Source organism: Variovorax jilinensis, from assembly GCF_030316885.1.
In the GTDB taxonomy this organism is placed as follows: domain Bacteria; phylum Pseudomonadota; class Gammaproteobacteria; order Burkholderiales; family Burkholderiaceae_C; genus Variovorax; species Variovorax jilinensis.
The window spans coordinates 112,359-168,667 of sequence record NZ_JASZYQ010000003.1; the positions used below are offsets into that span (position 1 = coordinate 112,359).

Here is a 56,309-nt window from a genome sequence, read left to right on the forward strand (position 1 = left end):
ACGTCCATGAGCCACGCCGCCTTGAGCGTGAGCAGGCGTGCCATGTCGATCTTGCAGCGTGCCTCGGCGATGCGTTCCTGCGTCACGGTCTGCGAGGCCACGGTCTTGCCGAAGGCCACGCGCGCGCTGGCGCGGCGGCACATGAGCTCGAGCGCGCGCTCGGCCAGGCCGATCAGGCGCATGCAGTGGTGGATGCGTCCGGGGCCGAGGCGGCCCTGGGCGATCTCGAAACCGCGGCCTTCGCCGAGCAGGATGTTGCCGACCGGCACGCGCACGTTCTCGAACACCATCTCGACGTGGCCGTGCGGCGCATCGTCGTAGCCCAGCACGTTGAGCGGACGGATGATCGTGATGCCCTTGGCGTCGGCCGGCACGATGACCATGCTCTGCTGCGAGTGCTTCGGGGCGTCCGGCTCGGACTTGCCCATCGTGATGAACACCTTGCAGCGCGGGTCGGCGGCACCCGAGATCCACCACTTGCGGCCGTTGATCACGTATTCGTCGCCCTGGCGCTCGATGCGGGTCGAGATGTTGGTGGCGTCGCTCGAAGCCACGTCGGGCTCGGTCATGGCGAAGGCCGAGCGGATCTCGCCCTCGAGCAGCGGCTTGAGCCAGCGTGCCTTGATCTCTTCCGAGCCGTAGCGCGCGATGGTCTCCATGTTGCCGGTGTCGGGTGCCGAGCAGTTGAAGGCCTCGCTGGCCCATGGCACCCGGCCCATGAGTTCGGCCAACGGCGCGTATTCCTGGTTGGTCAGGCCGGCGCCCTGGTAGCCCGAAGCGGCCGCGCTGTCGACCGGCAGGAACAGGTTCCACAGGCCCTGGGCCTTGGCCTTGGCCTTGACCTTCTCGACGGTCTCGAGCGCGGTCCATCGCTTGCCGGCCGCGGTGTTGGCGGCCAGTTCGTCCCTGAACGCCGCTTCTGCGGGAAAGATGTGCTCGTCCATGAAAGCGCTCACGCGCTTTTGCAGCTCTTTGGTCTTGGCTGAGTATTCGAAGTCCATGTCGTCTCCAGGTGGGTGAGAGGTCGGGCGGCCGCGGCCTTGCGGTTCAGGCTTTCCTGGCGAATTGCCAGGCCATTTCGGCCATCGGTCGTGCGCCGCGGCCAGAGGCCACGGCTTGTTCGCTCGATGCGGTGCCGGCCTCGACCCGCTTCGCGATGCCCTGCAGGATGGCGGCGATGCGAAACAGGTTGTAGGCCAGGTAGAAGTTCCAGTCGGCCGCGAGCTTCTCGGGCGTCGTGAGGCCGGTGCGGTCGCAGTAGCGGCGGATGTATTCGGCTTCGGTCGGGATGCCCAGGCTCGGCAGGTCGAGCCCGCCGATGCCGCGGAACGAGCCCTGCGGGATGTGCCAGGACATGCAGTGGTAGCTGAAGTCGGCCAGCGGATGGCCCAGCGTCGACAGTTCCCAGTCGAGCACCGCGATCGCGCGCGGTTCGGTGGCATGGAACATCAGGTTGTCGAGGCGAAAGTCGCCGTGCACGATCGAGGTCATCGATTCGTCGCGTGCGCTGGCCGGGATGTGGGCCGGCAGCCATTCCATGAGCTTGTCCATCTCGGGAATGGGCTGCGTGACCGAAGCCACGTACTGCTTGCTCCAGCGGCCGATCTGGCGCTCGAAGTAGTTGCCGGGCTTGCCGTAGTCGGCGAGGCCGCGCTCGGCGAACTTCACGCTGTGCAGTGCCGCGATGACGCGGTTCATCTCGTCGTAGATGGCGCCGCGCTGGGCCTTGTCCATGCCGGGCAGGGACTGGTCCCACAGCACGCGGCCGGCCATGAATTCCATCACGTAGAAGGCGCGGCCGATGATGGACTCGTCTTCGCAGAGGCAGTACATGCGCGGCACCGGCACTGCGGTGCCCGCGAGGCCGCTCATGACCTTGAACTCGCGCTCGACCGCATGCGCCGACGGCAGCAGCTTGGCCACCGGACCCGGCTTGGCGCGCATCACGTAGCTCTTCGAAGGCGTGATGAGCTTGTAGGTCGGGTTGGACTGGCCGCCCTTGAACATCTCGACCGTGAGCGGTCCCTCGAAGCCATCGAGGTGCTTCGACAGCCAGGCGCTCAGCGCGTCGAGATCCACGAGGTGCTGCTGCGATACGGCACGCGTGCCGACGAAGTTGTCGAAGTCTTGGCTCATGTCTCTCGATCTCGTTCTAGGTTTCGTCGGCTTCGGAAATGCGCATCAGCGCGGCGCGGTCGAGCACCACCAGGCCGCCCGGCTCGATGCGGATGGCTTCCTCGCGCTCCATGGCCTTGAGCTCCTGGTTCACGCGCTGGCGCGAGGCGCCGAGCAGTTGCGCCAGTTCCTCCTGCGCGAGGTGCAGCCCGATTCGCATCTGGCTGCCGTCCGCGAGGTTGGGCACGCCGTAGCTGCGCACCAGATGGATCAGCTGCTTGGCCAGGCGCGCGCGCAGGGGCAGGGTGTTGAGGTCTTCCACCAGCCCGAACAGCTGGCGGATGCGGCGCGCCTGCAGCCGCATCAGGGCCTCGTACAGCTCGACGTGGGTCGACAGGATCTTCTGGAAGTCGGCCCGCGCCACGCACAGGATGGTGGTGTCGCCGTGCGCATACGCATCGTGCGTGCGCCGGTCGCCGTCGAACATCGCCACGTCGCCGAACCAGATGCCCGGCTCGACGTAGGTCAGCGTCACCTGCTTGCCCGACACCGCGGTCGAGCTCACCCGCACCGCGCCGCGGGCGCAGGCGATCCACTGCTCGGGCGGGTCGCCGCGCGCAGCGATCAGCTCGCCGTCCTTGTAGCGTTTGACGAATGCACATCGAAGAATGTCGTGGCGCAGGGAGGGTGAAAGGGAAGAGAACCAGCGACCACTGTTGATCGCTTCACGTTCTTCGATGGTAAGAATGGGGTCGTCCATGGACTGTCCTGTCGGAGACTGAAAGGCTGAGGGTTGTCACGCGAGCGACGCCGCGTCATTCGTAGCGCGGCTTTTCCTTGGCCAGGAAGGCGGCGATGCCGATGCCGGCGTTGGCGTGATGCAGGTTGCGCACGAAGTGGTCGCGCTCCTGCGAGAGATGAGAAACCAGCGTGTTGCCGCGCCCGTCGCTCAGCAGCTCCTTGATGCTGGCGAGCGAATTGGTCGCGCGCGCGTTGAGCCTGGCGGCGAGCGCCAGCGCTGCCGCCAGGGCCTGGCCGCTTTCGGTGAGCTGGTTGACCAGGCCGAGCGCATGCAGGCGGGCCGGCTCGATCTTCTCGCCCTGCATCAGCCATTCGCTCGCGAGCTGGCGCGGAAGCGCCTGCGCGAGGTGCCAGCTCAGTCCGCCGTCGGGCGACAGGCCGACGTTGCTGTACGAGGCCGCGAAGACCGCGTCGCGCGCCGACACCACGAAGTCGCAGGCCAGCGCAAGCGAGAAGCCGGCGCCCGCTGCCGCACCCTCGACCGCGGCGATCACCGGTTTCGGGAAGGTGCGGATCGAGTCGATCCAGGTGTGCAGCGCCTCGATGCTCTCGGCCTGTACCGAGGGATCGCGCCCCCGGTTGGCCGACAGCCGCTGCAGCGAGCCGCCGGCGCAGAACCACTGGCCCTCGCCGACGATGACCACGCTCTTGATCTCCTGGCTGCTTTCGGCACCGTTCAGGGCCTCGATGCCGGCCGCGTACATTTCGGGGCCCAGCGCGTTGCGCTGCGAGGGGTTGGACAGCGTGAGCACCATCGTGCCGCCTTCGCTGGTGCTCTTCAGTTCTGCGGTCATGGGTCCTACTCTTCCTGGTGGGTGAGGCTCAAGCCGAGCGCACCGCGGCGGCGCAGCCACGGGCTCGGGCGATAGCGGGGATCGCCGTAGACGGTCTGCAGGTTGAACAGCACCTCCAGCATGTTGGTCGGCCCGTAGAGGTCGCCCATCGCGAGCGGGCCCTGCGGATAGCCGAGCCCGAGCCGCACCGCCAGGTCGAGGTCGGCCGGCGAGCAGACCTGCTGCTGGCACATGTCGGCGGCGATGTTGACGATGGTCGCGACCACGCGCTGCGTGACGAAGCCGCCGCTGTCGCGGATCACGCTGACCGCCTTGCCGTCGCGCGCGAACAGCGCATGCGCCGCATCGCGCATGTCGCGCCGCGTGGCGGGATTGGTCGCCAGCACGCGGCGCTTGGTCGCAGCATCGTCGACCATGAGATCGATGCCCACGGTGCGCGTGGCGTCCAGCCGTTCCACGGCGGCCACGGTCGTGACGTCGAAGCCCAGCGGCGCCACCAGGATCAGGGCGGCTTCCGATGGGGCGGCGCCGCTCTCGAGCTGCGCGCCCAGCGCATGGACCAGCCGCAGCAGTTCGGCCCGACGGGCTGCGCGCGGCGACACCCAGACCGGTGGCAGCTCGTCGACCACGGGCACCGGCGGCTCGGGCGGCTTCTGCATCTCGCCATCGGGGTAGCGGTAGAAGCCTTCGCCGGTCTTGCGGCCGAGCGCGCCCGCTACCAGCCGCTGCGCGGTGATGACGCTGGGCCGGTAGCGCGGCTCGTCGTAGTACTGGCGGTAGATCGACTCCATCACCGGATGCGAGACGTCGAGCGCCGTCAGGTCCAGCAGCTCGAAGGGCCCGAGCCGGAAACCGGCCTGGTCGCGCAGGATGCGGTCGATGGTCGCGAAATCGGCCACGCCTTCGCCCGCGATGCGCAGCGCCTCGGTGCCGTAGCCCCGGCCTGCGTGGTTGACGATGAAGCCCGGCGTGTCGCCGGCCTGCACCGCGCTGTGGCCCATTTGCGACGCATAGCCCGCGAGCCGGCGGCAGACCTCGGGTTCGGTCTTGAAGCCCGCCACCACCTCGACCACCTTCATCAGCGGCACCGGATTGAAGAAATGGAAGCCGGCCATGCGGCCGGGCTTCTGCAGCGCGGTCGCGATCGCCGTGACCGAGAGCGACGAGGTGTTGGTGGCCAGCGTCGCGTCGGGCGACACCACCGCCTCGAGGTCGCGGAACAGGCGGCGCTTGACCTCCAGATCCTCCACGATCGCCTCGATCACGAGGTCGCAGCCCGCCAATGCCTGCACCGAATCGACCGCCTGCACCCGCTCGCTCAGCAGCGCGAACCGCTCAGCGTCGATCTTGTCCTTGTCGCGCTGCTTCTGCCATTGCGCGACGATCGCGTCGCGGCCGCGGGCGGCAGCGCCCTCGAAGCTGTCGAGCAGCAGGACCCGGCTGCCGGCCTGGGCGGCGATCTGCGCAATGCCGCGGCCCATGGCGCCGGCGCCGATCACGCCGACGTTGGAAAAGTTCACAGTCATTTGATAAATGTCTCGCTAAGGGTGGTCAGGGCTGGCGCTCGTGTCAGAATGTGTCAACTTTAGATTGCTATTTGCAGCCCATTTTGCAATTCCAACGCCTAGCGGCCAGCCTGCTCATTGTCGGCTTTGCCTGTGACTCATTCGCCTTGACGATCGGTCGGCCCCAGGGGGCGGTCTGGATCGGCAAGCCGCTGGACATGGTCATTCCGCTGTCGCTCGAGGCTTCGGACGATGCAGCTTCGCTGTGCCTCGAGGCCGAGGTGATGCAGGGCGACACGACGATCCCCGATCGTCGCGTGAGCATTGTCTACGAGCCCGGCACTGCGAGGTTGCGTGTGCGCTCGAACGTGCCGATCGAGGAGCCGGTGGTCACGGTCAACGTCCGCGCGGGCTGCGACACCAAGTCCACCCGCAATTTCGTGCTGTTTTCCGAGGTCCCGGTCGAGGCTGCCTTGCCTGCCGTGGCGGCGTCGCAGCGCATGCCCGAGGCCGCGCCCGCACCACGCCCGACCTCGCGCAGCCGGGCGTCAGGCGAGAGCGCCAGTGCGCAGGGCGCCCGCCGCAGCACCGCGGCCGCGACGCGAGCCGCGGCGGCTAACGCTGGCGATGCCCCCGCGCCGCAGCGGCGCGCCGCGGTCGCGCCCGTGGTGCCCAAGCGCGCTCCCACTCCCGCACCGGCTGCGCCCGCAGCGCAGGCCGCGGCGGCACCTGCGCCGGCGCCGGCCGCTCCGGTCGCCCCGGCAGGCAGCGGCGGCCCGCGCCTGCAGATCGAGGCGCTGGAGCCCGCAGCGACTGCGGCCGGCGGCCTCAAGGCGTCGACCGAGCTGCGTCTTCCCGACGCCCCGGACCCGGTCCGCCGCGCCACGGCCGCCGCGCTCTGGAGCGCACTCGATCCCTCGGCCGAGGAAGCGGCGCGCGAAGCCAAGCGCACCAAGGACATGGAAGCCACGCTGGCCGCACTGCGCGAGCAGGCAGCGCAGAATCAGCGCACCTTGCTGGAGATGCGCGCCGAACTCGCGCAGGCCCGCGACAGCCGCTATCAGAATCCGCTCGTCTATGCGTTGATCGCGCTGCTTCTTCTGGCGCTGATCGGCATGGCGCTGCTGTGGCGACTTGCCCGCCGCGCCACTGCGCCGGCCTGGTGGGGCGAGGCGCCGGGCGGCCCCAACGATCCGCGCCGCCTGCAGCCGCATGGCGGCCTGCTCGACGACGAGATGGATCTCGATGCCGAGACCGACACGCCACGCGGGCGGCGGCGCCGCAGCGTCGGCCCCCGCACCTTCGGTCCGACCCCGTTCGCGCCGCTCGAGGCCGATGACGATCTCGACAGTGGCCCGCAGGCGCCGCTGCCGCATCCGGCGCAACTCGCCGAAGGCCTGCCGGCGCGGCCGGTCAATACCGAGGAGCTGTTCGACGTCCAGCAGCAATCGGATTTCTTTCTTTCGCTCGGTCAGCACGACCAGGCGATCGCGGTGCTGCGCGAGCACATCGCGGACAACCCCGGCACCAGCGCGCTGGCCTACCTCGACCTGCTGCGGATCTTCCATTCGCTGGGCCGCAAGGAAGACTACGCACGGCTGGCCGAGGAGTTCGAGCACGCCTTCAATGCCGACGTGCCGTCCTTCGAGCATTTCACCGAGACCGGCCGTGGGCTCGAGCACTATCGCGGCCCGCTGGCGCGCATCGAGGCGCTCTGGCCCGCAGCGGGCACGCTGGCGCTGATCGAGGAACTGGTGTTCCGCAAGCCGGGCGGCGAGCACGGCGACGGCGCCTTCGACCTCGCGGCCTACCAGGAACTGCTGCTGCTGTACTCGGTTGCCAAGGAGGTGATCGACCCCGACAGCATCGCGCCGCCGGCCTTCCAGACGACTGCCTTCGCAGACACGATCTCGCGCGAAGGCCCGCCGACCGCGACCGCGCCGATGGAGATGGAACGCCCGCCGACCACGATCGAGGGCGGCCCGACATTGCCGGCATCGATCTACGGCTCGATCGACCATTCCCTGCAGGGCGACACGGAACTGGCACCGGTGGCCGGTGCACCGGTGGCGCCTGGCCCTGCCGAGGCGGTCGTGCCGCCGCCGATGCCCGATCTCGAGATGGACCTCGGCGCCTTCGACCGCACGGCCTACGAGACCATGCCCACGCCGATCGAGACGCCGAAGCCGCCGCCCGCACCGTCGACCGATCCGCACGTGATCGACTTCGACCTTTTCGATCCGGCCACCGAGGCCGAGATCGCGCCGCGCCCGATCATCAAGCGTTGAGCAGGGCCGTCGCCCGGCGCTGGGCGCGGTCGACCGTCACGCTCAACGCGATCGCCAGCAGCACGGTCGCGAGGCCGACCCAGCTCATCCAGGCCGATGCCTCGTGCGCCAGCAGCCAGCCGCCGGCGCCTGCGCCGACCGCCTGGCCGATGTAGATGCCGGAACTGTTGAGCGCCACCGAACCCGGCGCCAGTGCCGGCGACAGCGACACCAGGCGTGCCTGCTGCGCCGAATTGGTGGCAAAGCAGCCCAGGCCCCAGGGAACGAGGATCACGGCCAGCGTGAGGAAGCTCACGGCCAGCGGCCACAGGAGCAGGCTGAGCGCGATGAGCAGCGTGGTGGCCAGCACCATGCGCGCCGGACCGATGCGGTCGATGTAGCGGCTCACGATCATGTTGCCGATGAGCCCGCAGACACCGAACCAGGCCCACAGCAGCCCCATCTGCGTCGGATCGGCGCCGAGGCTCGCGCGCACGATCGGCGCGAAGTAGCTGAACAGAACGAACTGCCCGGCGCCCTGAAGCGCCGTGACCGAGACCACGCCCATCAGCAGCGGGCTCTTGAGCACGCGGCCCCAGGCTTCGCGCGACAGCGCCGCCGGCCGGATGCCAGACGGCAGCTTCAGCCAGACCCAGGCCGCGCTCGCGAGAGAGAGCAGTGCGATCGCCCCGAAGGCGGCGCGCCAGCCGAAGTGGCCGCCGATCAGCGCGCCGAGCGGAAGCCCGAGCACCGAGGCCATCGACCAGCCCAGGAAGACGAAGGTGACCGCGCGCCCGCGCTGTTCGGGCGGCACCAGCAGGCCGGCGCAGGCGGCTGCCTGCGCAGTGAAGATCGCCGGCGCGATGACGGTCGCCATGCGCACGGCCAGCAACGCACCGAAGCTCGGCATCAGCATCGCCAGCAGATGGCCGGCCGCATACCAGAGCATCGTGCAGGCCAGCAGCAGCCGGCGGTCCCAGCCGGCCACGACGGCGGCCAGCAGTGGCGCGCCGAGGCACATCACGATCGCGCCCGCGGTGATCAGCTGCCCCGCGGTGGCGGCGCTGACCGCGAGCGACTGGCTCAGTTCATTGAGCGTGCCGGGCACCACCATCACGCCGGTGCCGATCACGAAATTGCCCGCCAGCAAGGCCCACAGCGGGGCCGGCAGCGCGGCCCGGGTCAACGCCGTACCTGCAGTGCGCCCGGATTGACGATGTTGGTCGGGTTGCCCTTGATGAAGCTCACGACATTGTCGAAGGCCTGGCCGAAGTAGAGCTCGTAGCTGTCCTGCTCGACGTAGCCGATGTGCGGGGTGCAGATGCAGTTCTCGAGCCGAAGCAGCGCATGGCCCTGCAGCGGCGGCTCGCTCTCGAAGACGTCGATGGCCGCCAGCCCCGGCCGACCGCGGTTGAGTGCCGCCAGCAGCGCGTCCTGCTCGACCAGCTCGGCCCGCGAGGTGTTGACGAAGAGGGCGGTCGGCTTCATGCGGGACAGGTCCTCGAGCGTGACCAGGCCACGGGTCTCGTCGGTGAGCCGCAGGTGCACCGAGAGCACGTCGGCTGCGGTGAAGAATGCCTCGCGGTTCGGCGCCACCTGGAAGCCGTCCGAACGCGCCTTGGCGCAACTCTGCTCGCGGCCCCAGATGACGACCTGCATGCCGAAGGCCTGGCCGTATCGCGCCACCAGCTGGCCGATGCGCCCGTAGCCCCAGATGCAGAGCGTCTTGCCCTTGAGCACCGAGCCGAGCCCGAAGTTCGGAGGCATCGATGCCGACTTGAGCCCCGCCTGCTGCCAGGCGCCGTGCTTGAGGTTGCTGATGTACTGCGGCAGGCGGCGCATCGCCGCCATGATCAGCGCCCAGGTGAGCTCGGCCGGCGCCAGCGGGGAGCCCGAGCCCTCGGCCACCGCGATGCCCTGCTCGGTGCAGGCATTGACGTCGACATGGCTGCCGACGCGGCCGGTCTGCGAGATGAGCTTGAGCTTGGGGAGCTTCTCGATCAGCTGCCTCGAGATCTGGGTGCGCTCGCGGATCAGCACGATAACGTCGGCGTCCTTCAGGCGCACGGACAGCTGCCCGATGCCCTTGACCGTGTTCGTGTAGACCTTCGCCGCGTAGGCATCGAGCTTGGCGGCGCAGTTCAACTTGCGCACCGCATCCTGGTAGTCGTCGAGGATCACAATGTTCATGGCTCGCCATTGTGCCTCGCACCACATCAAAGCTGCATCGGCATGCAGACTTTGTATCTACGCGGGTCAGCGATCGGATGTGGTCCGAGGCCGCCGCAGCCGCAGGTCTCAGTGCAGATGGGCGGGCCGCGGGCCTGCCTCGGCCGCTTCGAGCGCCACCAGCCGGTCCAGTTCGGCGCAGACATCGGCCAGCCGGCCCGAGATCACCATGCGCCCGGCGGTCCGGCCCGGCCGCCCGGGCTGCTGGGCATCGACCATGCGCACCACGCGAAGCGGGCGCACCGGCGCGTGGGCCGTGGCCGGCGCCGCACCAGCCTGGCGCAGCGTGCAGTTGGGACGCACGCCGACGTAGCGCAGGCCCGAGGAAAGAACGGCCGAGGAGCGACGACGCGGCATCCAGCGGTCGGCCAGCGATTGCAGCGGCGTGAGCAGGTCGGCGATGCTGAGGAGAGCGATTCCCATGTGAAAACTCCAGATAAGGTCAGAGGTTGAACACAGGCAGGATTGCTGTCGTCAGCTGCAACAGGGTGATGGCTCCTGGCCATACGCCCGCCACCTGTCGCGGCTGAATGGCGCCGCCCCGGCGAACCGCGGCTGCGCGAAAAGGTTGCAGGGCTACATGAGCATCGTGTTGCGGATCAGGCCGACCGCCAGGCCTTCGATCTCGAAGGGCTCCCCGGGCTGGACCACGATGGTGGGGTAGTCGGGGTTCTCGGCGTGCAGTTCGATGACCTGCTTGTTGCGCTTCAGGCGCTTGACCGTGACCTCGTCGCCGAGCCGCGCCACCACGATCTGGCCGTTGCGGGCTTCCTTGGTGGCCTGCACCGCGAGCAGGTCGCCGTCCATGATGCCGGCGTCGCGCATGGACATGCCGCGCACCTTGAGCAGGTAGTCGGGCTGGCGCTGGAACAGCGTGTTCTCGACGTAGTAGGTCTGGTCGACGTGTTCCTGGGCCAGGATCGGCGAGCCGGCCGCAACCCGCCCGATGAGCGGTAGTGCGAGCTGGGCCATGCCCGGCAGCGAAAGCGAGAACTGGTTGTTGCGCGATTCGTTGATCGAACGCAGGGCGTCGCCCTTGAGGCGGATGCCGCGCGAGGTGCCGCTCACGAGTTCGATCACACCCTTGCGCGCCAGGGCCTGCAGATGCTCTTCGGCGGCGTTGGCCGACTTGAAGCCCAGTTCGTTGGCGATCTCGGCCCGGGTCGGCGGCGCGCCGGTGCGCGCGATGGCGCTCTGGATCAAATCCAGGATCTGCTGCTGGCGGGCTGTAAGCTTGATGGCGAACTGCATGGTGGCTCCTGTGGAGATACTGGATGAACGTCCAGTGCCTGTATTTTTAACCAGTTTTCATCACTTGGCAAGCAGCATGGTTGACATTTCAGCTAAAGGGGCGCGCCGGGTCGTCGTGCTCGGCACCGGCGGCACGATCTCGGGCCGCGCGCGCAGCGCCGACGACAACCTCGGCTACACGGCCGGCGAGGTCGGCGTCGCGGACCTGCTCGCGGGCATCGATGCACCCGCAGGCGTGGAGCTCGAAGCCGAGCAGGTCGCGCAGGTCGACAGCAAGGACATGAGCTTCGCGATCTGGCAGGCGCTGGCGCGGCGCTGTGCCCACTGGCTCGCCCGGGACGACGTTGCGGGCATCGTCATCACGCACGGCACCGACACGCTCGAGGAGACCGCCTTCTTTTTGCATTCCGTGCTGGCCCCCGCGAAGCCCGTGGTGCTGACCTGCGCGATGCGGCCCGCGAGCGCGCTGGCACCCGACGGCCCGCAGAACGTGCGCGACGCGGTCGCCGTCGCCGCGACGCCGGGCGCCCGGGGCGTGGTCGTGGTCTGTGCGGGCACGGTGCACGGCGCTGCGGATGTGCAGAAGGTCCATACCTACCGGCTCGACGCTTTCGCTTCGGGCGATGCCGGGCCGATCGGCTACGTGGAAGAGGGCGCCTTGCGCCGGCTCAGGCCCTGGAGCGACGCCGACGATGCGGCGCCGACGCTGTTCGACAAGGCAATGGCCGCGGTCGACTGTCCGCGGGTGGAGATCCTGCTGAGTCACGCCGAGGCGCGCGGCAGTCTGGTCGATGCGCTGCGCGAGGAGCGCCGCCGCGGCGCCGCCGACGCAGTCCGGGGGATCGTTCTGGCCGCCACCGGCAACGGCACGCTGCACCACACGCTGGAGGCCGCCGCGCTGCGCGCGCAGGCCGATGGGATCGCGGTGCTGCGCGCGACCCGCTGCGTCGAGGGCCGGATCCTGCCCAGGCCCGGCGAGCGCCTGCGCGACGCCGGCGCGCTCACGCCCGTCAAGGCACGCATCGCGCTGATGCTCGAACTGCTGGCCTGACGCCATGCTCGAGCTGCTGCGCTCGACACCCTGGGCCTATCCCGCGCTGGAGGCGGTGCACATCGTCGGCATCGCGCTGCTGCTCGGTAACCTCGTGGCGCTCGAGCTGCGCGTGTTCGGGCGCGCCGGCACGTTGCCGGTCGCCGGCCTCGCGCGTCTGTCGCTCGGCCTGGCCCTGGGCGGCTTCGGGATCGCGGCCGCGAGCGGAGCGCTGATGTTCGCCACACAGCCGTCCGAACTGCTCGCCAATCGCGCCTTCCTGCTCAAGATGGGCCTGCTGGCCGTGGCCGGCGGCAACGCGCTGTGGTTCCACGGCCGTGGTTCGCTGGTCAAACTCGACACGCTTGCGCGGGTACAGATGTTGTCGTCCACTGCGATCTGGCTGGCGGTCGTGTTCTGCGGCCGCTGGATCGCGTACTAGCGTTCGCCGGCGTGTCGCCCGGCCTTCGCCGAAAAGGAGTCATCGCATGAAACGTCGCAGCTTGATCGTGGCACTCGCGGCCGGACCCGCGACCCTGCAGTTGGCCCGCGCCCATCATGGATGGAGCAGCTTCGACCAGGATCGCCCGCTCTACCTCGAAGGCAAGGTGGTGAGTTCGCGCTGGCAGAACCCGCATGCCGAGCTCGTGATCGCGGTGCCGGCAGATCTCAAGCTGCCGGCCGATCTCGCCCGGCGCAGCCTGCCGGCGCAGAGCGCGCCGGTCGACGGCCCGGGCCTGCTCGCCAAGACGGCGCTGCCCGCACGCAAGGATCGCGAATGGGAGCTCGAACTGGCGCCGCTCACGCGCATGGAGGCCTGGAAGGTGGCCGAGATCGCTCCCGGCACGGCGGTTTCGGCCGTGGGCTTCGGCACCCGCGACCCCAAGGGCGAAGCCGTGATGCGCGTCGAGTACCTGTTCGTCGGCGACAAGGCCTACGCGCTGCGCTCGAGCCCCGCCTGACCCGGGGCGACTTCAGCTGGCCAGGGCTGCCAGTGCGCGCTGCGTGATGTCGTCGACGCTGCCGACGCCGCTGATCGCGCGGTACTTGGGCGCTGCCGCGGGATCGGACTTGGCCCACGCCGAGTAGTAGTCGACCAGCGGGCGGGTCTGCTGGCTGTAGACCTCGAGCCGCTTGCGCACGGTCTCTTCCTTGTCGTCCTCGCGCTGGATCAGTTCCTCGCCGGTCAGGTCGTCCTTGCCCTCGACCTTGGGCGCATTGAACTTCACGTGATAGATGCGTCCCGATGCCGGGTGCGAGCGGCGGCCGCTCATGCGTTCGATGATGTCGGTGAACGGGACGTCGATCTCGAGCACGTAGTCGAGCCTGACCCCTGCCGCGCGCATGGCCTCGGCCTGCGGGATGGTGCGCGGGAAGCCGTCGAACAGGAAACCCTGGTCGCAGTCGGGCAGGGCGATGCGTTCCTTCACCAGGTTGATGATCAGGTCGTCGCTGACCAGCGCGCCGGAAGCCATGACGGCCTGGGCCTGCAGCCCCAGCGGGGTGCCGGCCTTGACGGCGGCGCGCAGCATGTCGCCGGTCGAGATCTGCGGGATCCCGTATTTCTGGCAGATGAATGCGGCTTGCGTGCCTTTTCCCGCCCCGGGGGCGCCCAGCAAAATCAGTCTCATGGTGTCCTCGGAAAGTTCTTCGATTTCTGTCGCGCCGTGGAGGCCACGCGGGTGGCGCAGGCGGAGTTGCGTCGAGGATAGCATGCGCTCCGCAGGCCCTCGGGGCTGCGCCGCGGCCTTTTTCTAGCCCGCGAAAAGGGCGCGCACCCGCGCCAGATCCTCGGGCGTGTCGATGCCCGGCCCCGGCGCATGATCGCTCACGTGGACCGCGATCCGGTGGCCGTGCCACAGGGCGCGCAACTGCTCGAGCGCCTCGGTCGCCTCGATCGGCGCCGGCGGCAGGCTCGGAAATGCGCGCACGAAGCCCGCTCGATAGCCGTAGATGCCGATATGACGCAGCGGTGCGGGCGCGGTCGGCAGGGCCTTCGGGCCTGCGGCCGTCGAACCGTCGCGCCACCAGGGAATCGGCGCGCGGCTGAAGTAGAGCGCATTGCCCGCGGCGTCGAGCACCGCCTTGACGACGTTGGGGTTGAGGAAGTCCTCGAGCGAATCGATGGCGTGCGCCGCCGTGCTCATCGCGGCGTCCGGATGGTCGGCGAGTGCCTGCGCGACCGCATCGATCAGCTCGGCGGCAATCAGGGGTTCGTCGCCCTGCACGTTTACTACCAGCGCGTCGTCGGCCAGGCCGAGCTGCACGCAGGCCTCGGCCAGACGGTCGCTGCCGCTCGCGTGGTCGGTTCGGGTGAGCAGGGCGCGCACGCCATGGGCGGTGCAGGCGTCGACGATCCGGACGTCGTCGGCCGCGACCACCACGCGGGCGGCCGACGATTCGGCGGCGCGCTGCGCCACGCGCACAACCATCGGCAGGCCCGCGATATCGGCCAGCGGCTTGTCGGGCAGCCGGGTCGAGGCGAGCCGCGCCGGGATCAGGACCGTGAATTCGGCGGCCGGCACGGCGCTCAGAGGCCCAGTTCTTCGTCGGACAGGGTGCGGGCCTCGGTCTCGAGCAGCACCGGAATGCCGTCGCGTACCGGGTAGGCAAGCCGGGCGCTGCGCGAAGACAGCTCCTGCTTCTCGGCGTTCCAGGTGAGCGGCCCCTTGGTCACGGGGCAGACGAGCAGTTCAAGAAGCTTGGTGTCCATCGAGCGATGATAGCTTCGCGTCGAGCGCCGCGAGGAAGGCGGGCTCGGGTTCGAAGTGCAGCGGCACGGCCAGCGCTTCGGGTGCCTTGCGCCACAGCTTGACCGCGTCCTTCTCGGTGCACAGCACGACCGTATCGGGGGCGGCCGGGGACTGCCAGCGGGCGAAGTCGTCGTGGTCCGGCAGCGCGATGCATTCGCGCGGCGAGATGCCGCGTGCGCGCAGCATCTCGAAGAAGGCCTCGGGCCTGGCGATCGCAGCCACGGCGACGATGTCGCGTCCGGCCAGCGAGGCCAGCGTCACGCTGCTGCCGTCGGCGCGCAGGGCGTGGTCGGCAAGTTCGCGCCGGGCGCCGAAGCCCGCGAAGGCCGGGTGCGCCCCGGTATGGAGCACGAGATCGCAAGGTCGCGGCCAGGCTTCGCGCAGCGGGCCCGCGGGCAGCAGCCAGCCGTTGCCGGCGCCGCGATCGTCGAAGACGCAGATCTCGACGTCGCGACCGAGCGCCAGATGCTGCAGGCCGTCGTCGCCGACGATCACCCCGGTCTCCGGATGGCGTGCCAGCAGCGCCCGCGCCGCCTCGACGCGGCGCCGGGCGACGAAAACCGGTGCGCCGGTGGCATGGTGGATCAGGGCCGGTTCGTCGCCGACTTCGGCCGGGTCGCTGCGGGCTCCCACCTCGCGGCAGTCGGTGGTGCTGCGGCCGTAGCCGCGCGACACCACGCCCACGCGCAGCCCGCGCGACTGCAGGTGGCGAACGATCGCGATCACCACCGGCGTCTTGCCGGCACCGCCCGCGATCACGTTGCCGACCACCACCACTAGGGCCGCGACGCGCTCGGTGCGCAGCAGTCCGTATCGGTAGAGGGCGCGTCGCAGGGCGGCGAGGGCGCCGAACAGGCGCGACACGGGCCACAGCAGGCAGGCCAGCGCGCCGCGTCGCAGCCAGGCCTGCGCAAGCAAGCTAGCGCCCCGCCTGCGCGGCCGACTGGGTGGCGAAGGTGATCTGCATCAGCCCGACCCGGCGCGCCGCTTCCATCACCGTGATCACCGACTGGTGCGCGGCGCTGGCGTCGGCACTGATGATCACCACGTTGTCCTTGGCGCCGCCCGAGGCGGCCGCGAGCGCGGACGCCAGGGCATCGACGCTGCGTTCCGGCAGCACGTTTCGGTTGATGGAGTAGCGGCCATCGGCCGAGACCGCGACGATCACTTCCTTGGGATGATCGCGCTGGGCTTCGGCATCGGCTACCGGCAGGCGCAGCTGCATCTCGGTGAACTTGCTGTAGGTGGTCGACAGCATCAGGAAGATCAGCACCACCAGGAGCACGTCGATGAACGGGATCAGGTTGATCTCGGGCTCCTCGCGGGACCCGTGGCGGAAGTGCATCCTCATCGGCGCAGCGTGTCCAGGTGGCGGGCGAAGCGCTCGCCTGCCAGTTCGAGGTTCAGCAGGTATTCGTCGACCCGGGTGCGGAAGTAGCGCCAGAAGATCAGCGCGGGGATCGCGATGATCAGCCCGAAGGCCGTGTTGTAGAGCGCGATCGAGATGCCGTGCGCGAGTTGCGCCGGATTGCCCGAGCCGACCGCACCGCTGGCCGGCGACTGCGAGCCGAAGATCTCGATCATGCCGATGACGGTGCCGAGCAGGCCCAGCAGCGGGGCCGCCGAGGCGATGGTCGCCAGCGCCGGCAGGTAGCGTTCCAGCCGGTGGGCCACCACGCGGCCGGCGGATTCCATCGACACGCGCAGGTCTTCCTCGGTGGCCATCGGGTTCGCATTGAGAGCCCGGAAGCCCGCGGCGAGCACTTCGCCGAGGCCGGAATTCTTCTCGAGCTTGGTGACCACGTCGGGGCCGGGGATCGAGGTACGCGATACCGTGATCGCCTCGTCGAGCAGCTTGGGCGGCAGCACCCTGGAAGTCTTGAGGCTGGTGAAGCGTTCGATGACGAGCGCCATCCCGATCACCGAACAGGCGAGCAACGGCCAGATCGGCCAACCCGCAGCAACTATGATGGAAAACAAGGATTCCTCCGGCCCATGGACTGCAAATGCGCGGCGATTATCCACCGAGCCGGCGCCCCGACATGACGTAGTTCGTCATGTAGGCGTCGACGCACAGAATATGTGGATAACTTTGTGAGTAACACGCAGAGCAACCGTGCCGAAGCCGCGCCGCATGGGCCTTTCAACAGATCGATCGAATTTTGAGCAGCACTTTCTTCAATCAAATCAACGACTTCCACCATAACGCGTGCCTGTTGTGCGAATGCCGCACCTGCTTTGAGGCCACGGTTGCGTGTTGTGGACGACTCGGCACCGACGCGGGGTGAAAACGTGATGGAACGTGAGCAACCGCCCTCGCCGGGACCGAGGGTCTGGGCCGTCGGCGCGCTCTGCCGCGCGGTGGCGGATGCACTCGACGCGCGTTTCAATCCGGTCACGGTGCAGGGCGAGATCTCCGGCTTCTCGCGCGCATCGAGCGGCCACTGCTACTTCTCGCTGAAGGATGCCTCGGGCCAGTTGCGCTGCGCCATGTTCCGGCGCGCGGCCGGGCTGCTCGACTTCTCGCCGCGCGACGGCGACCAGGTCGAGGTGCGCGGGCGGCTGGCGGTCTACGAGCCGCGCGGCGATCTGCAACTGGTGGTCGAGAGCCTGCGGCGCGCGGGGCAGGGGGCGCTGTTCGAGCAGTTCATGCAGCGCAAGGCCCGGCTCGAGGCCGAGGGGCTGTTCGACCCAGCCCGCAAGCGGCCGCTGGCGGTCATGCCGCGTGCGATCGGACTCGTGACCTCTCTCGGCGCGGCCGCCCTGCACGACGTCGTCACGGCCCTGCGGCGCCGCGTGCCGCACATTCCGCTGGTGCTGGCGCCCGCCGCCGTGCAGGGCGCGGCAGCGCCGGCCGAACTGGTGGCGGCGCTTCGCTCGCTCTATGCGCTCGACGCAGCCGAGGCGCCGATCGACGTCATCCTGCTGGTGCGCGGCGGAGGCTCGATCGAGGACCTGTGGGCCTTCAACGACGAGACGCTGGCGCGCACCATCGTGCAGAGCCCGGTGCCGCTCGTGAGCGGGGTCGGCCACGAGACCGACTTCACGATCGCCGATTTCTGCGCCGACCTGCGCGCGCCGACGCCGACCGCCGCGGCCGAACTGGTCGCGGCACCGCGAGACCTGTGGCTGGGTGCGCTGGAACTGCTCGAGGAGCGGCTGCGCGACGCGGTGCTGAGCCGCGTCGACGGTCTCAGCCAGCGACTGGACCAGGCCAGCGGCAGGCTGGGCCGGCCGTCGAACCTGGTGGCTCGCCAGCGCCTGGGCCTAGCGCGCCAGGCGCAGCGGCTGCACTACGCGGTGCTGTCACGTACCGGCCGCTTCGCGCAGGCGCAGCAGGCGCTGCAGGCGAGGGCGCCGATGGGCCTGCGAACCAGCCTCGCGCGCCAGAAGGAGCGCCTCGAGCGCGCGGCGCTTCGGCTGCAACTGCTCGATCCGGCGCTGGTGCTGCAGCGCGGCTACGCCTGGCTCACGGACGCCGACGGCCACGCGGTCACGCGTGCCGCCGATCTCGCGCCGGGCGACGAGGTCAGCGCCCGGCTGGCCGACGGCAGCGTGGCGTTGAAGGTTCAGCAACAGGCCCCGCCAGCAGGGACATCGCGGCAGCGTCCGACGCCCGGTACCTGAATCCTTCCTAGAATCGACGTTTCCGATCAACCAACCCGCGAGAAAAAAACATGGAACACGTTCTGCCTCCCCTGCCGTACGCACTGGACGCGCTGGCGCCCGAGTATTCGAAGGAAACGATGGAGTACCACTACGGCAAGCACCACAACGCTTACGTCGTGAACCTCAACAACCTGCAGAAGGGCACCGAGTTCGAGAGCATGACGCTCGAGGAGATCGTCAAGAAGTCCAGCGGCGGCATCTACAACAACTCCGCCCAGATCTGGAACCACACCTTCTTCTGGAACTGCATGAAGCCCGCGGGCGGCGGCGATCCCACCGGCGCGCTGGCCAAGGCGATCGATGCCAAGTGGGGCAGCTATGCGGCCTTCAAGGAAGCCTTCGTGAAGTCGGCTGTCGGCAACTTCGGCTCGGGCTGGACCTGGCTCGTGAAGAAGCCCGACGGCTCGGTCGACATCGTCAACACCGGCGCTGCCGGCACGCCGCTGACCACCGCGGACACCGCGCTGCTGACGGTCGACGTCTGGGAACACGCCTACTACATCGACTACCGCAACCTGCGCCCCAAGTTCGTCGAGACCTTCCTCGCCAAGCTCGTGAACTGGGATTTCGCCGCGAAGAACTTCGGCTGAGCGGCCGGCCGGGGAATGTCCCGGTTCAATGAAAAAGCCGACCTGAGGGTCGGCTTTTTTGCGCCCCGGAAGGGCTCAAGCTGCGATCACTTGAACAGCGTGCCGCTCAGCTTGCTGCCCGCGTGGATGCCCTTCCTGGCAAACCAGCCCTGATTCATCTCGAGCACGAAGCGCACCGGCTCGGTCGAGCAGTGCGAGTTCTCGGTCATGGGCTGCATGTCGACCAGGTTCACGATCCGGCCGTCGTCGGCCACGAAGGCCGCGCTCAGCGGCAGCAGGGTGTTGCGCATCCAGAAGCACTGGGTGGCCGGTTGGTCGAAGACGAAGATCATGCCTTCGGTCTGCGGCATTTCCTTGCGTGACATGAGGCCGATCTCGCGCTGCCTCGGGGTCTGGGCCACCTGGGCGTCGATCTGGTACATGCCGGCCATGATCCGCGCGCGCGGCAGGTCGGTCTGCGGCGGCGGCGGTGTCTGCGCTGCGGCGCAAAGAGAGACGGACAACGCGAGGCAAACGAGGAAACGCTGGAACATGGTCGACCTTCGGGACGGCAACAAAAACAAGAATGCCCGCGCGGGCGGGCAGGTATCGATAGGGTGCAAAGCTTAACGCCTCGGCGATTCAATTGCCGCATCCACCCGAACGCGTCTCGTTGGCGATCGGACAAAAAAAAGCGCTCCGGAGAGCGCTCTTGCCGTCATACGGGAATTCCCGAATTACTGGGGCGTGCCGCCTTGCGGGTTCATCTTGCGAACGCTGCCGTCCTTGTTGCGGCGGCGGTCGTCGCGCGTCGCGGTGCGGGCCTGCGCATTGGCGGTGGCCTTGTTGGTCACCAGGCCGCCGCTGCCTTCGGCGGTCTTGCCGGTGTCGCCGCCCTGGGGACGCACTTCGCCCTGCGGCTTCGACGCACGGCGCTCGACGGCGCGCTGCTGCGACTTGGAGTTGGTGATCGGCTGCTGCTCCGACGAGGTGCCAGGAGGATTTTGTGCATAGGCACCTGCTGCAAACAGGCCGGCGATCATGACTGCGAGAACTTTGCTCATTGCGGATTCCTCAAAGGAAATGGTTTGAAAACGCCTCCCGGCCAGCAGAAGGTCTGCCAACAACGGCGCCGGTCCGGCTGTGGTTGACACATCCTTCGGGCCCCTCCGGTTGCGTCTAAAATTCTAAGGCTATTCAGCCGGTTGGATACCCGGAGTCTTCCAGCCCTTTATCTCCCGGAGTTTTGCCGCCATGTCCAGCTATCAGCATATTCAAGTCCCGACCGAGGGCCAGAAGATCACGGTCAATGCCGACAATTCGCTGAATGTGCCCGACCAGCCGATCATTCCGTTCATCGAGGGCGACGGCACCGGGCTCGACATCACGCCGGTGATGCTCAAGGTGGTCGATGCCGCCGTGGCCAAGTCCTATGGCGGCAAGCGCAAGATCTCGTGGATGGAGGTCTACGCAGGCGAGAAATCGACCAAGGTGTACGGCCCTGACGTCTGGCTCCCCGAGGAAACCCTGCATGCGGTGCGCGATTTCGTGGTCTCGATCAAGGGTCCGCTCACGACCCCGGTAGGCGGCGGCATCCGCTCCCTGAACGTGGCGTTGCGCCAGGAACTCGATCTTTACGTCTGCCTGCGGCCGATCCAGTATTTCGAGGGTGTGCCGAGCCCGGTCAAGGAGCCGCACAAGACCAACATGGTGATCTTCCGCGAGAACTCCGAAGACATCTACGCCGGCATCGAATTCGAAGCCGAGAGCGACAAGGCGAAGAAGCTCATCAAGTTCCTGCAGGAGGAAATGGGCGTCAAGAAGATCCGCTTTCCCGACACTTCGGGCATCGGCGTCAAGCCGGTGTCGCGCGAAGGCACCGAGCGCCTGGTGCGCAAGGCGATCCAGTATGCGATCGACAACGAGAAGCCCAACGTCACGCTGGTGCACAAGGGCAACATCATGAAGTTCACCGAAGGTGGCTTCCGCGACTGGGGCTACGGCCTCGCGGCCCGGGAATTCGGCGCCGAGCTGATCGATGGCGGTCCGTGGATGAAGTTCAAGAGCCCCAGGAACGGGAAGGACATCACCATCAAGGATTCGATCGCTGATGCGTTCCTGCAACAGATTCTGCTGCGTCCGGCCGAGTACAGCGTCATCGCGACCCTGAACCTGAACGGCGACTACGTCTCGGACGCGCTAGCCGCCCAGGTCGGCGGCATCGGCATCGCGCCGGGCGCCAACCTCAGCGACACGGTCGCGATGTTCGAGGCCACGCACGGCACGGCGCCCAAGTACGCCGGCAAGGACTACGTCAACCCGGGTTCCGAGATCCTCTCGGCCGAGATGATGCTGCGCCACATGGGCTGGACCGAAGCGGCCGACCTGATCATCAGCGCGATGGAAAAGGCGATTGCGAGCAAGAAGGTCACCTATGACTTCGCGCGCCTCATGGAGGGCGCCACCCAGGTCAGCTGCTCGGGCTTCGGTCAGGTCATGATCGACCAGATGTAGGCAGCAGGCGATCGGCAAGCAACCCCGGGGCCGAGTCGGCGCCGGGGTTTTTTTGCGTCCGGAAAGTCCCCGGGCCGGCATCGGTGCAGCGTTCGGGGCATGCTGTTTGCATGTGTCAAGAACGTCGTCGCGCGCGCTTCGCCTTGAATGTCACAAAGCTGCCACCAGTTGTGTCACAACGGCAAGTGCAACCGGCGGCGGCTCTATAAAATGAATTTCATGGCTACCAGAATCCCCTCGACCCCCAAGACGCCCCCGGCGGTGAAACCGAAGCGGGACGATGGCGATGCGGTCGTGCTCGAGCGCCGGCCGCAGAAGACCGCGCCGCCCCAGATGTTCCAGGTCGTCATGATCAACGACGACTACACGCCGATGGAGTTCGTCATCGTCGTGATCCAGGAATTCTTCAATAAGGATCGCGAGACCGCGACCCAGATCATGCTCAAGATCCATCTCGATGGTCGCGGCGTCTGCGGGGTGTACTCCCGCGACATGGCGGCCACCAAGGTCAATCAGGTGATGGAAGCGGCCCACCAGGCTGGCCATCCGCTGCAATGCGTGAGCGAACCGGCAGGATGAACCTGTTGAATTAGGCCGGCTCCAACCCATCTGATCATTTATTTACAGCAAGGCAAAAGGAAATCACATGATTGCCCAGGAACTGGAAGTCAGCCTGCACATGGCTTTTGTGGAAGCCAGACAGCAGCGCCACGAGTTCATCACGGTGGAGCACCTGCTGCTCGCCTTGCTGGACAACCCGAGCGCCGCAGAGGTCCTGCGCGCCTGCTCGGCCAACGTCGACGACCTGCGCGCGTCGCTCACCAACTTCATCAAGGACAACACGCCCCAGGTGGCGGGCACCGACGACGTCGACACCCAGCCGACGCTGGGTTTCCAGCGCGTGATCCAGCGCGCGATCATGCACGTGCAGTCCACCGGCAACGGCAAGAAGGAAGTGACCGGCGCCAACGTGCTGGTGGCGATCTTCGGCGAGAAGGACTCGCACGCCGTCTACTACCTGCACCAGCAGGGCGTGACGCGCCTGGACGTCGTCAACTTCATTGCCCACGGCATCAAGAAGAGCGACCCGCCGGAAGCCGCCAAGGGCAGCAGCGACGCCTCCTCGGGCGAAAGCGAAGAGGGCGGCGGCGAGAAGAACGAGAAGTCCTCGCCGCTCGAGCAGTTCACCCAGAACCTCAACCAGCTCGCCAAGGACGGCAAGATCGATCCGCTGATCGGCCGCGAGTACGAGGTCGAGCGCGTGATCCAGATCCTGTGCCGCCGGCGCAAGAACAACCCGCTGCTGGTCGGTGAGGCCGGTGTCGGCAAGACCGCGATCGCCGAAGGCCTGGCCTGGCGCATCACGCAGAACGAGGTGCCCGAGATCCTCGCCGAGTCGAACGTCTATTCGCTCGACATGGGCGCGCTGCTGGCCGGCACCAAATACCGCGGCGACTTCGAGCAGCGCCTGAAGGGCGTCCTCAAGTCGCTCAAGGACAAGCCGAACGCGATCCTGTTCATCGACGAGATCCACACGCTGATCGGCGCCGGCGCGGCCTCGGGCGGCACGCTCGACGCGTCGAACCTGCTCAAGCCGGCGCTTTCCAGCGGCCAGCTCAAGTGCATCGGCGCCACCACCTTCACCGAGTACCGCGGCATCTTCGAGAAGGATGCGGCGCTGTCGCGGCGCTTCCAGAAGGTCGACGTGGTCGAGCCGACGGTGGCCGAGACTGTCGACATCCTCAAGGGCCTGAAGTCGCGCTTCGAGGAGCACCATGGCGTCAAGTACGGCGTGGCCGCCCTGCAGGCCGCCGCCGAGCTCAGCGCCAAGTACATCAACGACCGCCACCTGCCCGACAAGGCGATCGATGTCATCGACGAAGCCGGCGCGGCGCAGCGAATCCTGCCTGCGAGCAAGCGCAAGAAGACCATCAGCAAGACCGAGGTCGAGGAGATCGTCGCCAAGATCGCGCGCATTCCCCCGGCCAACGTCTCGAACGACGACCGCGGCAAGCTGCAGACCATCGAGCGCGACCTCAAGAGCGTGGTGTTCGGCCAGGACAAGGCGCTCGAGGTGCTGGCGTCTGCGGTCAAGATGGCGCGCTCGGGCCTGGGACGCGAAGACAAGCCGATCGGCTCCTTCCTGTTCAGTGGTCCCACGGGCGTCGGCAAGACCGAGGCGGCCAAGCAGCTGGCCTACATCATGGGCATCGAGCTGATCCGCTTCGACATGTCGGAGTACATGGAGCGCCATGCAGTGAGCCGGCTGATCGGCGCGCCTCCCGGCTACGTCGGTTTCGACCAGGGCGGCCTGCTGACCGAGGCGGTGACCAAGAAGCCGCACGCGGTGCTCCTGCTCGACGAGATCGAGAAGGCGCATCCGGACATCTTCAACGTGCTGCTGCAGGTGATGGACCACGGCACGCTGACGGACAACAACGGACGCAAGGCCGACTTCCGCAACGTGATCATCGTGATGACCACCAATGCGGGTGCCGAGACCATGAACAAGGCGACCATCGGCTTCACCAACCCGCGCCAGGCGGGCGACGAGATGGCCGACATCAAGCGTCTGTTCACGCCCGAGTTCCGCAATCGCCTGGATGCGACGGTGAGCTTCAAGGCGCTCGACGAGCAGATCATCCTGCGCGTGGTCGACAAGTTCCTGCTGCAGCTCGAGACGCAGCTGGCCGAGAAGAAGGTTGACGTCACCTTCACCGACGTGCTGCGCAAGCACCTGGCGAAGAAGGGCTTCGATCCTCTGATGGGTGCGCGGCCGATGCAGCGCCTGATCCAGGACACGATCCGTCGCGCCCTGGCCGACGAGCTGCTCTTCGGCCGGCTGCAGGAAGGTGGTCGCCTGACCGTTGACCTCGACGACAAGGAAGAAGTGCAGCTCGACATCCAGCCGCTGCCCAAGAAGGAAGGCCGGGCCAAGCCCGAGGCCGAAGAAGCGGCGGCGGGTTGAGAGACTTCCGCCGGACCGGCGGATCGACAGCCCCCGAAGGCCGGTAGCATTGCTACCGGCCTTTTTTTCGTTCGCCCACCGCACGCTCCCCTACCTTGATCGCGATCCCCGAGCTCAGCCAGGAATGGCGCACCGGCCTGTCCATCGCCTGGAGCGGCTACATGGCCGTGCTGTCGATCTGGATCGTGATGCAGAAGCGCGCGCCGGTGTCGACGATGAGCTGGATCCTGTCGCTCGCGCTGCTGCCGTTCGTGGGCTTCCTGGTCTACTACTTCCTCGGTCCGCAGCGGCTCAGGAAGCAGCGCCTCAAGCGGCTTCGCAGCCGCGCGAGCGTGCTGGCACCGGCCGATCTCGCGATGCTGCGCGACGCCCGAGAGAGTGCGCCGCCCGCACTGCGGCAGATGGCGGCGCTCGGCACCGCGACCTGCGGGCTTCCGGTCTCGAGCGCAACCGGCATCGAGCTGCTCTCGGGCGGCGCCCGCACCTTCGACGCGATCTTCGATGCCATCCGCGAGGCGCGCGACCACGTCCACCTCGAGTACTACATCTTCGAGCCCGATCGCATCGGTACCGCGCTGCGCGACCTGCTGATCGAGCGCGCCGGGCAGGGGGTGACGGTGCGTGTGCTCCTCGATGCACTCGGCTCCAAGCGCATCGGCCGCAAGTTCATGGCGCCGATGCACGCCGCGGGCATCACCGTGGCGCTGTTCCACGAGACACGCATCGGCCGCCGGCTGCGCCCCGTGACCAACTACCGCACCCACCGCAAGATCGTGGTGTGCGATGGGCGCGTGGGCTTCACGGGCGGCGTCAACATCACCGACGAAGAGGATTCGCGCACCTGCACCGACGCCTACCACGACGTCCACCTGCGCATCGAGGGCAGCGCGGTGCGCTGGCTGCAGACCACCTTCCTCGAGGACTGGACCTATGCCACCGGCGAAGACCCGCGCCAGATGGACACCACGCTCGACCAGCTGCTGCCCATCCTGCCGCCCCACGAGGCCGCGGGCGACATCCCGGTGCAGATCGTCACGAGCGGCCCCGACAGCCCGCTCGAGGCCATCCATCGCATGCACCTGGCGGCGATCCAGTCGTCCGAGCGCCGCGCCTGGCTCACGACGCCGTACTTCGTGCCCGGCGAGCCGGCGCTGATGGCGCTCACGAGCGCTGCGCTGCGCGGCGTCGACGTGCGGCTGCTCGTGCCGCGCCGCAGCGATTCGCTGATCGTGAGCGCGGCGGCGCGCTCCTACTACGACGAGCTGATCGCCGCGGGCGTCAAGGTGTGGGAATACAAGGCCCGCATGCTCCATTCGAAGACGCTGGTGGTCGACGACCACTGCGCGATGATCGGTACCGCGAACTTCGACAACCGCAGCTTCAGGCTCAACTTCGAGGTCATGGCCGTGATCTACGGCACCTCGCTCGCGAAGCCGCTCGAGGCCCAGTTCGAGACCGACCTGCGCAGCGCCTCGCCGGTGCGCTCCAACCGGCGCCAGTTCTTTTTGCGCCGCCTCGGCGATGCCATGGCGCGCCTGTTTTCCCCGCTCCTCTGATCCCATGCCCCCACACACCTTCCTCTGGCACGACTACGAGACTTTCGGCGTCGTGCCGCGCCGAGACCGGCCCGCGCAGTTCGCCGCCATCCGCACCGATGCCGAGCTCAACGAGATCGGCGAGCCGCTGATGCTCTACTGCAAGCCCGCGCCCGACTACCTGCCGAGCGCCGAGTCCTGCCTGATCACCGGCATCACGCCGCAGACCTGCCTCGAGCGCGGCGTGCCGGAGCATCGATTCGCGGCGGACATCGAGCAGGCGTTCTCGCAGCCCGGCACCATTGGCGTGGGCTACAACACGATCCGCTTCGACGACGAGGTCACGCGCTTCCTGTTCTGGCGCAACCTGATCGATCCCTACGCGCGCGAGTGGCAGAACGACTGCGGACGCTGGGACCTGCTCGACGTGGTCCGGCTCACCTATGCGCTGCGGCCCGATGGCATCGAGTGGCCGACCAGGGCGGACGGCAGCCCGACTTTCAAGCTCGAGGACCTCGCGCGTGCCAATGGCCTGGTGCACGAATCGGCGCACGACGCGCTGTCGGACGTGCGCGCCACCATCGCGCTGGCGCGGCTCATCCGTGCGCGGCAGCCCAAGCTGTTCGATTTCGCACTCGGCCTTCATCGCAAGGACCGCGTGGCCGGCGAACTCGGCCTGCCCGCCACGCGCGAGAGCGCGCGCCCCTTCCTGCACGTGTCGGGCATGTTCCCGGCAGCGCGCGGCTGCCTTGCCGTCATGTGGCCGCTCGCGAGCCATCCGACCAACAAGAACGAACTGCTGGCCTGGGACCTCGCGCACGATCCGGGCGAACTGCGCGACCTCGATGTCGCGACCTTGCGGCTGCGCCTCTTCACGCGCAGCGCCGACCTGCCCGAGGGCGTGGTGCGGCTGCCGCTCAAGGGCATCCACCTGAACAAGTCGCCGATGGTGGTGGGCAACCTCAAGACGCTAGCGCCTGCGATGGCGACGCGCTGGGGCATCGATGTCGATGCCGCGCTGCGCCATGCCGCGATCGCCGCCGAGCTGCCCGACATGAGCGCGATCTGGCCGCAGGTCTACGAGCGGCCGCGCGCCGAAGGCACGCCCGATGTCGATGAAGACCTGTACGGTGGCTTCGTCGGCAACGCCGACCGGCGCCGGCTCAACGAGTTGCGCGGCCTGTCGCCGGCCGATCTCGCGCGCGCGCGCACGGGCTTCGACGATCCGCGGCTCGAGGAACTGCTGTTCCGCTACCGCGCGCGCAACTTCCCCGAGACGCTCGACGAGCAGGGCGCCGAGCGCTGGGAGGCGCACCGCGCCGCACGGCTGCTCGAAGGCGAGGGCGGTGCGCGCAACGTCGATGCGCTGTTCGAGGAGATCGACACCCTGGCCGAAAGCGCGGACGCTCGGGCCGAGGAGATCCTCGGCGCGCTCTACGAGTACGCCGAGGCGATCGCGCCGGAGCGCTGAACGCCATGACCGTGCGCCTGCTGCTGCCCGACGATGCCGACGCCTACCGCGCGTTGATGCTCGAGGCCTATGCGCGCCATCCCGAGGCCTTCACCTCCAGCGCGGAGGAGCGTGCTGCGCTGCCGCTCGCGTGGTGGCAGCGGCGACTCGACGCTTCGCCGCAGGCCACGCAGCGGGTACTCGGCGCCTTCGATGGCGGCCGTCTCGTCGGCGCCGCCGGCCTCGAGTTCGAAACGCGCGGCAAGGCGCGCCACAAGGCCGGCCTGTTCGGCATGTACGTGGCGCCCGACGCGCGCCAGGCCGGCTTCGGGCGGCAACTCGTGGACGGCGTTCTCGAACTGGCTGCCGGCCGCGAGGGCGTGACACTGGTCCAGCTGACCGTGACCGAGGGCAATGCCTCGGCGCAAGGGCTTTACGCGCGCTGCGGCTTCGAGGTCTTCGGCATCGAGCCCTTCGCGGTCGCGCTCGACGGACGCCATCTGTCCAAGGTCCACATGTGGCGCCCGCTCGCGCCGCTCGCCTGACTCGCCCGTACCGAATCGCGCAAGAAGCGCACGAGGCGCCTCAGGCGCCGCGCGGGATCATCCAGCCCGTCTGGGCTGCCCGGCCAGGCAGATGCAGGCTCGCGGTCGCGGCCGGTGTCTCGGCCAGCAGCTGACCGCGGCGCCAGACCTTGAGCCGGGTGGCGCGCAGCCGGATTGCCTCGACCGGATCGCGCGCCTGCAGCAGCACGAAGCTGGCATCGCAGCCCGCTTCAAGCCCGTAGTTCTCCAGGCCGAAGACCTTGGCGGCATTCACGGTCACGGCGTCGAAGCATTGCCGGATGCCGGCCTGGCTGGTCATCTGCGCCACGTGCAGGCCCATGTGCGCGACCTCGAGCATGTCGCCCGAACCCATGCCGTACCAGGGGTCCATCACGCAGTCGTGGCCGAAGGCGACGTTGACGCCCGCTGCCATGAGTTCGGGCACGCGCGTCATGCCGCGGCGTTTCGGGTAGCTGTCGTGGCGGCCCTGCAGCGTGATGTTGATGAGCGGATTCGACACCACCGCGACGCCGCTCTCGGCGATCAGCGGCAGCAGCTTGCTCACGTAGTAGTTGTCCATCGAGTGCATCGAGGTGCAGTGCGAACCGGTGACGCGGCCCTGCAGCCCGAGCCGCTGCGCCTCGAAGGCCAGCGTCTCGATGTGGCGCGACAGCGGATCGTCCGATTCGTCGCAGTGCATGTCCACGCGCTTGCCGCGCGCGGCCGCCAGTTCGCACAGCAACTTCACGCTTGCGGCGCCTTCGGCCATGGTGCGCTCGAAATGCGGAATGCCGCCGACCACGTCGACGCCCTTGTCGAGCGCGCGCTCGAGGTTGTCGATGCCGCCCGGCGAGCGCAGCACGCCGTCCTGCGGAAAGGCGACCAGCTGCAGGTCGAGATAGGGCGCGACCTGGCGCCGGACCTCGAGCAGCGCATCGACCGCCAGCAGGCTGGCGTCGCTGGTGTCGACATGGCTGCGGATCGCGAGCAGGCCCTTGGCCACAGCCCAGTCGCAGTACGCGAGCGCGCGCTCGATCAGCGCCTCGGCCTTCAGCAGCGGCTTGAGCTCTCCCCACAGCGCGATGCCTTCGAGCAGCGTGCCGCTCTGGTTGACGCGCGGCAGGCCGTAGCTCAGCGTGGCGTCCATGTGGAAGTGGGGGTCGATGAAATGCGGTGTCAGCAGCAGGCCCTGGGCATCGACGGTCTGGGCGGCCGGTGCATCGAGGCCGGCCGTCACCTCGGCGATGCGGCCGTCCTGCACGGCGACAGACATCTCGCTGCGGCCGTCGGGCAGCGTGGCGTTGCGGATCAGGAGGTCGAGCATCAGCGTTCTCCCTTGCGATAGGGTTTCATCAGCGCCTGCGGATAGCTGGCCTTGCGTGCCACCAGCACCAGCGCGAGGATCGACAGCAGGTAGGGCAGCATCAGGTAGATCTGGTAGGGCAGCACGGCATCGCCCGACTGCTGCAGCCGCAGCTGCAGCGCATCGAAGAAGGCGAACAGCAGGGCACCCAGCAGCGCCTTGCCCGGCCGCCATGAGGCGAACACCACCAGCGCGACGCAGATCCAGCCGCGGCCGTTGATCATGTTGAAGAAGAAGGCATTGAAGGCCGACAGCGTGAGGAAGGAGCCCGCCACGCCCATCAGTGCCGAGCCCGCCACGATCGCGCCGGTGCGCGTCGCCGCGACCGAGACGCCCTGGCCTTCGGCCGCCTGCGGATTCTCGCCCACCATGCGCACCGCGAGTCCGAGCGGCGTGCGGTACAGCAGCCAGGCGATCAGCGGCACCAGCAGCAGCGCGAGCAAGGTGAGCGCGGTCTGGGCGTTCAGCACCGGGATCGGCAGCCAGTCCATGGGCGCGAACGGCGTCACGGTCGGTGGCGTGCTGACCTTCGGGAAGCTCACGCGGTAGCCGTAGTAGCTCAGTGCCGTGGCCAGCAGGGTGATACCGAGTCCCGAGACGTGCTGCGACAGCGCGAGCCCCACCGTGAGAAAGGCATGCAGCAGGCCGAACACCGCACCCGTGAGCGCGGCGACGCCGACGCCCACCCACAGCGGCGCGCCCGCATACACCGCGAGCCAGCCCGCGAAGGCGCCCGCGACCATGATCCCTTCGATGCCGAGATTGAGCACGCCCGCGCGCTCGCACAACAGCACGCCCAGCGTGCCGAAGATCAGCGGCGTCGCGATGCGCAGCACCGCGACCCAGAACGAGCCGTTCGAGAGGATGTCGGCGATGTCGCTCATGGCCGCTTCACTTCCAGCGCACGCGAAACTGCGTGAGCAGCGTCGCCACCAGCACCGCGATCAGCGAGGTCGCGACGATCACGTCGGCGATGTAGGTCGGCACGCCGACCGCCCGGCTCATGGTGTCGGCACCGACCATCACGCCCGCCACGAAGACACCGGCTGCCAGCACGCCGAGCGGATGCAGGCCGGCCAGCATCGCGATCACGATGCCGCTGTAGCCGTAGCCCGGCGAGATGTCGAGCGTGACGTAGCTGGTGCGGCCGGCCACCTCGATCGCGCCCGCGAGGCCCGCCAGCGCACCCGACAGCAGCGCCACGGTAACGACCGTGCGCGTGACCGGCACGCCTGCGAAGGCCGCGGCGCGCGCATTGGCGCCGACCGCGCGGATGTCGAAGCCGATCACCGTGTACTTGAACAGCGCCCACACCATCACCGACAGCGCACCGGCCCAGACGAGGCCGCTGTGCACGCGCGTCTGGGCGACCAGCTTGCCGAGTTCGAGCTCGGACTGCAGCGACACGCTCTGCGGCCAGCCCATCGCGCTCGGGTCCTTCATGGGGCCGTCGAGCAGGGCCGACACGCCCAGCAGCACGATGAAGTTGATCAGCAGCGTGGTCACGACCTCGTCGACGCCGAGCTTGTTCTTCATGAGCGCGGGCCCGAGCAGCAGCAGCGCGCCCGCCAGCGCAGCGGCCGCCATCATGAGCGGGAACAGGAGCCAGGTCGGCCATTCGAAGCCGGTGCCGCCATGCAGGCCACCGACTGCGACCGCGGCCAGCGCACCTGCATAGAGCTGACCCTCGGCGCCGATGTTGAAGAGCCGCGCCTTGAAGGCCACGGTCGCGGCCAGGCCCGTGAGGATCAGCGGAACTGCGCGCGTGAGCGTCTCGCTCCAGGCGAACACGGAGCCGAAGCCGCCCTGCAGCAGCAGCGCGTAGGTGCGCCCGATCGGTGCGCCGGCCCACAGCACCAGCAGGCCGCTGATCAGCAGCGTGAACACCACGGCGCCGATCGGCGCCAGCACGAGCGCGCTGCGCGAAGCCTGGTGGCGGCGCTCGAGCCTCACGACGCCGACCCCGCCATCGCGAGGCCGATCGCCTCGCGGGTCCAGGCCGCCGGCGCGCGCGGCTCGCCGAGGCGGCCGCCGTGCATCACGGCGACCCGGTCGCCGAGCGTCAGCACTTCGTCGAGGTCGTCGGAGATCAGCAGCACCGCGGCGCCGGCGTCGCGCGCGGCGATCAGCTGCTGCTGCACGTAGGCCACCGCGCCGATGTCCAGGCCCCAGGTCGGCTGGTGGGCGACGATCAGCCGTGGGATGCGTTTCTGCGCCGGCGTCGAGGCAGGCGCCAGCAGGGCGCGGCCGAGGATGAGCTTCTGCATGTTGCCGCCCGACAGCGCGCGCGCGGGCGATTCGAGACCGCCGCCGCGCACGTCGAAGGCGCGCTCGACCGCCTTCGCATGGGCCTTGGCGAGACCGCGCCGCACCCACAGGAAGCGCGAGAAGGCGCGGCTGCGCAGGCGCTCCGAGACCGCGTTCTCCCACACCGGCAGGTCGCCCACGACGCCGACCGCATGCCGGTCCTCGGGTATGCGCGCGACGCCGCGCTGCACCAGCCGGGCGGGCGCCGGCGGCAGCTCGCGTCCCATGAGACGCACGCTGCCCGCGCTCGCGCGCCGGGTGCCGCACAGCAATTCGGCCAGAGCCACCTGCCCGTTGCCGGAGACCCCGGCGATGGCCGTGATCTCGCCTGCGCGCAGGGTCAGCGACACTTCCTCGAGGCGGTCGTGGCCGCTGCCCGCGGTGCGCACGTGGTCGAGCACGCAGACCGCGTCGCCGACGCGCTCGGCGGGCCGGCGCGCAGCCTGCTCGACCGCATGGCCCACCATCCATTGGGCAAGCTGGGCCTCGGTGGTGTCGCCGGTGCGCGCCTCGGCCACGAGCGCACCGCCGCGCAGAACCGCGACCCGGTGCGAGACGCGCAGCACCTCGCCCAGCTTGTGGCTGATGAAGATGATCGACAGGCCCTGGGCTACCATCTGCGCAAGCGTCTCGAACAGGGCCTCGCTCTCCTGCGGCGTCAGCACCGCGGTCGGCTCGTCGAGGATCAGGATGCGCGCGTCGCGCACCAATGCCTTGAGGATTTCCACGCGCTGCCGTTCGCCGACCGAGAGGTTGCCGACCCGCGCCTCGGGCACCACCGGCAGGCCGAAGCGCTGTGCCACCTCGAGCAGGCGGGCGCGGGCAGCGGCGCGGCGGGAGAAGGGCTGCCAGAGCGATTCGGTGCCCATCATCACGTTGTCGAGCACGCTGAGGTTGTCGGCCAGCGTGAAGTGCTGGTGCACCATGCCGATGCCGGCGGCCAGCGCGGCCTTCGGGTTGCCGGGGGCGAGCGGGCGGCCGAACACCTCGATGTCACCCTCGTCGGCCACGTAGTGCCCGAACAGGATGGACATCAGGGTCGACTTGCCGGCGCCGTTTTCGCCCAGCAGCGCGAGCACCTCGCCGGGCTGCAGGTCGAGCGAGATCGACTTGTTCGCGACCAGTGTGCCGAAGCGCTTCGTGATGCCGCGCAGCGCGAGCACCGCCGCCATGGGCATGGCCCCGGGCGTGGCACTCACTTGGCGGTGGACTTGGGCGCGCTGTCGTCCACCTTGACTGTGAACTTGCCCGACAGGATGTCGGCCTGCCTGGCCTTGACCTTGGCGACCACATCGGCCGGCACCTTGGTCTCGAAGGTGCCGAGCGGCGCGAGCTCCGAGCCCTTGTGCTTCATCATCGCGTAGGGGCCGTAGTCCTCGGCCGCGTACTTGCCTTCCTTCACGAGCTTGATCGCGCGGTCGGCGGCGGGCTCGAAGTTCCAGAGCGCCGAGGCGACCACGGTGTCGGGGTACTTGTCCTGCGTGTTGATCACGTTGCCGATCGCGAGCTTGCCCTTTTCCTTGGCCGCGTCGCTGACGCCGAAGCGCTCGGCGTACATCACGTCGGCGCCCTTGTCGATCATCGCGAAGGCCGCTTCCTTGGCCTTCGGCGGATCGAACCAGCTGTTGATGAAGCTGACGCTGAACTCGGTCTTGGGATTGACCTCCTTGGCGCCGGCCATGAAGGCGTTCATGAGGCGGTTGACCTCGGGAATCGGGAAGCCGCCGACCATGCCGATCTTGTTGGTCTTGGTCATGCCGCCGGCCACCATGCCCGACAGGTAGGCCGGTTCCTGGATGTAGTTGTCGAAGACCGAGAAGTTGGGCGCCTGCGGCTTTAGCGACGAGCCCATCAGGAAGGCGGTCTTCGGAAAGTCCTTCGCGACCTTGCGCGCCGCCGCCTCGACGCCGAACACCTCGCCCAGGATGAGCTGGTTGCCGGCGGTCGCGTACTCGCGCATGACGCGTTCGTAATCGGCGTTGGAGACGTTCTCGGTGGCCGTGTACTCGATCTCGCCGCGGGCCTCGGCCGCCTTCAGCGCCTTGTGGATGCGGCCCACCCATTGCTGCTCGAAGGGCACGGTGTAGACCGCCGCCACCTTGAGCTTGGCCTGCGCGAGTGCGAGCCCCGGCGCTCCGGCCGCGAGCGCGGCGGCAATGGCGACCGAACGGATGATCAACTGGCGGCGTGCTGTCACTGTGCTTCTCCTCGAGTGAATGAATATCTGACGGCGATGAACGATGCGGGTCCTTCGGGACACACCGAGGAACCGCCTTGCCGGGCCTCGGGTGTTGCCCCCGGCAGGGGGTGGGCGACTACACCAAGTGAGCCAATCTGGGGGCGAGCTACTTCGTCCCGAAGATGCGGTCGCCCGCATCGCCAAGGCCCGGAAGGATGTAGCCGTGGCTGCTGAGTTCGCGGTCGATGGCGGCGGTGTAGATCGGCACGTCGGGGTGCGCGTCCTGCATGGTCTTGACGCCCTCGGGGCAGGTCAGGAGGCAGACGAACTTGATCGACTTGGGGTTCAGTTCCTTGAGCCGCTCGACCGCCGCCACCGCCGAGTTGCCGGTGGCCAGCATCGGATCGACCACGATGCAGTCGCGGTCCTCCATGTCGCTCGGCATCTTGAAGTAGTACTCCACCGCGGTCAGCGTCTTCGGGTCCCGGTAGAGCCCGATGTGGCCGACGCGGGCGCCGGGCACCACGCTCAGCATGCCGTCCAGGATGCCGGTGCCGGCGCGCAGGATCGACACCAGCACCAGCTTCTTGCCGTCGATCACCTTGGCTTGCATCGTTTCGAGCGGGGTCTCGATCTCGATGTCCTGCATCGGCATGTCGCGCGTGACCTCGTAGGCCATCAGCATGCTGATCTCGTTGAGAAGACGGCGAAAGCTGTTGGTACTGGCCTCCTTGCGGCGCATCAGCGTGAGCTTGTGCTGGACGAGGGGGTGGTCGACGAGGTGGACGTTGCTCATGGATGTGGGGCGAGAAGCGCGAGGCGCTCTTGTCGTTGTTGGAAAGAGGGTGTGAGTCTAGAAGACGGTGCCGTCGCTCTCGATGCGCAGGGGTGGGGCACCCTCACGCAAGCGCTGTGCCATCACGCGGCCGGCGGCCCAGGTGCCACCCTCGAGCACGCGCGCCAGCGGCAGCTCTTCCTCGCTGCGCTCCATCACGTGGCGCACGCGCGCGGCCACCTCGTCGAGCAGCGCGACCGTCAGCGCCCGCCATTCGACGATGAACTCGTCGCCGACCTTCCAGGTGCGCTCGAGCAGTTCGGGGCTGCGCGGCACGACCAGCCCGCTGTCGATCAGGAGGCCGCCGTTGCGGTACTCGGGCAGCGCGGTGAGCGCCGCGACATGGCGCACCGACACGCCGGCCCATTCGAAGGGTTCGAGCAGCGAATAGCTGAGCCACTGCGACAGCTTGTGGAACGGCATCCAGCCGTTCGTGAGGCCGGGGCCGACCACCGCGCTGTGGCGCCAGCAGTCGCCGAGCGCGAGCGCCGGATCGCCCGAGCCGATGCCGCCGGGCTGGTCGCTGCCGTCGGCCGCGATGCTGTCGATCGCGTTGGCCGCAGGCCAGATGCCCGACAGCGAATCGAGCAGCAGCGAAAGGATCTCGTGGGCCGTGATCTCCGCGGTCGGAGGGGCGGCCGGGCCATAGGGGCCGACCAGCGCATCGAACAGGCCGCCCGGACGGCCGTCGTCGCCGAACACCTCGGGCCGCTCGTTCATCGCCTCGCCGAGGCGGCGCAGCAGGGTCGCGCGTCCCGCGAGTCCGACCAGCGGATTGAAGTCGCTGACCTGGAAGGCGTCGCCGAGCCGGTCGGTGACCAGGGCACGCAGCCCCGCCGCGTCGGCCTGCAGCGGCCGGGCCGGATTCGACGAGAACAGGCCGCTCGTGAAGGCATGGAAGCTCGCGACCGCGAGGCCCTCGGAACGCGTGAAGCGCTGGCCGTTCGCGGCCTCGACATAGTGCCAGTCGGGACCCGCGCCGGCGTCGAGCAGCACGCTCACCAGCACCAGGTCGATATGGGCGCGGGCACGCTGGCGGGCATCGGCATCGCCCAGCAGTTCGTCGAGCGCGGCCACACGGTTCACGCCGCCGGCCTCGAAGTGCCGCCAGCGGCTGTGATAGGGAATCGGTCCCCAGCTGTAGCGTTCCTGGGTGACTTCGGCCACCGTGCGCGCGGTGTCCTCGAGCGCGTTGTCGGCGCCGATCGTGAACCACTTCGATTCGCCGGCGCGGGCCCGCGCGAGCAGCGCGGCGGCGCGGCTGCGCACGGCCTGCGTGCTGCGCAGGAAGGCCGCGGCACCGGCGGCATGGGCCGTGTCGCCGACGAATTCGAGTGCCGGATCGACATGGCCCTGGGCATCGGCACTGCGTACCGCGGGGTTGGCGGTCGGACGTTCGGGGTCCAGGCCGTAGTTGTTGCTGCTCATTCGCTCAGTCCCCGGCCCTTGGCCTTCTTCAGTTCCTCGGCATCGGGCACCGCGCCCGGCGTGAAGTAACCGGCTGCCATCTTGGCATCCATCTCGACCCGGGCATCGGCCGGAATCAGTTCCTCGGGAATGTTGACGCGGGTGCCGATCTCGATCCCCGAACCCGTGATGGCGTCGAACTTCATGTTGCTCATCGACACCAGGCGGTGGATCTTGCGGATGCCCAGCCAGTGGAAGACGTCGGGCATCAGCTCCTGGAAGCGCATGTCCTGCACGCCGGCCACGCATTCGGTGCGGGCGAAATACTGGTCGGCCGTGTCGCCGCCGACCTGGCGCTTGCGGGCGTTGTAGACCAGGAACTTGGTGACCTCGCCGAGCGCCCGGCCTTCCTTGCGCGAGTAGGCGATCAGGCCGACGCCACCGCGCTGCGCGCCCTGGATGCATTCCTCGATCGCGTGCGTGAGGTAGGGGCGGCAGGTGCAGATGTCGGAGCCGAAGACATCCGAGCCGTTGCATTCGTCGTGGATGCGCGCGGTCAGCTCGACCTCGGGATTGGCGAGGTCGCGCGGGTTGCCGAAGATGTAGATGGTCTGGCCGCCGATCGGCGGCAGGAACACCTCGAGGTCGGAGCGCGTGACCAGTTCGGGATACATGCCGCCGGTTTCCTCGAACAGCACGCGCCGCAGGTCGGTCTCGGAGCAGCCGAAGCGCTTCGCGACCGCAGGCAGGTACCAGACCGGCTCGATCGCGGCCTTGGTCACCATGGCGGCGCCGCCGGCGGTCAGGAACTTGCCGTCGGCCTTGAGCCGTCCGCTCTGCAGGGCCTCGATCACCTCGGGCAGGATCACGTGGGCCTTGGTGATCGCGATGGTCGGGCGGATGTCGTAGCCGGCCGCGAGCTCGGTCGAGAACACGTCGGCCACCAGCGCGCCCCAGGGATCGAGCGAGACGATGCGGCCCGGCTCGCTCCACTGCGGATAGGGGCCGATGACGTCGGTCGGCGCGGTGTTCGTGAGGTCGGCCTTGTGCTGCGGATCGAGCGCCCCCGCGGCCACCGCCAGCGCGCGGTAGACGCTGTAGGAACCGCTGTGGGTGCCGATGACGTTGCGGTGTGCGCGCTTGGTGGTGGTGCCGACGACCGGGCCGCGCTCGGCGGCGGAAGCAGCGCCCCATTGGATGGGCAGGGCGCCGAAGCCGCCAGCGTGCGAGGTCAGGCGGATATGGCTGCGAGGGGCCTGGCTGGCAGGAAGGATGGGCGAGAGCGAGGCGGGAGACGAAGGGGGAGAAGAAGTGGTCGGAACGGTGTCAACGGACATTGCAGGCCCTCAAAAACAGCAATGTACCGAGGCGTTTCGCAACTGGCAAGCCAGCGTGTACGCCATTCGCCGTAAGCGGGCGGCGTGCACGGCACAATCCGCGCGAACCTTGTTTTTCGCGGCGCCCGTAACCGGTGTCGATCCACGCACGAATGAGAATGGAAAGCCCGATGGCCAGGAGCGAAGCGGAGATGCGGCTGCACGACCTGTTCGTGCGCGGCCTCGCCGGCGACGCCGTGGCCTATCGCAGCTTCCTGCAGCAGCTGGCCTCGCACCTGCGGGCCTTTCTGGGCCGGCGCCTGTTCGGCTGGCCCGACGAGGTCGAGGACCTGGTGCAGGAATGCCTACTCGCCATGCACAACCAGCGCCACACCTATCAGTCCGACCAGCCGCTCACCGCCTGGGTGCATGCGATCGCGCGCTACAAGATGATCGATCTGCTGCGGGCCAAGTCCGTGCGTGAGGCACTGCACGACCCGATCGACGACGAAATGGCGCTGTTCGCCGATTCGGCGATCGAGGCCAGCGACGCCCGGCGCGACCTGGACGGGCTGCTCGCGACTTTGCCGGATCGGCAGCGGCTGCCCATCGTGCACGTCAAGCTCGCGGGGCTCTCGGTGGCCGAGACCGCGCGCCTCACAGGCATGTCGGAGTCGGCCGTCAAGGTCGGCGTGCATCGAGGGCTCAAGGCGCTGGCGAAGAAGTTCGCAGGGGGAGACCGACCATGAAGACCGACCGGCTGGTGTCGATGCTCGCCGCGCAGCTCGAACCGGTGCCGCGCCATCGCACCTCGCAGCGGCTGTGGCTGGCGCTTGCGGTGGGCCTGCCGTTCGCCGTGGCCTGGGCCTGGATGGCGTTCGGCCCGCGACGCGACCTGATCCAGGCCATGTTCTGGCCGATGTTCTGGGTCCGGCTGCTGTTCGGGGTCTCGATCGGTGCAGCCGGCTTCGTGATCGTCCACCGCCTCGCGCGACCCGGCGTGCGGGTGCGCAGGGCCTGGGTCGGCCTCGCGGCGCCGTTGCTGCTGATCTGGGTGCTGGCGCTGGTGGCGCTGTGGGCGGCACCGGCCGGCGAGCGCGCCGAGCTGGTCTGGGGCCAGACCTGGCGCAGCTGCGGCGCCAGCATCGCGATGATCTCGCTGCCCGTCTTCCTGACCGCGCTGTGGGCCCTGAAGGGCCTGGCCCCGACCCGGCCCGCGCTGGCCGGCGCGGCGGCCGGCCTGCTGGCCGGCGGCACGGGCGCCGCGGTCTATGCCTTTCATTGCCAGGAACTGGCGGCGCCCTTCATCGCGATGTGGTACGTCGCCGGGATCGCGCTGCCGGTGGTGGCCGGAGCGGTGGTGGGGGCCCGGCTGCTGCGCTGGTGAGGTGCCTCGGCGGACATCGCCGGATTGTTCAACGCTTCTTCGAGCCGAAGATGCCGCCCAGCACGCCGCGCAGGATCTCGCGGCCGACCGAAGTGCCCATGGTGCGGACGGCCGACTTGGCCATGGTTTGCGCGAGCCCGTCGCGCTTGCCGCCGCGCGGACCGGTGGAGCCGAACAGGATCTCGTTGAGGCCGCCCATCATCCCGCCGGACTCGGCTTCGGCCGGGGCGCCGGCCTTGCCCTTGGCGCCGGCCGGCGCGGGTGCATCGGGCGCGCTGTCGGCGCGGCCCTTGAGCTTCTCGTAGGCCGACTCGCGGTCGACCGCCTTCTCGTAGACGCCCGCGACCAGCGAACTGGCGATCAGCGCCTGCCGCTGGGCCGCGGTGATCGGTCCGATCTGGCTGCCGGGCGGCAGCACGTACACCCGCTCGGTGATGCTCGGGCGGCCCTTGTCGTCGAGGAAGCTCACCAGTGCCTCGCCGACCGCGAGCTCGGTGATGGCGGCCTCGATGTCGAGTCCGGGCTTTTGCCGCATCGTGGTGGCGGTCGCCTTGACCGCCTTCTGGTCGCGCGGCGTGAAGGCGCGCAGCGCGTGCTGCACCCGGTTGCCGAGCTGCGCGAGCACCGAATCCGGAATGTCGAGCGGATTCTGGGTGACGAAGAAGACGCCCACGCCCTTGGAGCGCACCAGCCTCACGACCAGCTCGATGCGCTCCACCAGGGCCTTGGGCGCCTCGTTGAAGAGCAGGTGGGCCTCGTCGAAGAAGAACACCAGCTTGGGCTGGTCGGGGTCGCCGATCTCGGGCAGCTGCTCGAACAGCTCGGACAGCAGCCACAGCAGGAAGGTGGCATACAGGCGCGGCGAGTTCATGAGCTTGTCGGCCGCGAGGATGTTGACCACCCCCTTGCCGCCCTCGGTCTGCATGAAGTCGGCGATGTTGAGCATCGGCTCGCCGAAGAACTTGTCGCCGCCCTGCGTCTCGATGGCCAGCAGCCCGCGCTGGATCGCGCCGACGCTGGCCGCGCTGATGTTTCCGTATTCGGTCGTGAACTGGCTCGCGTTCTCGCCGACATGCTGCAGCATGGCGCGCAGGTCCTTGAGGTCGAGCAGCAGCAGGCCGTTGTCGTCCGCGATCTTGAACACCAGGTTCAGCACGCCCGACTGCGTCTCGTTGAGGTTCAGCATGCGTCCCAGCAGCAGCGGCCCCATGTCGGAGATGGTGGCGCGCACCGGATGGCCCTGTTCGCCGAACACGTCCCACAGCGTGACCGGGCAGGCCAGCGGCGCGGGAAGGTCGAGCCCGCGCTCCTTCAGCGTGGCCGCCATCTTGGCGCCGATGCTGCCGGCCTGGCTGGCGCCCGTGAGGTCGCCCTTGACGTCGGCCATGAAGACCGGAACGCCGATCGCCGACAGCTTCTCGGCCAGGGTCTGCAGCGTCACGGTCTTGCCGGTGCCGGTGGCGCCGGTGATCAGGCCGTGGCGGTTGGCCAGGGCGGGCAGCAGGTTGCATTCGATGTCGCCGTGGCGGGCGATGAGCAGGGGGTCGGCCATGGGGTTTTCCGGTGGTTTCCAGGGGGTCAGTCTAGCGAAGCCGGCCTTCTATAATCGCCGTCCACGCGAAGGTTCCCAGGGGACCTGCAAAGATATGCCCGCCAGCCCCACGGCACACGCGTCTCAAATTGGTCCCGGAGTTTCATTTGTCATCGTCTGTCCCCTCATCCGTGCCCGCCGCCGGCGACCCCTCTGCCCAGTCCGCTCTAGAGAATGAATTGGCCGTCCTGCTGGTCGAATCGCTGAACCTCGAAGTGGCTCCGGCGGACATCGTGCCGACCGCGCCGCTCTACGGCGAAGGCCTGGGCCTGGACTCCATCGACATCCTCGAAGTCGCGCTCGAAGTCTCGCGCAAGTACGGCTTCCAGCTGCGTTCGGACGACGAACGAAACCAGCAGATCTTCGAATCGCTGCGCAGCCTTGCGGCGCATGTCGCGCAGCATCGCGGCGCTTCCTGACCCATGACCCGTTGGCGCCTGGCGCTCCTGCTGATCGCGGGGGTGGGCTATGCCTTCCTTTCGCACTGGATGATGCTGTTCCATGCGGCCGCGCCGTGGGCGGTCGCGGTGCTGCTCGGGCCGCTGTGGCTGACCGCACTCGGCATCGCGGGCAGCCGCTTCGGCGGCTGGGGCCTGCTGGCGGCGGCGCTGGTCGGTCTGGCGGGCTTCGCGCTGGTGCTCAACGGCGAGGCCGGCGATCCGAACCGGCTCTACGTGCTGCAGCATGTCGGCATCAATGCGCTGCTCGCGGTCTGGTTCGGCAGCACGCTGCGCGGTGACCGGCTGTCGCTGATCGGCCAGTTCGCCGAGCGCGTGCATCCGCTGTCGCCCGCGATGCGCATCTACACGGCCCAGGTCACGTGGGTCTGGACCGGCTACTTCGTCGCCATGGCCGTCGCTTCGATCGCGGTCTACGCCAGCCTGTCGTTCGCGGCCTGGTCGGTGCTCGCGAACCTGCTGACACCGCTGATGGTGGTCGGCCTCTTCGTCGGCGAGCACCTGCTGCGCTATCGCCTGCACCCCGAGTTCGAGCGCACCCGGATGGTCGATGCGGTGCGCGCCTTCTACGGCGCCTCGTCGGACCACGGCGCCCGGCGTCGAACGCCGTGACCCTCTCGACGCTTGCCGACCGGCTGCTGCCGCTGCTGGCCGCGCGCGACCTCGCGCGTCCGCTGGCCTGGCGCGACGGCGTTGCGCTCAGCGGACACCGGTTCCTGGCCGACGTGGCGCAGCTTGCACGCGCGTTGCCCGAGAGCGGCCCGGTGGTCAACCTGTGCAGCGACCGCTACGCCTTCGCGGTGGCCTTCGGCGCGGCGCTGGTCCGCGGGCAGGCGAGCCTGCTGCCGCCCGACGCCCGCCCCGATACGCTGGCGCGGCTGCACGAGGCGGGCGACCCGGCCTACGCGGTGATCGACGAGGCAACGCTGCAGACGCCGGGCCTGACGAGCGTGATGGTGGCCACGGCGGATGCGGCCGGAGCGGTCGCGCAAGCCGATGCCACCGTGCCGTGCTTTCACGCCGGCCGCCACGCCGCCAGCCTGCTGACCTCGGGCTCGACCGGCGCGCCGCAGCCGCACGCCAAGTCGTGGGGCACGCTGGTCGGCGACATCGAGGCCGCGGTGCCGCGCCTTGCCGCGCTGCTCGGCCGGCCCACGCTGGAAGGCCTGACGCTGATCGCGACCGTGCCGGTGCAGCACAGCTACGGACTCGAATCATCGGTGCTGCTGGCGATGCTCGGCGGCGCCGCCTTCGATGCCGGCCGCCCCTTCTTCCCGGCTGACGTGGCGCGCGCGCTGGCCTCGGTGCCGCGGCCGCGCGCATTGGTGACCACGCCGTTCCATCTCAAGACACTGCTGCTGTCGGGCATCGCGCTGCCTCCGGTGGACCTCGTGCTGTCGGCCACCGCACCGCTGTCGCCGCAGCTCGCGGCGCAGGCCGAGCGGGCGACCGGCGGCGTGCTGGTCGAGATCTACGGCAGCACCGAGTCGGGCCAGGTCGCCACGCGCCGACCCACGCAGAGCGAAGTGTGGGAAACGCTGGGCGACATCCGCGTGCAGGCTCGACCCGGCGCCGACGGCAGCGAGACCTTCGTCGTCGAGGGCGATTTCATCCCCGAGCCGACGCCGATGGCCGACGTGCTCGATCGGGTCGATGCGCGCAGCTTCCGCCTGCTCGGCCGCGCCAACGACCTGATCCACGTGGCCGGGCGGCGCAGTTCGCTGGGCTACCTGAACCATCACCTCAACAGCATCCCCGGGGTCGAGGACGGCGCCTTCTGGCTGCCCGACGAGGTGGCCGACGGCGTGGTGCGGCCGGTGGCCTTCGTGGTGGCGCCGACGCTGGCGGCGCAGGCCATCGTGGCAGCGCTTCGCGAGCGGCTGGAGGCTGTGTTCGTGCCCCGACGCGTGGTGCACGTGACGGCCTTTCCTCGTGCCGACACCGGCAAGCTCACGGTGCGCGCGCTGCGCGAGTTCGCGCTCGCGCAGCTCGCTGCCGACGACACGCCGGTGCGGGTCACGCGCGAGGTCGCCGACGACCATCCGGCCTTCGCGGGCCATTTCCCGGGCCAGCCGCTGCTGCCGGGCGCGCTGCTGCTGTCCGAGGTGCTGGAGGCGCTGCGCGGCGTGCCGGCCCTGTCGGCGCGGCTCGGGCCGGCACCGACCCTGGCCGCGGCCAAGTTTCTCGCGCCGGTTCGGCCCGGCAATGCGCTCGAGATCGACCTGCTGCCCGAGGCCGGCGCCGCGCGCGGCCTGCGCTTCGAGGTCCGTTGCGGCAACGAGATGGTCGCGAGCGGACGCTGGCTGCCGGGCGACAGCGCATGAGCCGCCCGGCCGCTCCGAAGGCGAATGCCGAAGCCCCGCGTCAGGCCGAGTGGCAGCACGCGCCAGAGCGCAGCAACATGCTTGCGCTGCGCCTCATCTGCTGGATCGCGATCCAGTGCGGGCGGCCGCTCACGCGGCTGATCCTGCATCCGATCAGCGCCTATTTCCTGCTGTTCTCGCCGAACCAGCGGCGCCACATCAAGCGCTACCTGTTCCGCACCATCGGGCCCAAGGCCGGCTGGGCCGACGGCTACCGGCTGCTGCATGCCTTCTCGTCGACCGTGCTCGACCGGCTCTACTTCCTGCGCGGGCGGCTGGACCTGTTCGACATCCGCATCTATGGCAATCGGCCGGTCGAGGCCGAGGTCGCGGCCGGACGGGGTGCCTTCATGGTCGGCGCGCACGTCGGCAGCTTCGAGGCCGTGGGTGCCTGCAAGCACCGCGCCGAATCGCCCGCCGAGCTGCGGCCCGCGATGCTGATGTATCCGGACAACGCGCAGCAGATCAACGCGGTGCTGAACGCCATCAGCCTGCCGGCGCAGCGGCCGCACATCATCGCGCTGGGCCGGCCGCACTCGATGCTCGCGCTGCGCGACTGGCTCGATTCGGGTGGCCTTGCGGGCCTTCTGGCCGACCGCACCCTGGCCGGGCCCGAAGAGGCCGGCCCGCAGCGCGGCAGCAGCATCGAGATCCCGTTCCTTGGCCAGCCCGCGATCTTCAACGACGGGCCGTTCCGGCTCGCGGCCTTGTTGCGGCGCAAGGTGTTCTTCATGGCCGGCCTCTACCAGGGCGGTGCCCGTTACGATGTGCTGTTCGAGCCGCTGGCCGACTTCAGCGAGCGCCCGGGCGATCCGGCCGAGCGCGAACGGCGCATCCGCGCGGCGCTCGAAGCCTATGTGGCCCGGCTCGAGGCGCTCTGCCGCGCCTATCCGTACAACTGGTTCAACTTTCATGATTTCTGGCTCGAAGATCCGCATTGAACGATGGGGCAGGGCGCTGCTCGCGGCGCTGGCCCTCGGCGTGTTCCTCCTGCCCTCGGCCTGGTCCTTCGAACTCGACGACCTGATGGCGCTGCTGGCGCAGCAGAAGGGCGGCGAGGCGCGCTTCACCGAGCAGCGATTCGTGCGCGGCCTCGAAGGTCCGCTCGATGCAAGCGGCACGCTGAGCTTCACGGCCCCCGACCGGCTGGTGCGTCGCACCCTGTCGCCGCGCGCCGAGACCATGAGCGTTGAGGGCAACACGCTGACGCTGTCGCGCGGCGGCCGCACGCGCACGCTGGCGCTCGACAGCATGCCCGAGCTGCTCGGCATGGTCGAGGCGATGCGCAGCACCTTGAGCGGCAACCGCCAGGGCCTGCAGCGCTACTTCCGCGGCACGCTGGCCGGCAACGCTGCCGGCTGGTCGCTCGATCTGCAGCCGATCGATCCGCGCCTCGCGGCCCAGGTGCGCACGATGCGCCTGAGCGGCCGCGGCGGCGAGGTGCTCGGCGTCGACATGGAGTTCATCGGCGGCGACCGTTCGGTCATGAGCATCACGCCCGATCGTCCCGCAGCCGGCGCGGTGGCAGTGCCCGCGCGCGCCACGCCGTGACGCGAGGCGCCGCCGCCGTGGGCCGGCCGCGCGCCGCGCTGCCGCTCGCGATCTGGTTGCTGGCGCTGGTGGCCGGCGTGCTGCTGATCACGCGCACCCACTTCAGCGCCGATCTCTCGGCCTTCCTGCCGGCCAGCCCCGACGCGCGCCAGCAGGTGCTGATCGACCAGCTGCAGAGCGGCATCGCCTCGCGCACCATCTTCATCGGCATCGAAGGCGGCAGGGACGCGGCCGGGCGGGCCGAGGTGTCGCGCGCGGTGGCCTCGGCGATGCGCCAGAGCAGGCTCTTCGACCAGGTGCAGAACGGCGACACCAGCGACTGGAAGGACACCGGCACCTGGCTCTTCGACCACCGCTACCAGCTGGCACCGGACGTCTCGCCCGAGCGCTTCACGGCCGCAGGCCTGCGCGACGCGATCATCGACAGCCTCTCGATGCTCGGGACCCCCGCGGGCAATGCGCTCAAGCCGCTGCTGGAGCGCGATCCGACCGGCGAGACGCAACGCATCGCCGAGGGGCTGATCCCCGCCAGCTCGCCGCGCAGCGAGGAGGGCGTCTGGGTCTCGCGCACGGCACCCCGGGCGCTGATCCTCGCCACCACGCATGCCGCGGGCAGCGACCTCGACACCATCGCGGTGGCGATCGCGCGCGTGCAGGCAGCCTTCGCGGCCGCCACGCGCGCGCTGCCGGCGGCCGACCGACCACAGCTCCAGATGACCGGCGCGCCCGTGTTCTCGGTGCAGAGCCGCGACCAGATCAAGTCGGAGGCGATCCACCTGGCCGTGGTCGGCGCGATCGTCATGAGCGGCCTGCTGCTGCTGGCCTTCGCCTCGCCGCGCGCGCTCGTGATCGCCGTGCTGCCGGTGGCGACCGGCGTGGTCGGCGGCACCGCGATGGTCAGCCTGGTGTTCGGCAACGTGCACGGCCTCACGATGGGCTTCGGCAGCACGCTGATCGGCGAGACGGTCGACTACGCCATCTACTACCTGATCCAGGCCCGGGGCGCGGCGGTGCCGGGAACCGGGTGGGCGCGCTGGCGCGACATCCACTGGCCGACCGTGCGCCTCGGCCTCCTGACCTCGGTCTGCGGCTTCGCGGCGCTGGTGTTCTCGGGCTTCCCGGGGCTCGCGCAGCTCGGCGTGTTCTCGATCGCGGGGCTGATCTCGGCGGCGCTGGTGGCGCGCCACGTGCTGCCGGTGCTGGCGCCGGACGGCGCTGCGGGCATGGGCATGCGGCGCCAGATGGCGAAAGCCGCAGGCCTGCTGGTGCGCGGGCTGCCGCGCCTGCGCTGGGCGCTCGCGGCGCTCGGCGCAGGCGCGCTGGCGCTGGTGCTCTGGCAGGGCGGCTACCTGTGGCGGGCCGATCTCGGCGCCATGAGCCCGGTGCCCAAGGCCGCCCAGGCCCTCGATGCCGAACTGCGCGAGGACATCGGCGCCAGCGACGGCGGAACGCTGGTCGTGGTGCATGGCACCGACCTCCAGGCCACGCTGCGCAGCACCGAGGCCGCCGGTGCGCGGCTCGAGGCGCTGGTCGATCGCGGCGAGCTGAGCGGCTTCGAGACGGTCACGCGCGTGCTGCCCAGCGAAGCCGCGCAGGCAGCGCGCATCGCGAGCCTGCCCGATGCAGACAGCCTGCGCGCTCGCCTGGCCGAGGCCACGCAGGGACTGCCCCTGCCGGCCGCGCGGCTGGAGCCCTTCATCGCCGACGTGCAGGCCGCGCGCGCGCGGCCGATCATCGGGCGCGAAGACCTCCGGGGCGGCCCGCTCGATGCGCTCGCGAGCGCGCTGATGTTCGAGCGCGCGGCGGGCGGATGGTCGACGCTGATCTCGCTGCATCCGGGCCCGGGCTTCGACGCCGCGAAGCTGGCCGCCGCGCTCGACGGCCTGGCCGACGTGCAGGTGGTCAACGTCGGCGACGAGCTCACCGGCCTCTACCAGCGCTACCTGCGCGAGGCCTTCCTGCAGGTGCTGCTGGGCGCGCTCGCGGTGGTCCTGCTGCTGGCTTTCAGCCTGCGCTCGGGCCGGCGGCTGCTCGCCGTCTGCCTGCCGCTGGTGGTTGCGGTGGTGCTCGTGCTGGGCGGCATGGCGGTGCTGCACGTGCCGCTCGGCATCCTCCACCTGGTCGGCCTGCTGCTGATCGTGGCCGTGGGATCGAACTACGCGCTCTTCTTCGACCAGCTGCGCGTGACCGGCCGCGCCGACGAGGACACGCTGGCCTCGCTGATGCTCGCCAACATCACGACCGTGGTGTCCTTCGGCCTGATCGCGATCTCCGACATCCCCGCGCTGTCCTCGATCGGCCGCGTGGTGGCGCCGGGTGCGCTGCTCGCGCTGCTGCTGTCGGCGGCCTTTGCGCGCAGCGCGGTGCGCCGCTGAGGGAAAATCCGTCGCCATGCCGCCGAACGCCGTTCCCGCCGTCAACCCGCCGTCCGAAGCCTGGCCCTGGCCGCCCATGGTCCGCGCCAGCGTCGGCTGCCACCTCATGGCCGGCGGCGCCGCGCTGCTGCTGCCGGGCGCCGTGCCCTGGGCCATCGGTGCCGTGGCGCTCAACCATGCGCTGATCACCGCGGCCGGGCTGACACCGCGCAGCAGCCTTCTCGGGCAGAACCTCACGCGACTGCCGCCCGCTGCGGTGGCGCGCCGCGAAGTGGCGATCACGATCGACGACGGCCCCGACCCCGAAGTGACGCCGCAGGTGCTCGATCTGCTGGCCGCGCACGGCCAGCGCGCCACCTTCTTCTGCATCGCCGAGCGCGCGGCCGCGCATCCGGCACTGGCGCGCGAGATCATGGCGCGTGGCCACAGCATCCAGAACCACACGGCGCGGCATCGTCACAACTTCTCGCTGCTCGGTCCGCGCGGCCTGGCGCGCGAGATCTCGCACGCGCAGCAGCTGCTGTTCGAGGTCACGGGGCAGCGGGCCAGCTGCTTTCGCGCGCCTGCGGGCCTGCGCAATCCCTTCCTGGCGCCGGTGCTGCACCGTCTGGGCCTGTCGCTCGTGAGCTGGACCCGGCGCGGCTTCGACACCCGGGAGCGCGATCCGGCAGTGGTGCTTTCGCGGCTCGAAACCGATCTCGCAGCCGGAGACATCCTGCTGCTGCATGACGGCCATGCGGCACGCACCGCGACCGGCCAGGCCGTGCTGCTCGAGGTGCTGCCGCCGCTGCTCGACCGGCTCGGGCGCGAAGGGCTGCGTGCCGTGACCCTGCCGGAGGCATTCGAATGAGCGCTGCCTGCGCCGCGTCGCGCAGCACCGAGGTTTCCCGATGAGCAAGAACCCCCCGAGCCTTCCACTGTCGCCCGATGAAGCCTGGCGCCGCGTCCACGAGCAGGCCAGCGCCCCCTATCGCCAGGCCGGTCGCTTCGCCTGGCATTTCGCACGCGGCAAGCTCGGCCGCGACCCGGTCTTCCGCGGTCTGGTCGGGCGCGGCCTCATCGGCGCCGACCGCCGGCGCGTGGTCGACATCGGCTGCGGCCAGGGTCTGTTCGCGAGCCTTCTCGTCACGCTCCATGCCATGCACGCCAGGGGCGCCTGGCCCGCTTCGTGGGACGCGACGCCCGCCTTGACCCGCTACACAGGCATCGAGCTGATGCCCCGGGACGTGGCGCGCGCCGAGACTTCCATCGGCCACCTGCAGCCCAAGCCGGAATTCATCTGCGCCGACATGTGCACCGCAGAGCTGCCGCCCTGCGACCTGGTCGTGATCCTCGACGTCCTGCACTACGTCGACCTCCAGGCCCAGGAAGCGGTGCTGCGCCGCGTGCGCGATTCGCTCCAGCCTGGCGGCCGCCTGCTGCTGCGCGTCGGCGATGCATCGAGCCGGCGCGGCTTCGCGATCAGCCAGTGGGTTGACCGCACCGTGACCCGTGTGCGCGGGCACCGCGTGTCGCCGACCTGGGGCCGCACGCTGCAGGAGTGGACGCAGCTGCTAGAGCGGCTCGGGTTCTCGGTGCGCAACATCCCGATGAGCGCAGGCACGCCGTTCGCCAACGTGCTGCTGGTGGCGGACATCGCATGACCGCGCCGCAGACCCTCGATCGCGCCGGCATCGCGCGGCGCATTCCGCACGCCGGCCGCATGTGCCTGCTCAAGCGCCTGCTGTCCTGGGACGAACAGGCCATCCGCTGCAGCACCGCCACGCATGCCGAGGCCGACAACCCGTTGCGCACCGCCTCGGGCCTGCTGGCGCCGACGCTGATCGAATACGCCGCCCAGGCCATGGCGCTGCACGGCGGCCTGCTGGCCGCCGAAGGCGTCGAGCCATCGGCCGGTTTCATCGCCAGCGTGCGCAACGTGCGGCTGGCGATCGATCGGATCGACGACATCGAAGGCGAACTGCAGGTGAATGCCGAGCGCCTGACCGGCGATGCGAACCAGGTGCTCTATCGATTCGAGGTGCAGGATGCGCGCGGGCGCACCCTGGCCGACGGGCGGGCGGCGGTGGTGCTCAACACGCCGCTGGCTGCGGAAAGGACCCCATGAGCCTCGAAGGAAAGCGCGCCCTGGTCACGGGCGCCAGCGGTGCGCTCGGCAGCGCCATCGCCCGGCGCCTCGCGCGCGACGGCGCCACGCTGCTGCTGCATGCCAACGGCCGGCCCGAGGCGGTCGAGCAGCTGGCGGCGGCCATCGTGGCGGCCGGCGGCAAGGCCGAATGCGTGGTCTTCGACCTGCGCAGCGAAGAGGCCACGGGCGCGGCCTGCGAGCGCATGCTCGAAGGCGGCCCGGTGCAGGTCATCGTGAACAACGCCGGCGTGCACGACGACGCCGTGCTGCCCGGCATGCGCGCCGAGCAGTGGCACCGGGTGATTGACGTCTCGCTCAACGGCTTCTTCCGCGTCACGCAGCCGCTGCTGCTGCCGATGCTGCGCACCCGCTGGGGGCGGATCCTCAACATCTCGTCGGTGGCCGCGCTCGCCGGCAACCGCGGCCAGGTCAACTACGCGGCCGCCAAGGGCGCGCTCAATAGCGCCACCAAGGCACTGTCGCTCGAGGTCGCGGCGCGCGGCGTCACCGTCAATGCGATCGCGCCGGGCATCATCGCCTCGCCGATGGCCGACGCCGCCTTCGATGCGGACCTGATCCGGCAGATGGTGCCCGCCAGGCGTGCGGGCACGCCGGAGGAAGTGGCGGCGCTCGCGGGCTTCCTGGCCGGAGACGAGGCGGCCTACATCACCGGGCAGGTGATCTCCGTCAACGGCGGAATGTATTAGGCCCCCACGCTCCCCCGCTGCGTGTGGGTCGCTGCCCCCCGAGGGGCCCGCAGGCCGGCTTGGGACGGCCCGGCGCCGGCCGGCCATTGTCCCGCGCGCTATTGCTTGGGCACCATCGCGAAGAAGGGCCCGAGGCTGCCGAGAAACCAGTTCTGGCCGAAGTCGAGCGCGGCACGGCGGTATTTCTCGTCGGCCTGCGCGGCCAGCAGATCGAGCCGCGCCACCACCTTCGACAGCTCGCGGTCGACCAGCAGGTTGCGCCCGCGCTCGCTGATCTCGGTGGCCAGCAGCACCGGCTGGCCGTCGGGGCCGGTCCTGGAGCCGATCAGCCAGAGCGAGATCTCGAAGTTGCGCGCCGCCCGAAAGCTGTTCTCGGCGCTCACGCCGTCGAGCATGTTCTGCTCCCAGGTGTCGCCATTGGCCTGCTTGAGCAGCGCCGCCCAGCCGACCACCAGGGCCGCGACGCGGTCGCCCTGGAAGGGCTTGGGCGTGGTCTCGAAGGCCAGCCGGATGGCGTCGACGCCGTAGGCCCCCTGCAACTGGGGCAGCGGCTGGTTCTCCGAGATCGACGTCCAGGTGCGCTGGATCGCCTCGTCGGCGCTGGCGCACCACTTGCGCCATTCGCGCGGGTTGCGGCGATAGAGCGACAGCTGCACCCGGCGCACCGACTGCAGGTTGTCGCGCAGCGCCAGGTTGGCGATGCGGTTGGCGCCGCTCTGCAGCCATTCGGTGTTGTCGTAGGGCTGGGCGCGATCGGTGGATGTGCAGCCGGCCAGGCCGAATGCCAGCGCGGCGCCGCCGAGCAGGCAGGCACGGCGCTGAAGGGGCCCGGAAAGAGGGGGAACACGCATGGGCCGCACGTTATCATCCTCGGCGCAGCCGGCGGCCCCGCACGCGCACTGCGAAACAGCCGAATCTGCTTACAAATCAATACCTTGGAAGCTTCCTTGGCAATCCACCTGGCAACCACACCGGCCCCAGCGCCGGCGCAACCCGGCTTCGGGCCGACCTGACGTGCGCCTCAATTCCATCAAGCTTTCGGGCTTCAAGTCCTTCGCCGAGCCGACCAACTTCCTGCTGCCCGGGCAACTGGTCGGCGTGGTCGGCCCCAACGGCTGCGGCAAGTCGAACATCATGGACGCGGTGCGCTGGGTGCTCGGCGAATCGCGCGCCTCGGAACTGCGCGGCGAGTCGATGCAGGACGTGATCTTCAACGGCACCACCACACGCAAGCAGGCCAGCCGGTCCAGCGTCGAACTCGTGTTCGACAACGCCGACCATCGCGCCGGCGGCCAGTGGTCGCAGTTCGCCGAGATCGCGGTCAAGCGCGTGCTCACGCGCGACGGCAATTCGAGCTACTACATCAACAACCAGCCGGTGCGCCGGCGCGACGTCCAGGACGTGTTCCTCGGCACCGGCCTCGGCCCCCGTGCCTACGCGATCATCGGCCAGGGCACGATCAGCCGGATCATCGAATCCAAGCCCGAGGAACTGCGACTGTTCCTCGAGGAAGCGGCCGGGGTCTCCAAGTACAAGGAACGCCGGCGCGAGACCGAGAACCGCCTGGGCGACACGCGCGAGAACCTCACGCGGGTCGAGGACATCCTGCGCGAGCTCAACAGCAACCTCGAACGCCTCGAGAAGCAGGCCGAAGTGGCGGCGCGCTACAACACGCTCACGGGCGACGCGACGCGCAAGCAGCACCAGCTGTGGTTCCTCAAGCGCAGCGAGAGCGAGGCCGACCAGGCCAAGGTCAAGGCCGATGCCGAGCGCGCGATCAACGACCTCGAGTCGCGCACCGCCGACCTGCGGCACGTCGAGGCCGATCTCGAAGCCGTGCGCCAGGGCCACTACGCGGCCGGCGACCAGGTCAACCAGGCCCAGGCCCGGCTCTACGAGGCCAGCGCCGAGGTCGGGCGTCTCGAGGGCGAGATCCGTTTCGTGGTCGAGGGCCGCCAGCGGGTCGAGCAGCGCCTGGTGCAGTTGCGCGAGCAGATCGCCCAATGGGGCGCCCGGCGCGAGGACGCCGAGGCCGAGATCGAGACGCTGGCCGGCCAGGGCGTGAACGCCGAGGAGCAGGCCGAACTGCTGGCCGCCCAGCTCGAGGAACACGACGCCCGCCTGCCCGAGCTCGAGGATGCGCAGCAGCGCGCGCAGAACGAAGCCAACACGCAGCGGGCCACGGTGGTCCAGGTGCAGCAGCAGATCCAGGTGCTGGCGGCCGACCAGCGCAACATCGAGGAACAGAGCCGGCAGCTCAACCAGCGCGCCGAACGGCTGCGCGTGGACCGCAACGCGCTCGCGGCCCCTGACGAGGCCCGGCTGCAGGATCTGCAGGCCCAGCTCGCGACCGCCCAGGAAGCCTCGGCAGAGGCCGAGGCCCGTCTGCACGAATTGCAGGAAGCCGTGCCCCAGCTGGACGACGACCGGCGCACGCGCCAGCAGGCGGTCAATGCCGAAGGTGCGCGGCATGCCGACCTGTCGGCCCGGCTCGAGGCGCTCAAGGCGCTGCAGGAGAAGGTCCGCACCGACGGCAAGCTCGCGCCCTGGCTCGCGAAGCACGGCCTCGACGGCCTGCAGGGCCTGTGGAGCCGCATCCACATCGAGCAGGGTTGGGAGAGCGCGCTCGAATCGGCATTGCGCGAGCGCATGGGTGCGCTCGAGGTCAGCCGGCTCGACATGGTGCGCGCCTTCGGCAGCGACGCCCCGCCGGCCAAGCTGGCCTTCTACACGCCGCCTGCGGCGGGCCGGCCTCAGGCCGCATCGGAGCTGCCGCGCCTGTCGGACCTGCTGCGGCTCGGCGATGCCGGCCAGCAGGCGCTGCTGGCCGAATGGCTGCATGGCTGCTTCACGGCGCCATCGCTCGAAGCCGCACTCGCGCAGCGCGAGCGCCTGCAGCCGGGCGAGGTGGTGTACGTGCAGAGCGGCCATGCGGTCACGCACCACAGCGTAAGCTTCTACGCGCCCGATTCGGAGCAGGCCGGGCTGCTCGCGCGCCAGCAGGAGATCGAGAACCTCGACCGCCAGCTGCGCGCCCAGGCGCTGATCGCCGACGAGTCGCGCACCGCGCTGGCACGCGCCGAGGCCGCCTACGGCGATGCCGCGCAGCGCCTGGTGGCGGCGCGCCGCGATGCCGGCGAGACGCAGTCGCGCGCCCACGAGCTGCAGGTCGAGACCCTGCGACTCGCGCAGCTGGCCGAGCAGGCCCGGGCGCGCAGCGCGCAGCTCGCCAGCGACCTCGGCGAGGTCGATGCCCAGCTCGAGGAACTGCAGGAGCGCCGCGTCGCGGCCGAATCGCGCTTCGAGGAACTCGACATGCAGCTGGCCGACAGCCAGGAACGCCATGCGCAGCTCGACGAACGCGTGATCGAGGCCGGCCGCGCCCTGAGCGCGAGCCGCGAGCAGCACCGCAGCCTGGAGCGCCAGGCGCAGGAGGCGACCTTCGCGCAGCGCACGCTCGAGGCCCGGCGCGGCGAGCTCAGCCGTGCCATCGAGACCGCGACGCAGCAGAACGTGGCACTGGCCGACGAGGACGAACGCGCGCGCGCCGAGCTCGGCCGGCTGTCGGACGCCGCAGCCCAGGCCGGGCTGCAGGACGCGCTGTCGCTCAAGCTCGAGCGCGAAGGTGCGCTCGGCGCCGCGCGCAGCCAGTACGACGACCTCACGCTCAAGCTGCGCGCGAGCGACGAGCGCCGCCTGCAGCTCGAGCGCGAGCTCGACCCGCTGCGCCAGCGAATCACCGATTTCCAGCTCAAGGAGCAGGCCGCCCGCCTGGGCTTCGAGCAGTACCAGCAGCTGCTGGCAGACGCCCAGGCCGACCTGGAAGCGGTCGCGCTGTCGATCGAGACCGACAAGGTGCGCCTCTCGGGCCTGCAGGGCGAGATCGACCGCCTGCACCGCGAGGTCGCGGCGCTCGGCGCGGTCAACCTGGCGGCGCTCGACGAGCTCGCGGTGGCGAGCGAGCGCAAGGTCTTCCTCGACGCCCAGTCGGCCGACCTCAACGAGGCCATCGGCACGCTCGAGGACGCGATCCGCAAGATCGACGGCGAGACGCGCGAGCTGCTCGGCGGCACCTTCAAGATCGTCAACGAGCACTTCAGCCGGATGTTCCCCGAGCTCTTCGGCGGCGGCAACGCACGCCTCATGATGACCGGCGACGAGATCCTCGACTCCGGCGTGCAGGTGATGGCGCAGCCGCCCGGCAAGAAGAACCAGACCATCCACCTGCTCTCGGGCGGCGAGAAGGCGCTGACCGCGATCGCGCTGGTGTTCGCGATCTTCCAGCTCAACCCGGCACCGTTCTGCCTGCTGGACGAGGTCGATGCGCCGCTCGACGACGCCAACACGGAGCGCTACGCCAAGCTGGTCACGGCCATGAGCCGCGAGACGCAGTTCCTGTTCATCAGCCACAACAAGATAGCGATGGAGATGGCCGAGCAGCTGATCGGCGTGACCATGCAGGAGCAGGGCGTCTCGCGCATCGTGGCGGTCGACATGGAATCCGCCGTGTCGATGGTCGAGGCGGCATGATGACCCCCACGCTCCTCACTTCGTGTGTCGCTGCCCCCCGAGGGGGCCGCAGCCGCCTTGGGGCGGCCCGGCGGCGTCTGAGCCGGTGCACCCCATGAGCAATCTCACTGTTGCCCTTGCCATCGTCGGCGGTCTGGTGCTGGCCGCGCTGGTCGGCTTCAACGCCTGGACCTCGCGCCGCAACACGCCGCGCCAGCCCGACGCCACCGACAGCCTGCCGTCGTCCCTGCATCAGCCGTTGGCCGCGCCCGGCGACCAGGAGCCGGTGCTGCATGTCGAGCCCCGCGCCGTGCCCGGCAACGAGCGCCACGAGCCGCTGTTCGACCCCGACCTGCCGGCGCCCAGCGCACTCGTCGTGCCCTCGGGCGAACGGCGCGGCGGCCTCGATCCGCTGATCGACGTGATCGCGCCGGTGTCGCTCGACGGCCTCGCCTCCGGCGACGCTGCGATCGCCGCCATGCCGGCCACGCGCCGGGCGGGCAGCAAGCCGGTGGCGGTCGAGGGCCTCAACGAGTTCACGGGCGAGTGGGAACCCGCCACCGCCGGCCAGCGCTACGGCGCCTTCCAGGTCGGCGTGCAGATGGCCAACCGCACCGGCGCCCTCAACGAGATCGAATACTCGGAATTCGTGGTCAAGGCCCAGGCCTTCGCGGATGCCGTCAACGGTGCTCCCGAGTTCCCCGAGATGCTCGACGAGGTGGCGCGGGCGCGCGAGCTCGACCAGTTCGCGAGCTCGCACGACGCCCAGCTCGGCTTCGTGCTGCGCGCTCGCCATGCCGCCTGGAGCCCCGGCTACGTGCAGCAGAACGCGGCGCGCCTGGGCTTCGTGGCCGGGATCATCCCGGGCCGCATGGTGCTGCCGGCAGGCGAGCCGGGCCTGCCGCCGATCCTCGGCCTGTCCTTCGACACCCAGGCCGCGCTGGCCGACGACCCGGCGCAATCGGCGATCCGCGAGCTCACGCTGAGCCTCGACGTGCCGCAGGTCGACCGTGGCGAGCGCCCCTTCGTGCGCATGCGCGAGTCCGCCGCCACGCTGGCGCGCGAGATGGACGGCATCGTCACCGACGGCGACGGCCAGCTGCTGCGCGAAGAAACCATGGACGCGATCGGCGTCGACCTCGAGCAGCTCTACGACACGCTCGACTCGCGCGATCTTTCGGCCGGTTCACCGCTGGCGCGGCGCCTGTTCAGCTAGGCCGGAGAAGCTCATGACACCGCGCGAAGACGCGCTGCGCGAAGCCACCCGGCTGAGCGAGCAGCTGCACCGCCACGCCCACCTCTACTACGTGCTCGATGCGCCCGAGCTGCCGGACGCCGAGTACGACAAGCTCTTCAGGCGCCTGCAGGCGCTGGAGGCCGAGTACCCGGATCTGCGCACGCCCGATTCCCCCACCCAGCGCGTGGGCGGCCAGCCGCTCGACGGCTTTGCCAAGGTGCGCCACAAGGTGCCGATGCTGTCGATCCGCACCGAGACCGACATCACGCCGGCCGGCGCCAGCGCCTTCGATGCGCGGGTGCGCAAGGAGCTCGGCCTGGCCGAGGACGGTCCCCAGGTGACCTATGTCTGCGAACTGAAGTTCGACGGCCTCGCGCTCAACCTGCGCTACGAGCAGGGCGTGCTGGTGCAGGCTGCCACGCGCGGCGACGGCGAGATCGGCGAGGAGGTGACGCAGAACATCCGCACCGTGCAGCAGATCCCGCTGCGGCTGCACGGCGAGGCCTCGGCCATTCCGCCGGTGGTCGAGGTGCGCGGCGAGGTCTACATGCGGCGCGACGACTTCGACGCCCTCAACGCACGCCAGCGCGAGAAGATCGCG

The 56,309-nt window shown here is 69.4% G+C and carries 54 protein-coding genes (2 of these 54 cut by a window edge); 27 read left to right on the top strand and 27 right to left on the bottom strand.

Annotated features, from left to right (window positions below):
- The 5 genes in view from QTH87_RS12050 to QTH87_RS12070 are tightly spaced (at most 55 nt apart) and all read right to left on the bottom strand, a layout consistent with a single transcriptional unit that may run on beyond the window.
- Positions 1–1,001, bottom strand: partial view of an acyl-CoA dehydrogenase family protein gene (locus QTH87_RS12050; protein WP_286609225.1) — the 5' portion only. 274 nt of this gene lie to the left of the window's left edge; only the first 1,001 of its 1,275 coding nucleotides appear in the window; the start codon lies at positions 999–1,001; the stop codon falls past the left edge of the window.
- A gap of 46 nt (positions 1,002–1,047) precedes the next feature.
- Positions 1,048–2,136, bottom strand: a complete 1,089-nt coding sequence (locus tag QTH87_RS12055) for a phosphotransferase (protein WP_286609226.1) — start codon at positions 2,134–2,136, stop codon at positions 1,048–1,050.
- A 16-nt stretch (positions 2,137–2,152) separates the two neighbouring features.
- Positions 2,153–2,875, bottom strand: a complete 723-nt coding sequence (locus tag QTH87_RS12060; protein WP_286609227.1) for a Crp/Fnr family transcriptional regulator — start codon at positions 2,873–2,875, stop codon at positions 2,153–2,155.
- 55 nt (positions 2,876–2,930) lie between these two features.
- Positions 2,931–3,710, bottom strand: a complete 780-nt coding sequence (locus tag QTH87_RS12065) for an oxepin-CoA hydrolase, alternative type (protein WP_286609228.1) — start codon at positions 3,708–3,710, stop codon at positions 2,931–2,933.
- Between the two features lie 5 nt (positions 3,711–3,715).
- Positions 3,716–5,236: a 3-hydroxyacyl-CoA dehydrogenase gene (locus tag QTH87_RS12070; RefSeq protein WP_286609230.1), complete on the bottom strand. Its 1,521-nt coding sequence runs from the start codon at positions 5,234–5,236 to the stop codon at positions 3,716–3,718.
- Between the two features lie 146 nt (positions 5,237–5,382).
- On the opposite strand from QTH87_RS12070, the gene QTH87_RS12075 reads away from it, so the two are divergent.
- Positions 5,383–7,503 (top strand): type IV pilus assembly protein FimV, encoded by a 2,121-nt coding sequence (locus tag QTH87_RS12075; protein WP_286609232.1) that lies wholly within the window; start codon positions 5,383–5,385, stop codon positions 7,501–7,503.
- Here QTH87_RS12075 and QTH87_RS12080 read toward each other — a convergent pair.
- The 4 genes from QTH87_RS12080 to lexA form a co-directional block, all read right to left on the bottom strand.
- A complete protein-coding gene (locus tag QTH87_RS12080; protein ID WP_286609233.1) occupies positions 7,493–8,668 on the bottom strand; it encodes an MFS transporter in 1,176 nt (391 codons plus the stop codon). The two genes, QTH87_RS12075 and QTH87_RS12080, sit on opposite strands and share 11 nt — an antisense overlap.
- Positions 8,665–9,672, bottom strand: coding sequence for a D-2-hydroxyacid dehydrogenase family protein (locus QTH87_RS12085; RefSeq protein WP_286609234.1), 1,008 nt, complete (start codon positions 9,670–9,672; stop codon positions 8,665–8,667). Before QTH87_RS12085 ends, QTH87_RS12080 begins: the two co-directional genes overlap by 4 nt.
- Before the next feature lie 108 nt (positions 9,673–9,780).
- Complete coding sequence (locus tag QTH87_RS12090; protein ID WP_286609235.1) at positions 9,781–10,134, bottom strand: hypothetical protein; 354 nt, start codon at positions 10,132–10,134, stop codon at positions 9,781–9,783.
- Between the two features lie 153 nt (positions 10,135–10,287).
- Positions 10,288–10,962 carry a transcriptional repressor LexA gene (lexA, locus tag QTH87_RS12095; RefSeq protein ID WP_286609236.1) on the bottom strand — a complete coding sequence of 225 codons (675 nt, stop codon included), beginning with the start codon at positions 10,960–10,962 and terminating at the stop codon, positions 10,288–10,290.
- A gap of 76 nt (positions 10,963–11,038) precedes the next feature.
- Between lexA and QTH87_RS12100 the strand changes: the two genes are divergently transcribed.
- From QTH87_RS12100 to QTH87_RS12110, 3 genes are read left to right on the top strand one after another with little or no spacing between them, the layout of a single operon-like run.
- On the top strand, positions 11,039–12,013 hold the full coding sequence (locus QTH87_RS12100) for an asparaginase (RefSeq protein ID WP_286609237.1): 975 nt from the start codon (positions 11,039–11,041) through the stop codon (positions 12,011–12,013).
- Positions 12,014–12,017: 4 nt separating this feature from the next.
- The gene (locus QTH87_RS12105; RefSeq protein ID WP_286609238.1) at positions 12,018–12,434 is read left to right on the top strand and encodes a hypothetical protein; all 417 of its coding nucleotides are present in this window, start codon (positions 12,018–12,020) and stop codon (positions 12,432–12,434) included.
- A 46-nt stretch (positions 12,435–12,480) separates the two neighbouring features.
- Entirely contained in the window at positions 12,481–12,954 is a 474-nt protein-coding gene (locus tag QTH87_RS12110) for a DUF6152 family protein (protein WP_286609240.1), read from the top strand.
- Between the two features lie 12 nt (positions 12,955–12,966).
- Here the strand turns inward: QTH87_RS12110 and adk are convergent, their stop codons facing one another.
- The 6 genes from adk to QTH87_RS12140 form a co-directional block, all read right to left on the bottom strand.
- On the bottom strand, positions 12,967–13,623 hold the full coding sequence (adk, locus tag QTH87_RS12115; RefSeq protein ID WP_286609242.1) for an adenylate kinase: 657 nt from the start codon (positions 13,621–13,623) through the stop codon (positions 12,967–12,969).
- 123 nt (positions 13,624–13,746) lie between these two features.
- Positions 13,747–14,517 (bottom strand): 3-deoxy-manno-octulosonate cytidylyltransferase, encoded by a 771-nt coding sequence (gene kdsB / locus QTH87_RS12120; protein WP_286609244.1) that lies wholly within the window; start codon positions 14,515–14,517, stop codon positions 13,747–13,749.
- Between the two features lie 5 nt (positions 14,518–14,522).
- The gene (locus tag QTH87_RS12125) at positions 14,523–14,705 is read right to left on the bottom strand and encodes a Trm112 family protein (RefSeq protein WP_286609246.1); all 183 of its coding nucleotides are present in this window, start codon (positions 14,703–14,705) and stop codon (positions 14,523–14,525) included.
- Complete coding sequence (lpxK, locus tag QTH87_RS12130; protein WP_286609248.1) at positions 14,686–15,663, bottom strand: tetraacyldisaccharide 4'-kinase; 978 nt, start codon at positions 15,661–15,663, stop codon at positions 14,686–14,688. The genes QTH87_RS12125 and lpxK overlap by 20 nt, the downstream gene beginning before the upstream one ends.
- 1 nt (position 15,664) lies before the next feature.
- Entirely contained in the window at positions 15,665–16,090 is a 426-nt protein-coding gene (locus tag QTH87_RS12135) for an ExbD/TolR family protein (protein WP_286610373.1), read from the bottom strand.
- 2 nt (positions 16,091–16,092) lie between these two features.
- Positions 16,093–16,725 carry a MotA/TolQ/ExbB proton channel family protein gene (locus tag QTH87_RS12140; protein WP_286609250.1) on the bottom strand — a complete coding sequence of 211 codons (633 nt, stop codon included), beginning with the start codon at positions 16,723–16,725 and terminating at the stop codon, positions 16,093–16,095.
- 315 nt (positions 16,726–17,040) lie between these two features.
- Between QTH87_RS12140 and xseA the strand changes: the two genes are divergently transcribed.
- Together xseA and QTH87_RS12150 are read left to right on the top strand one after the other, a co-directional pair.
- Positions 17,041–18,372, top strand: coding sequence for an exodeoxyribonuclease VII large subunit (gene xseA / locus QTH87_RS12145; RefSeq protein ID WP_286609252.1), 1,332 nt, complete (start codon positions 17,041–17,043; stop codon positions 18,370–18,372).
- 50 nt (positions 18,373–18,422) lie between these two features.
- A complete protein-coding gene (locus tag QTH87_RS12150) occupies positions 18,423–19,004 on the top strand; it encodes a superoxide dismutase (protein ID WP_286609254.1) in 582 nt (193 codons plus the stop codon).
- An 86-nt stretch (positions 19,005–19,090) separates the two neighbouring features.
- Here the strand turns inward: QTH87_RS12150 and QTH87_RS12155 are convergent, their stop codons facing one another.
- Positions 19,091–19,537, bottom strand: a complete 447-nt coding sequence (locus tag QTH87_RS12155) for a DUF192 domain-containing protein (protein ID WP_286609256.1) — start codon at positions 19,535–19,537, stop codon at positions 19,091–19,093.
- 183 nt (positions 19,538–19,720) lie between these two features.
- Complete coding sequence (locus QTH87_RS12160; RefSeq protein WP_286609258.1) at positions 19,721–20,047, bottom strand: cell envelope biogenesis protein TolA; 327 nt, start codon at positions 20,045–20,047, stop codon at positions 19,721–19,723.
- 190 nt (positions 20,048–20,237) lie between these two features.
- Here QTH87_RS12160 and icd point away from each other — a divergent pair, with 190 nt between their 5' ends.
- The 6 genes from icd (at position 20,238) to QTH87_RS12190 (ending at position 27,995) form a co-directional block, all read left to right on the top strand.
- Positions 20,238–21,497: an NADP-dependent isocitrate dehydrogenase gene (icd, locus tag QTH87_RS12165; RefSeq protein WP_286609259.1), complete on the top strand. Its 1,260-nt coding sequence runs from the start codon at positions 20,238–20,240 to the stop codon at positions 21,495–21,497.
- Positions 21,498–21,716: 219 nt separating this feature from the next.
- Positions 21,717–22,076 (top strand): ATP-dependent Clp protease adapter ClpS, encoded by a 360-nt coding sequence (clpS, locus tag QTH87_RS12170; protein WP_286609261.1) that lies wholly within the window; start codon positions 21,717–21,719, stop codon positions 22,074–22,076.
- A 67-nt stretch (positions 22,077–22,143) separates the two neighbouring features.
- Positions 22,144–24,465, top strand: coding sequence for an ATP-dependent Clp protease ATP-binding subunit ClpA (clpA, locus tag QTH87_RS12175; protein ID WP_286609262.1), 2,322 nt, complete (start codon positions 22,144–22,146; stop codon positions 24,463–24,465).
- A 98-nt stretch (positions 24,466–24,563) separates the two neighbouring features.
- Positions 24,564–26,021, top strand: a complete 1,458-nt coding sequence (cls, locus tag QTH87_RS12180) for a cardiolipin synthase (protein ID WP_286610374.1) — start codon at positions 24,564–24,566, stop codon at positions 26,019–26,021.
- Positions 26,022–26,025: 4 nt separating this feature from the next.
- On the top strand, positions 26,026–27,471 hold the full coding sequence (gene sbcB, locus QTH87_RS12185) for an exodeoxyribonuclease I (RefSeq protein ID WP_286609264.1): 1,446 nt from the start codon (positions 26,026–26,028) through the stop codon (positions 27,469–27,471).
- A gap of 5 nt (positions 27,472–27,476) precedes the next feature.
- On the top strand, positions 27,477–27,995 hold the full coding sequence (locus QTH87_RS12190; protein WP_286609266.1) for a GNAT family N-acetyltransferase: 519 nt from the start codon (positions 27,477–27,479) through the stop codon (positions 27,993–27,995).
- Positions 27,996–28,035: 40 nt separating this feature from the next.
- On the opposite strand, the gene QTH87_RS12195 is transcribed toward QTH87_RS12190, so the two are convergent.
- From QTH87_RS12195 to QTH87_RS12230, 8 genes are all read right to left on the bottom strand, one after another.
- Positions 28,036–29,319: an amidohydrolase family protein gene (locus tag QTH87_RS12195; RefSeq protein WP_286609269.1), complete on the bottom strand. Its 1,284-nt coding sequence runs from the start codon at positions 29,317–29,319 to the stop codon at positions 28,036–28,038.
- Entirely contained in the window at positions 29,319–30,242 is a 924-nt protein-coding gene (locus QTH87_RS12200; RefSeq protein ID WP_286609271.1) for an ABC transporter permease, read from the bottom strand. The genes QTH87_RS12195 and QTH87_RS12200 overlap by 1 nt, the downstream gene beginning before the upstream one ends.
- 7 nt (positions 30,243–30,249) lie before the next feature.
- Positions 30,250–31,311 carry an ABC transporter permease gene (locus QTH87_RS12205; protein WP_286609273.1) on the bottom strand — a complete coding sequence of 354 codons (1,062 nt, stop codon included), beginning with the start codon at positions 31,309–31,311 and terminating at the stop codon, positions 30,250–30,252.
- Complete coding sequence (locus QTH87_RS12210; RefSeq protein ID WP_444812792.1) at positions 31,308–32,837, bottom strand: ABC transporter ATP-binding protein; 1,530 nt, start codon at positions 32,835–32,837, stop codon at positions 31,308–31,310. Before QTH87_RS12210 ends, QTH87_RS12205 begins: the two co-directional genes overlap by 4 nt.
- Before the next feature lie 23 nt (positions 32,838–32,860).
- Positions 32,861–33,862: a BMP family protein gene (locus tag QTH87_RS12215; RefSeq protein WP_286609275.1), complete on the bottom strand. Its 1,002-nt coding sequence runs from the start codon at positions 33,860–33,862 to the stop codon at positions 32,861–32,863.
- Between the two features lie 148 nt (positions 33,863–34,010).
- A complete protein-coding gene (upp, locus tag QTH87_RS12220) occupies positions 34,011–34,640 on the bottom strand; it encodes a uracil phosphoribosyltransferase (protein WP_286609277.1) in 630 nt (209 codons plus the stop codon).
- A gap of 57 nt (positions 34,641–34,697) precedes the next feature.
- Positions 34,698–36,107, bottom strand: coding sequence for a DUF1688 family protein (locus QTH87_RS12225; protein ID WP_286609278.1), 1,410 nt, complete (start codon positions 36,105–36,107; stop codon positions 34,698–34,700).
- Positions 36,104–37,423: a GTP cyclohydrolase II gene (locus QTH87_RS12230; protein ID WP_286609279.1), complete on the bottom strand. Its 1,320-nt coding sequence runs from the start codon at positions 37,421–37,423 to the stop codon at positions 36,104–36,106. Before QTH87_RS12230 ends, QTH87_RS12225 begins: the two co-directional genes overlap by 4 nt.
- A 170-nt stretch (positions 37,424–37,593) precedes the next feature.
- On the opposite strand from QTH87_RS12230, the gene QTH87_RS12235 reads away from it, so the two are divergent.
- Positions 37,594–38,151: a sigma-70 family RNA polymerase sigma factor gene (locus QTH87_RS12235; protein ID WP_286609280.1), complete on the top strand. Its 558-nt coding sequence runs from the start codon at positions 37,594–37,596 to the stop codon at positions 38,149–38,151.
- The gene (locus QTH87_RS12240) at positions 38,148–38,789 is read left to right on the top strand and encodes an NrsF family protein (RefSeq protein WP_286609281.1); all 642 of its coding nucleotides are present in this window, start codon (positions 38,148–38,150) and stop codon (positions 38,787–38,789) included. Before QTH87_RS12235 ends, QTH87_RS12240 begins: the two co-directional genes overlap by 4 nt.
- 28 nt (positions 38,790–38,817) lie before the next feature.
- Here the strand turns inward: QTH87_RS12240 and QTH87_RS12245 are convergent, their stop codons facing one another.
- Positions 38,818–40,341, bottom strand: a complete 1,524-nt coding sequence (locus tag QTH87_RS12245; protein WP_286609283.1) for a helicase HerA-like domain-containing protein — start codon at positions 40,339–40,341, stop codon at positions 38,818–38,820.
- A 146-nt stretch (positions 40,342–40,487) separates the two neighbouring features.
- Between QTH87_RS12245 and QTH87_RS12250 the strand changes: the two genes are divergently transcribed.
- The 10 genes from QTH87_RS12250 to fabG are packed head-to-tail and all read left to right on the top strand — an operon-like array spanning position 40,488 to position 49,962.
- Positions 40,488–40,799 (top strand): phosphopantetheine-binding protein, encoded by a 312-nt coding sequence (locus QTH87_RS12250; protein WP_286609285.1) that lies wholly within the window; start codon positions 40,488–40,490, stop codon positions 40,797–40,799.
- Positions 40,800–40,802: 3 nt separating this feature from the next.
- Positions 40,803–41,450: a COG4648 family protein gene (locus QTH87_RS12255; protein ID WP_286609287.1), complete on the top strand. Its 648-nt coding sequence runs from the start codon at positions 40,803–40,805 to the stop codon at positions 41,448–41,450.
- Positions 41,447–43,162, top strand: coding sequence for an AMP-binding protein (locus QTH87_RS12260; protein ID WP_286609289.1), 1,716 nt, complete (start codon positions 41,447–41,449; stop codon positions 43,160–43,162). Before QTH87_RS12255 ends, QTH87_RS12260 begins: the two co-directional genes overlap by 4 nt.
- On the top strand, positions 43,159–44,142 hold the full coding sequence (locus QTH87_RS12265) for a lysophospholipid acyltransferase family protein (protein ID WP_286609291.1): 984 nt from the start codon (positions 43,159–43,161) through the stop codon (positions 44,140–44,142). Before QTH87_RS12260 ends, QTH87_RS12265 begins: the two co-directional genes overlap by 4 nt.
- On the top strand, positions 44,114–44,752 hold the full coding sequence (locus QTH87_RS12270) for a LolA-related protein (RefSeq protein ID WP_286609292.1): 639 nt from the start codon (positions 44,114–44,116) through the stop codon (positions 44,750–44,752). Before QTH87_RS12265 ends, QTH87_RS12270 begins: the two co-directional genes overlap by 29 nt.
- Positions 44,749–47,127: an MMPL family transporter gene (locus tag QTH87_RS12275; RefSeq protein ID WP_286609293.1), complete on the top strand. Its 2,379-nt coding sequence runs from the start codon at positions 44,749–44,751 to the stop codon at positions 47,125–47,127. Before QTH87_RS12270 ends, QTH87_RS12275 begins: the two co-directional genes overlap by 4 nt.
- Before the next feature lie 16 nt (positions 47,128–47,143).
- A complete protein-coding gene (locus QTH87_RS12280; RefSeq protein WP_286609295.1) occupies positions 47,144–47,977 on the top strand; it encodes a polysaccharide deacetylase family protein in 834 nt (277 codons plus the stop codon).
- Between the two features lie 40 nt (positions 47,978–48,017).
- The gene (locus tag QTH87_RS12285) at positions 48,018–48,770 is read left to right on the top strand and encodes a class I SAM-dependent methyltransferase (RefSeq protein WP_286609297.1); all 753 of its coding nucleotides are present in this window, start codon (positions 48,018–48,020) and stop codon (positions 48,768–48,770) included.
- Entirely contained in the window at positions 48,767–49,234 is a 468-nt protein-coding gene (locus tag QTH87_RS12290) for a hotdog family protein (protein ID WP_286609298.1), read from the top strand. The genes QTH87_RS12285 and QTH87_RS12290 overlap by 4 nt, the downstream gene beginning before the upstream one ends.
- Entirely contained in the window at positions 49,231–49,962 is a 732-nt protein-coding gene (gene fabG, locus QTH87_RS12295; protein WP_286609299.1) for a 3-oxoacyl-ACP reductase FabG, read from the top strand. The genes QTH87_RS12290 and fabG overlap by 4 nt, the downstream gene beginning before the upstream one ends.
- A 98-nt stretch (positions 49,963–50,060) precedes the next feature.
- On the opposite strand, the gene QTH87_RS12300 is transcribed toward fabG, so the two are convergent.
- The gene (locus QTH87_RS12300; RefSeq protein WP_286609300.1) at positions 50,061–50,813 is read right to left on the bottom strand and encodes a hypothetical protein; all 753 of its coding nucleotides are present in this window, start codon (positions 50,811–50,813) and stop codon (positions 50,061–50,063) included.
- A gap of 163 nt (positions 50,814–50,976) precedes the next feature.
- Between QTH87_RS12300 and smc the strand changes: the two genes are divergently transcribed.
- From smc to ligA, 3 genes are all read left to right on the top strand, one after another.
- Positions 50,977–54,492 (top strand): chromosome segregation protein SMC, encoded by a 3,516-nt coding sequence (gene smc / locus QTH87_RS12305; protein ID WP_286609301.1) that lies wholly within the window; start codon positions 50,977–50,979, stop codon positions 54,490–54,492.
- Between the two features lie 94 nt (positions 54,493–54,586).
- Entirely contained in the window at positions 54,587–55,687 is a 1,101-nt protein-coding gene (locus tag QTH87_RS12310) for a cell division protein ZipA C-terminal FtsZ-binding domain-containing protein (protein WP_286609303.1), read from the top strand.
- A gap of 13 nt (positions 55,688–55,700) precedes the next feature.
- A protein-coding gene (ligA, locus tag QTH87_RS12315; RefSeq protein ID WP_286609305.1) for an NAD-dependent DNA ligase LigA crosses the window boundary here: on the top strand, positions 55,701–56,309 show its 5' end (the start). 1,482 nt of this gene lie beyond the right edge of the window; only the first 609 of its 2,091 coding nucleotides appear in the window; it begins with the start codon at positions 55,701–55,703; the stop codon falls past the right edge of the window.

Coding starts and splice junctions, on each gene's coding strand:
- clpA (WP_286609262.1), top strand. CDS start 22,144: ATGATTGCCCAGGAACTGGAAGTCAGCCTGCACATGGCTTTTGTGGAA.
- QTH87_RS12105 (WP_286609238.1), top strand. CDS start 12,018: ATGCTCGAGCTGCTGCGCTCGACACCCTGGGCCTATCCCGCGCTGGAG.
- adk (WP_286609242.1), bottom strand. CDS start 13,623: ATGAGACTGATTTTGCTGGGCGCCCCCGGGGCGGGAAAAGGCACGCAA.
- QTH87_RS12195 (WP_286609269.1), bottom strand. CDS start 29,319: ATGCTCGACCTCCTGATCCGCAACGCCACGCTGCCCGACGGCCGCAGC.
- QTH87_RS12230 (WP_286609279.1), bottom strand. CDS start 37,423: ATGTCCGTTGACACCGTTCCGACCACTTCTTCTCCCCCTTCGTCTCCC.
- QTH87_RS12235 (WP_286609280.1), top strand. CDS start 37,594: ATGGCCAGGAGCGAAGCGGAGATGCGGCTGCACGACCTGTTCGTGCGC.
- lexA (WP_286609236.1), bottom strand. CDS start 10,962: ATGCAGTTCGCCATCAAGCTTACAGCCCGCCAGCAGCAGATCCTGGAT.
- QTH87_RS12155 (WP_286609256.1), bottom strand. CDS start 19,537: ATGTTCCAGCGTTTCCTCGTTTGCCTCGCGTTGTCCGTCTCTCTTTGC.
- QTH87_RS12240 (WP_286609281.1), top strand. CDS start 38,148: ATGAAGACCGACCGGCTGGTGTCGATGCTCGCCGCGCAGCTCGAACCG.
- QTH87_RS12100 (WP_286609237.1), top strand. CDS start 11,039: ATGGTTGACATTTCAGCTAAAGGGGCGCGCCGGGTCGTCGTGCTCGGC.
- QTH87_RS12225 (WP_286609278.1), bottom strand. CDS start 36,107: ATGAGCAGCAACAACTACGGCCTGGACCCCGAACGTCCGACCGCCAAC.
- QTH87_RS12280 (WP_286609295.1), top strand. CDS start 47,144: ATGCCGCCGAACGCCGTTCCCGCCGTCAACCCGCCGTCCGAAGCCTGG.
- QTH87_RS12265 (WP_286609291.1), top strand. CDS start 43,159: ATGAGCCGCCCGGCCGCTCCGAAGGCGAATGCCGAAGCCCCGCGTCAG.
- upp (WP_286609277.1), bottom strand. CDS start 34,640: ATGAGCAACGTCCACCTCGTCGACCACCCCCTCGTCCAGCACAAGCTC.
- QTH87_RS12125 (WP_286609246.1), bottom strand. CDS start 14,705: ATGGACACCAAGCTTCTTGAACTGCTCGTCTGCCCCGTGACCAAGGGG.
- QTH87_RS12310 (WP_286609303.1), top strand. CDS start 54,587: ATGAGCAATCTCACTGTTGCCCTTGCCATCGTCGGCGGTCTGGTGCTG.
- QTH87_RS12090 (WP_286609235.1), bottom strand. CDS start 10,134: ATGGGAATCGCTCTCCTCAGCATCGCCGACCTGCTCACGCCGCTGCAA.
- xseA (WP_286609252.1), top strand. CDS start 17,041: ATGGAACGTGAGCAACCGCCCTCGCCGGGACCGAGGGTCTGGGCCGTC.
- icd (WP_286609259.1), top strand. CDS start 20,238: ATGTCCAGCTATCAGCATATTCAAGTCCCGACCGAGGGCCAGAAGATC.
- QTH87_RS12190 (WP_286609266.1), top strand. CDS start 27,477: ATGACCGTGCGCCTGCTGCTGCCCGACGATGCCGACGCCTACCGCGCG.
- fabG (WP_286609299.1), top strand. CDS start 49,231: ATGAGCCTCGAAGGAAAGCGCGCCCTGGTCACGGGCGCCAGCGGTGCG.
- QTH87_RS12055 (WP_286609226.1), bottom strand. CDS start 2,136: ATGAGCCAAGACTTCGACAACTTCGTCGGCACGCGTGCCGTATCGCAG.
- sbcB (WP_286609264.1), top strand. CDS start 26,026: ATGCCCCCACACACCTTCCTCTGGCACGACTACGAGACTTTCGGCGTC.
- QTH87_RS12255 (WP_286609287.1), top strand. CDS start 40,803: ATGACCCGTTGGCGCCTGGCGCTCCTGCTGATCGCGGGGGTGGGCTAT.
- QTH87_RS12085 (WP_286609234.1), bottom strand. CDS start 9,672: ATGAACATTGTGATCCTCGACGACTACCAGGATGCGGTGCGCAAGTTG.
- QTH87_RS12070 (WP_286609230.1), bottom strand. CDS start 5,236: ATGACTGTGAACTTTTCCAACGTCGGCGTGATCGGCGCCGGCGCCATG.
- QTH87_RS12285 (WP_286609297.1), top strand. CDS start 48,018: ATGAGCAAGAACCCCCCGAGCCTTCCACTGTCGCCCGATGAAGCCTGG.
- QTH87_RS12160 (WP_286609258.1), bottom strand. CDS start 20,047: ATGAGCAAAGTTCTCGCAGTCATGATCGCCGGCCTGTTTGCAGCAGGT.
- QTH87_RS12150 (WP_286609254.1), top strand. CDS start 18,423: ATGGAACACGTTCTGCCTCCCCTGCCGTACGCACTGGACGCGCTGGCG.
- QTH87_RS12135 (WP_286610373.1), bottom strand. CDS start 16,090: ATGCACTTCCGCCACGGGTCCCGCGAGGAGCCCGAGATCAACCTGATC.
- clpS (WP_286609261.1), top strand. CDS start 21,717: ATGGCTACCAGAATCCCCTCGACCCCCAAGACGCCCCCGGCGGTGAAA.
- QTH87_RS12200 (WP_286609271.1), bottom strand. CDS start 30,242: ATGAGCGACATCGCCGACATCCTCTCGAACGGCTCGTTCTGGGTCGCG.
- QTH87_RS12300 (WP_286609300.1), bottom strand. CDS start 50,813: ATGCGTGTTCCCCCTCTTTCCGGGCCCCTTCAGCGCCGTGCCTGCCTG.
- QTH87_RS12290 (WP_286609298.1), top strand. CDS start 48,767: ATGACCGCGCCGCAGACCCTCGATCGCGCCGGCATCGCGCGGCGCATT.
- QTH87_RS12065 (WP_286609228.1), bottom strand. CDS start 3,710: ATGACCGCAGAACTGAAGAGCACCAGCGAAGGCGGCACGATGGTGCTC.
- QTH87_RS12210 (WP_444812792.1), bottom strand. CDS start 32,837: ATGGCGGCGGTGCTCGCGCTGCGCGGCATCACGAAGCGCTTCGGCACA.
- QTH87_RS12110 (WP_286609240.1), top strand. CDS start 12,481: ATGAAACGTCGCAGCTTGATCGTGGCACTCGCGGCCGGACCCGCGACC.
- QTH87_RS12245 (WP_286609283.1), bottom strand. CDS start 40,341: ATGGCCGACCCCCTGCTCATCGCCCGCCACGGCGACATCGAATGCAAC.
- QTH87_RS12270 (WP_286609292.1), top strand. CDS start 44,114: ATGATTTCTGGCTCGAAGATCCGCATTGAACGATGGGGCAGGGCGCTG.
- QTH87_RS12060 (WP_286609227.1), bottom strand. CDS start 2,875: ATGGACGACCCCATTCTTACCATCGAAGAACGTGAAGCGATCAACAGT.